Annotated in this window: 54 protein-coding genes (2 of these 54 running past the window's edge); 24 read left to right on the top strand and 30 right to left on the bottom strand. The window is 63.6% G+C overall.

Going from position 1 to position 55,458, the window contains the following annotated elements; all coding sequences use genetic code 11:
* Nucleotides 1-262: the 5' portion of a TetR/AcrR family transcriptional regulator gene (locus tag IEW00_RS01330; protein WP_188512560.1), read on the bottom strand. The gene continues 386 nt to the left of window position 1, outside the view; 262 of the gene's 648 nt are visible here — the first part of the coding sequence; the start codon lies at nt 260-262; its stop codon lies off the left edge, out of view.
* An 84-nt stretch (nt 263-346) separates the two neighbouring features.
* Nucleotides 347-1,084: a CAF17-like 4Fe-4S cluster assembly/insertion protein YgfZ gene (gene ygfZ, locus IEW00_RS01325; RefSeq protein ID WP_188512559.1), complete on the bottom strand. Its 738-nt coding sequence runs from the start codon at nt 1,082-1,084 to the stop codon at nt 347-349.
* Nucleotides 1,085-1,131: 47 nt separating this feature from the next.
* Here ygfZ and IEW00_RS01320 point away from each other — a divergent pair, with 47 nt between their 5' ends.
* Nucleotides 1,132-2,460, top strand: coding sequence for a dihydroorotase (locus tag IEW00_RS01320; RefSeq protein ID WP_188512558.1), 1,329 nt, complete (start codon nt 1,132-1,134; stop codon nt 2,458-2,460).
* Nucleotides 2,461-2,571: 111 nt separating this feature from the next.
* Here IEW00_RS01320 and IEW00_RS01315 read toward each other — a convergent pair whose 3' ends face one another.
* A complete protein-coding gene (locus IEW00_RS01315) occupies nt 2,572-4,041 on the bottom strand; it encodes a helicase HerA domain-containing protein (RefSeq protein ID WP_188512557.1) in 1,470 nt (489 codons plus the stop codon).
* Between the two features lie 142 nt (nt 4,042-4,183).
* On the bottom strand, nt 4,184-4,459 hold the full coding sequence (locus IEW00_RS01310) for an HU family DNA-binding protein (RefSeq protein WP_188512556.1): 276 nt from the start codon (nt 4,457-4,459) through the stop codon (nt 4,184-4,186).
* Between the two features lie 1,070 nt (nt 4,460-5,529).
* Between IEW00_RS01310 and IEW00_RS01305 the strand changes: the two genes are divergently transcribed.
* The 9 genes from IEW00_RS01305 to IEW00_RS01265 all read left to right on the top strand — a co-directional run bounded on the left by IEW00_RS01305 (nt 5,530) and on the right by IEW00_RS01265 (nt 18,024).
* Nucleotides 5,530-6,927 (top strand): helix-turn-helix domain-containing protein, encoded by a 1,398-nt coding sequence (locus IEW00_RS01305; RefSeq protein ID WP_188512555.1) that lies wholly within the window; start codon nt 5,530-5,532, stop codon nt 6,925-6,927.
* 78 nt (nt 6,928-7,005) lie between these two features.
* Complete coding sequence (locus tag IEW00_RS01300) at nt 7,006-7,293, top strand: hypothetical protein (protein ID WP_229736743.1); 288 nt, start codon at nt 7,006-7,008, stop codon at nt 7,291-7,293.
* A 229-nt stretch (nt 7,294-7,522) separates the two neighbouring features.
* Nucleotides 7,523-8,908 carry a TIGR03013 family XrtA/PEP-CTERM system glycosyltransferase gene (locus IEW00_RS01295; protein ID WP_188512554.1) on the top strand — a complete coding sequence of 462 codons (1,386 nt, stop codon included), beginning with the start codon at nt 7,523-7,525 and terminating at the stop codon, nt 8,906-8,908.
* Complete coding sequence (gene prsK, locus IEW00_RS01290; RefSeq protein ID WP_229736742.1) at nt 8,895-11,033, top strand: XrtA/PEP-CTERM system histidine kinase PrsK; 2,139 nt, start codon at nt 8,895-8,897, stop codon at nt 11,031-11,033. Before IEW00_RS01295 ends, prsK begins: the two co-directional genes overlap by 14 nt.
* A 29-nt stretch (nt 11,034-11,062) precedes the next feature.
* Nucleotides 11,063-12,457, top strand: a complete 1,395-nt coding sequence (prsR, locus tag IEW00_RS01285; protein WP_188513050.1) for a PEP-CTERM-box response regulator transcription factor — start codon at nt 11,063-11,065, stop codon at nt 12,455-12,457.
* Nucleotides 12,458-12,485: 28 nt separating this feature from the next.
* The gene (locus tag IEW00_RS01280; protein WP_188512553.1) at nt 12,486-14,519 is read left to right on the top strand and encodes a tetratricopeptide repeat protein; all 2,034 of its coding nucleotides are present in this window, start codon (nt 12,486-12,488) and stop codon (nt 14,517-14,519) included.
* A 51-nt stretch (nt 14,520-14,570) separates the two neighbouring features.
* Complete coding sequence (locus IEW00_RS01275) at nt 14,571-16,616, top strand: M3 family metallopeptidase (RefSeq protein ID WP_188512552.1); 2,046 nt, start codon at nt 14,571-14,573, stop codon at nt 16,614-16,616.
* Nucleotides 16,613-17,695, top strand: coding sequence for a PLP-dependent cysteine synthase family protein (locus tag IEW00_RS01270; RefSeq protein WP_188512551.1), 1,083 nt, complete (start codon nt 16,613-16,615; stop codon nt 17,693-17,695). Before IEW00_RS01275 ends, IEW00_RS01270 begins: the two co-directional genes overlap by 4 nt.
* A gap of 2 nt (nt 17,696-17,697) precedes the next feature.
* On the top strand, nt 17,698-18,024 hold the full coding sequence (locus tag IEW00_RS01265) for a DUF423 domain-containing protein (RefSeq protein WP_188513049.1): 327 nt from the start codon (nt 17,698-17,700) through the stop codon (nt 18,022-18,024).
* A gap of 57 nt (nt 18,025-18,081) precedes the next feature.
* Here the strand turns inward: IEW00_RS01265 and IEW00_RS01260 are convergent, their stop codons facing one another.
* The 4 genes from IEW00_RS01260 to IEW00_RS01245 all read right to left on the bottom strand — a co-directional run bounded on the left by IEW00_RS01260 (nt 18,082) and on the right by IEW00_RS01245 (nt 22,260).
* Nucleotides 18,082-20,607, bottom strand: a complete 2,526-nt coding sequence (locus IEW00_RS01260; RefSeq protein ID WP_188512550.1) for a TonB-dependent receptor — start codon at nt 20,605-20,607, stop codon at nt 18,082-18,084.
* A 71-nt stretch (nt 20,608-20,678) separates the two neighbouring features.
* Nucleotides 20,679-21,077, bottom strand: coding sequence for a nuclear transport factor 2 family protein (locus IEW00_RS01255; protein ID WP_188512549.1), 399 nt, complete (start codon nt 21,075-21,077; stop codon nt 20,679-20,681).
* Nucleotides 21,077-21,508 (bottom strand): nuclear transport factor 2 family protein, encoded by a 432-nt coding sequence (locus tag IEW00_RS01250; protein ID WP_188512548.1) that lies wholly within the window; start codon nt 21,506-21,508, stop codon nt 21,077-21,079. Before IEW00_RS01250 ends, IEW00_RS01255 begins: the two co-directional genes overlap by 1 nt.
* The gene (locus IEW00_RS01245) at nt 21,508-22,260 is read right to left on the bottom strand and encodes an aspartate/glutamate racemase family protein (RefSeq protein ID WP_188512547.1); all 753 of its coding nucleotides are present in this window, start codon (nt 22,258-22,260) and stop codon (nt 21,508-21,510) included. Before IEW00_RS01245 ends, IEW00_RS01250 begins: the two co-directional genes overlap by 1 nt.
* 179 nt (nt 22,261-22,439) lie before the next feature.
* Between IEW00_RS01245 and IEW00_RS01240 the strand changes: the two genes are divergently transcribed.
* The 5 genes from IEW00_RS01240 to IEW00_RS01220 all read left to right on the top strand — a co-directional run bounded on the left by IEW00_RS01240 (nt 22,440) and on the right by IEW00_RS01220 (nt 29,460).
* Nucleotides 22,440-23,123: a GntR family transcriptional regulator gene (locus IEW00_RS01240; protein ID WP_188512546.1), complete on the top strand. Its 684-nt coding sequence runs from the start codon at nt 22,440-22,442 to the stop codon at nt 23,121-23,123.
* A 54-nt stretch (nt 23,124-23,177) separates the two neighbouring features.
* Complete coding sequence (locus tag IEW00_RS01235) at nt 23,178-24,083, top strand: hydroxymethylglutaryl-CoA lyase (RefSeq protein ID WP_188512545.1); 906 nt, start codon at nt 23,178-23,180, stop codon at nt 24,081-24,083.
* 57 nt (nt 24,084-24,140) lie between these two features.
* A complete protein-coding gene (locus IEW00_RS01230; protein WP_188512544.1) occupies nt 24,141-26,189 on the top strand; it encodes a hydantoinase/oxoprolinase family protein in 2,049 nt (682 codons plus the stop codon).
* A 169-nt stretch (nt 26,190-26,358) separates the two neighbouring features.
* On the top strand, nt 26,359-28,236 hold the full coding sequence (locus IEW00_RS01225) for a hydantoinase B/oxoprolinase family protein (protein ID WP_188512543.1): 1,878 nt from the start codon (nt 26,359-26,361) through the stop codon (nt 28,234-28,236).
* 12 nt (nt 28,237-28,248) lie between these two features.
* Entirely contained in the window at nt 28,249-29,460 is a 1,212-nt protein-coding gene (locus IEW00_RS01220) for a CaiB/BaiF CoA transferase family protein (RefSeq protein WP_188513048.1), read from the top strand.
* 105 nt (nt 29,461-29,565) lie between these two features.
* On the opposite strand, the gene IEW00_RS01215 is transcribed toward IEW00_RS01220, so the two are convergent.
* Nucleotides 29,566-30,198, bottom strand: a complete 633-nt coding sequence (locus IEW00_RS01215; protein ID WP_188512542.1) for an isochorismatase family protein — start codon at nt 30,196-30,198, stop codon at nt 29,566-29,568.
* 68 nt (nt 30,199-30,266) lie between these two features.
* The gene (hemN, locus tag IEW00_RS01210) at nt 30,267-31,610 is read right to left on the bottom strand and encodes an oxygen-independent coproporphyrinogen III oxidase (protein WP_188512541.1); all 1,344 of its coding nucleotides are present in this window, start codon (nt 31,608-31,610) and stop codon (nt 30,267-30,269) included.
* Between the two features lie 220 nt (nt 31,611-31,830).
* Between hemN and IEW00_RS01205 the strand changes: the two genes are divergently transcribed.
* From IEW00_RS01205 to IEW00_RS01190, 4 genes are all read left to right on the top strand, one after another.
* Nucleotides 31,831-32,334: a YciE/YciF ferroxidase family protein gene (locus tag IEW00_RS01205; RefSeq protein WP_188512540.1), complete on the top strand. Its 504-nt coding sequence runs from the start codon at nt 31,831-31,833 to the stop codon at nt 32,332-32,334.
* Nucleotides 32,335-32,418: 84 nt separating this feature from the next.
* Nucleotides 32,419-32,925: a DUF421 domain-containing protein gene (locus tag IEW00_RS01200; protein ID WP_188512539.1), complete on the top strand. Its 507-nt coding sequence runs from the start codon at nt 32,419-32,421 to the stop codon at nt 32,923-32,925.
* Complete coding sequence (locus tag IEW00_RS01195) at nt 32,922-33,299, top strand: YidH family protein (RefSeq protein WP_188512538.1); 378 nt, start codon at nt 32,922-32,924, stop codon at nt 33,297-33,299. The genes IEW00_RS01200 and IEW00_RS01195 overlap by 4 nt, the downstream gene beginning before the upstream one ends.
* A 127-nt stretch (nt 33,300-33,426) precedes the next feature.
* A complete protein-coding gene (locus IEW00_RS01190; protein ID WP_188512537.1) occupies nt 33,427-33,954 on the top strand; it encodes a hypothetical protein in 528 nt (175 codons plus the stop codon).
* 72 nt (nt 33,955-34,026) lie between these two features.
* Here IEW00_RS01190 and IEW00_RS01185 read toward each other — a convergent pair whose 3' ends face one another.
* From IEW00_RS01185 to ccoN, 9 genes are read right to left on the bottom strand one after another with little or no spacing between them, the layout of a single operon-like run.
* Nucleotides 34,027-34,269 carry a hypothetical protein gene (locus tag IEW00_RS01185; RefSeq protein ID WP_188512536.1) on the bottom strand — a complete coding sequence of 81 codons (243 nt, stop codon included), beginning with the start codon at nt 34,267-34,269 and terminating at the stop codon, nt 34,027-34,029.
* Nucleotides 34,266-34,427 carry a cbb3-type cytochrome oxidase assembly protein CcoS gene (gene ccoS / locus IEW00_RS01180; protein WP_188512535.1) on the bottom strand — a complete coding sequence of 54 codons (162 nt, stop codon included), beginning with the start codon at nt 34,425-34,427 and terminating at the stop codon, nt 34,266-34,268. The genes IEW00_RS01185 and ccoS overlap by 4 nt, the downstream gene beginning before the upstream one ends.
* Complete coding sequence (locus tag IEW00_RS01175) at nt 34,424-36,565, bottom strand: heavy metal translocating P-type ATPase (RefSeq protein ID WP_188512534.1); 2,142 nt, start codon at nt 36,563-36,565, stop codon at nt 34,424-34,426. Before IEW00_RS01175 ends, ccoS begins: the two co-directional genes overlap by 4 nt.
* Nucleotides 36,562-37,035: a FixH family protein gene (locus IEW00_RS01170; RefSeq protein WP_229736741.1), complete on the bottom strand. Its 474-nt coding sequence runs from the start codon at nt 37,033-37,035 to the stop codon at nt 36,562-36,564. The genes IEW00_RS01175 and IEW00_RS01170 overlap by 4 nt, the downstream gene beginning before the upstream one ends.
* Nucleotides 37,032-38,486, bottom strand: coding sequence for a cytochrome c oxidase accessory protein CcoG (ccoG, locus tag IEW00_RS01165; RefSeq protein WP_188512533.1), 1,455 nt, complete (start codon nt 38,484-38,486; stop codon nt 37,032-37,034). Before ccoG ends, IEW00_RS01170 begins: the two co-directional genes overlap by 4 nt.
* Nucleotides 38,479-39,423 (bottom strand): cytochrome-c oxidase, cbb3-type subunit III, encoded by a 945-nt coding sequence (gene ccoP / locus IEW00_RS01160; protein WP_188512532.1) that lies wholly within the window; start codon nt 39,421-39,423, stop codon nt 38,479-38,481. Before ccoP ends, ccoG begins: the two co-directional genes overlap by 8 nt.
* Nucleotides 39,416-39,574 carry a cbb3-type cytochrome c oxidase subunit 3 gene (locus IEW00_RS01155; protein WP_188512531.1) on the bottom strand — a complete coding sequence of 53 codons (159 nt, stop codon included), beginning with the start codon at nt 39,572-39,574 and terminating at the stop codon, nt 39,416-39,418. The genes ccoP and IEW00_RS01155 overlap by 8 nt, the downstream gene beginning before the upstream one ends.
* Nucleotides 39,571-40,380: a cytochrome-c oxidase, cbb3-type subunit II gene (gene ccoO / locus IEW00_RS01150; RefSeq protein WP_188512530.1), complete on the bottom strand. Its 810-nt coding sequence runs from the start codon at nt 40,378-40,380 to the stop codon at nt 39,571-39,573. Before ccoO ends, IEW00_RS01155 begins: the two co-directional genes overlap by 4 nt.
* Before the next feature lie 11 nt (nt 40,381-40,391).
* Nucleotides 40,392-42,056: a cytochrome-c oxidase, cbb3-type subunit I gene (ccoN, locus tag IEW00_RS01145; RefSeq protein WP_188512529.1), complete on the bottom strand. Its 1,665-nt coding sequence runs from the start codon at nt 42,054-42,056 to the stop codon at nt 40,392-40,394.
* Between the two features lie 173 nt (nt 42,057-42,229).
* Here ccoN and IEW00_RS01140 point away from each other — a divergent pair, with 173 nt between their 5' ends.
* Nucleotides 42,230-42,901: an OmpW/AlkL family protein gene (locus IEW00_RS01140; RefSeq protein ID WP_188512528.1), complete on the top strand. Its 672-nt coding sequence runs from the start codon at nt 42,230-42,232 to the stop codon at nt 42,899-42,901.
* 13 nt (nt 42,902-42,914) lie between these two features.
* On the opposite strand, the gene IEW00_RS01135 is transcribed toward IEW00_RS01140, so the two are convergent.
* The 8 genes from IEW00_RS01135 to IEW00_RS01100 form a co-directional block, all read right to left on the bottom strand.
* Complete coding sequence (locus IEW00_RS01135) at nt 42,915-43,607, bottom strand: Crp/Fnr family transcriptional regulator (protein ID WP_188512527.1); 693 nt, start codon at nt 43,605-43,607, stop codon at nt 42,915-42,917.
* 56 nt (nt 43,608-43,663) lie between these two features.
* On the bottom strand, nt 43,664-44,965 hold the full coding sequence (locus IEW00_RS01130) for a M20/M25/M40 family metallo-hydrolase (protein WP_188512526.1): 1,302 nt from the start codon (nt 44,963-44,965) through the stop codon (nt 43,664-43,666).
* An 88-nt stretch (nt 44,966-45,053) separates the two neighbouring features.
* Entirely contained in the window at nt 45,054-45,827 is a 774-nt protein-coding gene (locus IEW00_RS01125) for a metallophosphoesterase family protein (protein ID WP_188512525.1), read from the bottom strand.
* 143 nt (nt 45,828-45,970) lie between these two features.
* Entirely contained in the window at nt 45,971-47,155 is a 1,185-nt protein-coding gene (locus tag IEW00_RS01120; RefSeq protein WP_188512524.1) for a saccharopine dehydrogenase family protein, read from the bottom strand.
* A 43-nt stretch (nt 47,156-47,198) separates the two neighbouring features.
* On the bottom strand, nt 47,199-47,753 hold the full coding sequence (dcd, locus tag IEW00_RS01115) for a dCTP deaminase (RefSeq protein WP_188512523.1): 555 nt from the start codon (nt 47,751-47,753) through the stop codon (nt 47,199-47,201).
* Between the two features lie 32 nt (nt 47,754-47,785).
* A complete protein-coding gene (locus IEW00_RS01110) occupies nt 47,786-48,244 on the bottom strand; it encodes a cytidine deaminase (protein WP_188512522.1) in 459 nt (152 codons plus the stop codon).
* Nucleotides 48,241-48,933, bottom strand: a complete 693-nt coding sequence (locus IEW00_RS01105) for a glycoside hydrolase family 25 protein (RefSeq protein ID WP_188512521.1) — start codon at nt 48,931-48,933, stop codon at nt 48,241-48,243. Before IEW00_RS01105 ends, IEW00_RS01110 begins: the two co-directional genes overlap by 4 nt.
* A gap of 11 nt (nt 48,934-48,944) precedes the next feature.
* Nucleotides 48,945-49,427: a UPF0262 family protein gene (locus tag IEW00_RS01100; RefSeq protein WP_188512520.1), complete on the bottom strand. Its 483-nt coding sequence runs from the start codon at nt 49,425-49,427 to the stop codon at nt 48,945-48,947.
* Nucleotides 49,428-49,564: 137 nt separating this feature from the next.
* On the opposite strand from IEW00_RS01100, the gene IEW00_RS01095 reads away from it, so the two are divergent.
* Complete coding sequence (locus tag IEW00_RS01095) at nt 49,565-51,142, top strand: replicative DNA helicase (RefSeq protein WP_229736740.1); 1,578 nt, start codon at nt 49,565-49,567, stop codon at nt 51,140-51,142.
* Nucleotides 51,143-51,153: 11 nt separating this feature from the next.
* On the top strand, nt 51,154-51,624 hold the full coding sequence (locus IEW00_RS17625; protein WP_308419301.1) for a type II toxin-antitoxin system HicA family toxin: 471 nt from the start codon (nt 51,154-51,156) through the stop codon (nt 51,622-51,624).
* Here the strand turns inward: IEW00_RS17625 and ubiG are convergent.
* Entirely contained in the window at nt 51,621-52,391 is a 771-nt protein-coding gene (ubiG, locus tag IEW00_RS01080; RefSeq protein WP_188513045.1) for a bifunctional 2-polyprenyl-6-hydroxyphenol methylase/3-demethylubiquinol 3-O-methyltransferase UbiG, read from the bottom strand. The genes IEW00_RS17625 and ubiG overlap by 4 nt on opposite strands.
* A gap of 70 nt (nt 52,392-52,461) precedes the next feature.
* Between ubiG and IEW00_RS01075 the strand changes: the two genes are divergently transcribed.
* Nucleotides 52,462-53,724 (top strand): aspartate kinase, encoded by a 1,263-nt coding sequence (locus tag IEW00_RS01075; RefSeq protein WP_188512518.1) that lies wholly within the window; start codon nt 52,462-52,464, stop codon nt 53,722-53,724.
* Nucleotides 53,725-53,774: 50 nt separating this feature from the next.
* The gene (locus tag IEW00_RS01070) at nt 53,775-54,779 is read left to right on the top strand and encodes an NAD(P)H-dependent flavin oxidoreductase (RefSeq protein WP_188512517.1); all 1,005 of its coding nucleotides are present in this window, start codon (nt 53,775-53,777) and stop codon (nt 54,777-54,779) included.
* Between the two features lie 46 nt (nt 54,780-54,825).
* Here IEW00_RS01070 and IEW00_RS01065 read toward each other — a convergent pair whose 3' ends face one another.
* Both IEW00_RS01065 and IEW00_RS01060 read right to left on the bottom strand, forming a co-directional pair.
* Nucleotides 54,826-55,044, bottom strand: a complete 219-nt coding sequence (locus IEW00_RS01065; RefSeq protein WP_229736739.1) for a hypothetical protein — start codon at nt 55,042-55,044, stop codon at nt 54,826-54,828.
* Nucleotides 55,045-55,108: 64 nt separating this feature from the next.
* Nucleotides 55,109-55,458 carry the 3' portion of a LysE family translocator gene (locus tag IEW00_RS01060; protein ID WP_229736738.1) on the bottom strand. The gene runs 301 nt beyond the window's last position, so the window shows 350 of its 651 coding nt (coding positions 302-651); the start codon falls outside the window, past its right edge; it ends in the stop codon at nt 55,109-55,111.

The following is a 55,458-nucleotide window of genomic DNA, read 5'->3' as shown; positions in this document are numbered from 1 at the left end:
ACAGCTTCTCGCGCGGGGGAAGATCGGAGGCGACGACCTCTTCCATGATCTGGTTGAGTTCCTCGAACCAGCGTCCGGCGATCGCTTCGAAGAACGCCTCTTTCGAGGCGAAATAGCGGTAGAAACTCGATTGTGACATGCCACAGGCCGCAGCGACTTCGCTCAGCGATAGGTTTATCGCGCCGCGCGCGCGCACCATGTCCTCGGCGGCATCCATCAACTGGGTGCGGATGGCGTCGTGATCATTGAGAGGGCGAGACATGGGATCAGCCTGACTGACTTACGGGGATAAGGCGGTTATACGATAAAATTCCCAGATTATCAAATGTTGCTTCAGGCTAACTTTTCACGTGATCGCAGAACGCAGCCATTCGGGCAGATCGAGCGCTGCCAGATCCTCGAGGCGGCGGTGTTCGACCGACAGGCCAAGATCGTCGTGCGCCAGTTTCTGGCGCTTTGCATCGCCCTGCGCAATCGGCAGCACGACAATGCGGCGGTTGACCTTCTGCCGCCAGTTCATCCGTGCGGTGTTCTCCTGACCGACATAGCAGCCCTTGTCGAAGCTCACGCCGTTCAGTTCGACCGCATTGGTTTCCAGCCACAGGATGTCACCGATCTCGGCTGCACCCTCGGTCACGCCCAGCGCCAGCCGGTGCGCACGCCAGGCTTCGTCTGCGCCGGGTTCGGACTTGGCCGGCGCAAGCCAGCGCCAGCCCAGAGCGGCCAGGCGCGGATCGGGCGCGGCGCCATCCACCGGATCGGGCGACCAATGAACGGCCAGGGTGTCATCCAGGGCGATAGAAATCTTGCGACGCAGGCGATAGAATCCCAGCCGCTTGACGAGGTCCGCTGCCGCCGCGCGCGCGCAGTCGATCAGCACGTCGGCGCCATTATCCCACAGAAGGAAATCGAACAACGTCTTGCCCTGCGCGCTCAGCAAACCGCCATATTGCGGCGCGCCGGGCAGAACGCGGCGCGTGTCCTGCGTCACCAGGCCTTGGAGAAAACTCCGCACGTCTTCACCGGAATCGGCAGGCGAGAGGCGGATAAGCGCGCGGTGCGTCAATGTGCTATGGCTGGACATAGACAACTACATGCGTATCAACCGCAACTTATCAAGCGGAGACGGACATGACGGGCAGCTTCGACCTCATCATCAAGAACGGTTCTGTGTACCTTCCCGGCGGTCCGGTGGCAGCCGACATCGGCGTCATCGGCGGCAGGATCGCTGCGATCGGTGCGTTTGCTGCCGATGCGGGCGAGGTGATCGACTGCACCGGGCTGCATGTGCTGCCCGGCGTCATCGACAGCCAGGTCCATTTCCGCGAGCCGGGGCTCGAACACAAGGAAGACCTCGAATCGGGCAGCCGTGCTGCGGTGATGGGCGGGGTCACCGCCGTGTTCGAGATGCCCAACACCAAGCCCAACACCGATACCGCCGATCGCGTCGCCGACAAGCTCGCCCGCGCCCACCACCGGATGTGGTGCGACCATGCGTTCTATGTCGGCGCGACCTGTGCCAATGCGCCTGAACTCGCCGAGCTAGAGCGAATTCCCGGCACCGCAGGGGTCAAGATCTTCATGGGCGCATCGACCGGCGATCTGCTGGTGGCAGACGACGGCGCGCTCGCGCGCGTGCTGGCCAGCGGCAAGCGCCGCGTCGCGATCCACGCCGAGGACGAGTTTCGGATGAACGAGCGCGCCAACCTGCGCGTCACCGGCGATCCCTCGTCGCACCCGGTATGGCGCGACGACGAAAGCGCGATGCTGGCGACGCGGCGCATCCTGGGGCTGGCGCGCGCCGCGAAGCGTCGGATCCATATCCTGCACATTACCACGCCTGCCGAGCTCGAGCTGATCGCGCAGCACAAGGACATCGCCACCTGCGAACTCACCCCGCAGCACCTGACGCTGGCCGGCGAGGATGCGTATCCGCGGCTGGGCACCTATGCGCAGATGAACCCGCCGATCCGCAGCGGCGCGCACCGCGATGGCCTCTGGCGCTGGCTGGCGCAGGGCGTGCCCGATGTCATCGGATCGGACCACGCGCCGCACACCATCGAGGAAAAGGCGAAGACCTATCCCGACAGTCCCAGCGGCATGCCCGGCGTCCAGACGCTGCTGCCGCTGCTGCTCGATCATATGCACCATGGACGGCTGTCGATGCAGCGCCTGATCGACCTGACCTCGGCTGGCGCGCAGCGCATCTTCGGGCTGGTCGGCAAAGGCCGGATCGCGGCGGGCTATGATGCCGATTTTACCATCGTCGATCTCAAGAAGCGCTGGACGGTGACGCCGGACTGGCTCGAATCGCGCTGCGGCTGGAGCCCGTTCACCGGCATGGAGCTGACCGGAAAGCCGATCGGCACGATCATCCGCGGCCACCGGGTGATGTGGGAAGATACGCTGGCGGGCAGCGCTGTGGGCGAACCGGTGCGGTTCGAGGCGACGGAGTTCTGATTGCCGCTCAGCCCGCTCTCCGGCGGAAGCCGGAGTCCAGGGGCGGGATGGCACTGATGACGCTCTGGATTCTGGCGTTCGCCGGAAAACGGATAGCCATGGCGACAAGCATCACTCCGCCCCGGTGCTCAGCCCCAGCTCCGGGATCCCCACCGAGCGCCGCCCGCCGAAATCGGCGCGGACGACGATGACGCCCTGCTTTTCCATGTAGTCGATCAGCCGCCTGATCCGCCCGGGCGAGCTGGTGCCATAGGCCCGCCCCAAAGCGGCATCGTCGGGGCACGCCTGACCTTCCATCGCCGCGCGGGCGATCAGCAGGAACGGCGCGTACATATCCTGCGGCAACCGCGCGGCGGCATCTATCGCGGGGGCCCATACGGGGTCGGAGGGATCGAACACCCCGCCGCGCGCCAACGCCAGCCGGTGGCGGAAGCCTTCGAGATCGAGCGGTGCGCGCACCAGCCGCTGCATCCGGCAGCGGACGGAGAAATCCTGGTAGAGCAATGCATCGGGTTGCGCTGACGCGCTGGCTTCGGCGAGCATGTCGCGCAGCACCGAAACGATCACCGCCTCGGCGTCGATCGCGTCGGCTGCGTCCTCCGCCTCCTGCCGCGCGGCAAAGATCGCAGGCTGCGTCGATGGTTCGGGCTCGGCGATCGCGCGGATCAGGTCGTCGGCAGCGATCGGGCGCTCGCGGGCCGGGCGGGCGGGGGGCAGGGCATCGGCCTCCATTTCGGCAAACAGCATCGTGCGCATGTCCTGCGGTTCGGCCTCGGGCATCGGTAGCAGCGTGTGAGTGCCCATGCGGGTCATGGTCCGCGTGGCACCGATGCGGATCGCCACCGGGCGGCGCGAGATCGCCGGGCCCAGACCCAGAAAGCAGCCGCGCGACAGGTCGCGGATACGCTCGGCCTGGCGGCGTTCCATGCCGAGCAGATCGGCGGCGCGCGCCATGTCGATATCGAGGAATGTCCGCCCCATCAGGAAGTTGCTGGCTTCGGCGGCAACGTTCTTGGCAAGCTTGGCCAGCCGCTGGGTGGCGATCGCGCCGGCAAGCCCGCGCTTGCGCCCCCGGCACATCAGGTTGGTCATTGCAGAGAGGCTGGCGCGGCGGACCGGATCGGGGACGTCGCCTGCCACCGAAGGCGCGAACATCTGCGCTTCATCGACCACCACCAAAGCGGGATACCAATGCTCGCGCGGGGCATCGAACATCGCATTCAGGAATGCCGCAGCGCAGGTCATCTGCGCCTCGAGTTCGAGCTGTTCGAGGTTGAGGATCACCGAGGCGCGGTGTTCGCGGATGCGGGCGCCGATGCGGGCGATCTCGCGCTCGTTATAGTCGCCGGCATCGATCACGATATGCGAATAGGCATCAGCGAGAGTGACGAAATCACCCTCGGGATCGATGATCACCTGCTGGACGAGGCCTGCGCTCTCTTCGAGCAGCCTGCGCAGCAGATGCGACTTGCCCGAGCCCGAATTGCCCTGGACCAGAAGCCGCGTCGCCAGCAGCTCTTCCATGTCGATGCAGACAGGTTGCCCTGTCTCATCCAGTCCAATGTCGATCGATGCGCCCACGCTTGTCGCCCTATCGCGACCCCGTGGCTGTTGCAACCGCACCGCTCAGCCAGCTGGGGATAGCCGCTGCGCCGGTCGCCATAACGACAAAGCCCCGCCGGTCAGGGCGGGGCTTTGCTTGAACCAAAAAGAACCGGCCGGATCAGCCGTTCAGCTTGTCCTTCACCGCCTTTGCAGGGGTGAAGCTGAGCTTCTTGGAGGCCTTGATGGTGATCGTCGCGCCGGTACCGGGGTTGCGGCCTTCGCGTTCCGGGGTCGACTTCACCTTGAACTTGCCAAAGCCGTTGATCGAGATTTCTTCGTCGGCAGCAGCTGCATCGGCGATGGCGGCGAATACGCCGTCCACCAGCTTGCGCGCATCGGCCTTGGTCACATTGTGGTCGGCGGCAATTTTCTCTGCAAGTTCAGCATTGTTCATCGTTTGAGTCCTTTAGCGTTGGATTCGGTGGCGGGGGTTTAGCGCCAGATTTTCCGTTCGTCACGGGGATTGCTGTCGTTTCCCCCCAAAATGAAGGTTATTGGGCCTCGCCAGAACCAATATCAATCAACGTGATACGCCCCGTCAATCTCAATACGGGTAAAAACCCGGCGATGACCCGGCGGAAACACCCGTAGGCCCCCAATTCTGGCGAGCATCATTGAATGGGCAACCGCAAGCTGGCCGACGCCGTGTGGCGGTCAGCGCAACGGACGATCAGCGCGGTATGGGGTTGGGTTGGTCCGGCCTTGCATAAAACTGGCGTCCGCCAGACGCTTCGGCTGTATCGGGGGCTGTATCGGGGGCTGCGGTTATAGCGCCAGAAACGCCCTGTCCCGATTCAACCGGGGCAGCTTCGATCATCGGAGCGCCGAAGTCCACATCGCCAGAGCCTTCAGGGAAGATCGATACCGGTGGCCCCCCGGCCATCCGGAGCGCAGGTGCCGGAGTTGCCGCCACCGGTGCGGAATCGACGGGAGCCTGAGCAGATGGACCTTCCGAAGCCGGGGCTTTGCGTGGCGAAAACGATGAGGCAAACATCGCTGCGGCGAGCATGATTCCGCCGGACCCAAGCATCACCTCTTTCAACATATGTCTGATCCAAGCTCCGATAGAATGTCGACCACCGTGCGCGGTAGCACGGGCCGGTTAACAGTCCGTAGCAATCGCGCGGAATCGGGCGGGCGGCCGGGTGGGCGGGCGGTGCGAAAATGCCGCCGATGGCACAGCCACCGGCGGCATGTCTTTCCTCCCCAGGAAAGCTCGTGGCCCGGGCAATACCGGGCAAACCATGGGACGCTATCAGGGCCGGAGCGGGTAAGGGAGGGTGGCGGGCTTGCCCCACTCACCCTCATCCTCCCCTGCTATCGGTTGGGCTTGAGCGTGTCGTGTCGCTTGCCTAGCTGCGTTGCGGTCACCCGACACCACAAAATGACAAGAAAAACGCGAATGATTCGACCAATTCTGCCGCAGGCCTTGTCATTCTGTCATGAATATTACACGTATGGATCATGGTCGATGCATCCCTTCACGCGGGTCCCGCGCTCCGCCGACTGCGCCGCAATGCGGGGTTGACCCAGGCCGCGATGGCGGAGCGGCTGGACATCTCGCCCAGCTACCTCAACCTGCTCGAACGCAACCTGCGTCCGTTGAGCGCGCGGCTGATGCTGGCGCTCGCCGAACGCTTCGATGTCGATCCGCGCGATCTGACCGGCGATGAACCCGGCGGCGGGCTGGGGCCGATGCGGCGACGGTTGTCCGATCCGGCGTTTGCCGATCTGGGGATAGAGCCGGGCGAGATCGAGGACTGGCTGGTGTCGTCGCCCGGCACTGCAGCGGCGTTCGCGCGCCTGTTCGACCGGGTCCAGGGCGGAGCTGGCGCTGGCACCGTGGCGGGCGCGGTCGATGACCCGGTGGCGCGGGTGCGCAGCGAGATCGAGCGCTGGCGCAATCATTTTGCCGATCTGGACCACGCCGCCGAAGAGCTTGCCGATGCGCTGCGATTGCAGAGTGGTGATCTGTATTCCGCGATCGCCGAGCGGCTGCGCACCAAGCATCAGCTGGCGATCCGCATTCTTCCCGAAAGCGTGATACCCGGGCGACTGCGACGGCTCGACCTGCATGCGCGGCAGTTGCAGCTGTCCGAAATGCTCGACATGGCATCGCGCACCTTTCAGGCGGCGTACTTGCTGGGGCAGCTTGAATATCGCAGCGACATCAATGCGCTCGTTACCGGCGCACAATTCGGCAATCGTACTGCCGAGCGGTTGTATCAGCGGCATATCTTCAGCTATTTCGCTGCCGCGCTCATGATGCCCTATGGCCGCTTTTTGCGCGCCTGCGAACAATCGGGCTATGACATGCTGCTGCTGCAACGCCGCTTTGGCGCGGGGTTTGAGCATGTCGCGCACCGGTTGACGACGCTGCAGCGGGTCGGCCAGCGCGGGCTTGGATTCTTCATGATCCGGGTCGACCGGGCGGGCCAGGTGTCCAAGCGCTTCGGCGGTGCCAATCGCGCGCCGCTCGCCGATACCGAGGTGACCTGCCCGTTGTGGCATCTCCATCAGGCGTTCTCGCGCCCCAGCCAGGTGCAGGTTCAACTGGTCGAACTCGAAGACTCCAGTCGCTGGCTCACCCTCGCGCGCAGTGTTCAGGGTGCGGGCTATGGTGCTGGCGGCACGACCGCAGAGTTCGCCATCGGATTGGGGGTTGCGGTCGATCAGGCGGCAAACCTGTGCTACGCGCGCGGGCTCGATCTCAGCGCTGCAGGCGCGACGCGGATCGGGCCGGGCTGTGCGATGTGCAAGCGCGCGGATTGCCCGCAACGCTCCAAGCCGCCGCTGGGAATTCGCCTGAGGTTCGATGACCGCGAGCGAGGGGTCACCCCCTTCGATTTCGTCACTGATTGACGTGCGGCACTGGCCAACGGGAACCGTCCCGGCCGCGATACGTATCGCACCCACACACAAGCAGTATGGGGATCCATTATGACACCGACCGACCGTACTGAAACCATCGTGACCGAAGAGCCCGTGGCGACGGCGCCGACGCAGACCCATACCACCGTCATCGAGCGCAAATCAGGTGGCGGATCGGGTATGCTGATGGCGATCATGCTGCTTGTGCTGGTGGTTGGCGGCTTCTTTGCCTGGCAGTTCATGCAGCAGGGTGAAGTGCGCACCGATGCGGTTGCCGGCGCCGCCGGCAAGGTCGGCGATGCAGCGCAACAGGTTGGCGATGCCGCGCAGGATGCAGCGCAGAAGATCGGCGAGTAAGCCAATCCAGCCTTGAATATTTCGGGGTCCCCTGCAGCGGCAGGGGACCCTTTTTTTGGCATGCATCCACCGGTCGGCACCGGGGCGTGTGCTACGAGCAGCTGAGCGGCTGGGAGTCGCCCACCTGCGTAAAGTTCTCTGACACCGGCACCGGATTTCGCCGCGTTCCGCCCCGTTATGGCTGTAAAATTAACCGACACTTCACGTCTGAACGGCTATAGCAGTGGCCATGTTCAGGCTGTTCAAACATTACGTTCCGCACGCGGTGCTGCTGCTGGGATTTTTTGACCTCGCATTGCTGGGTTTGGCCGCCGAAATCGGCTGGGTGTGGCGCGCGCACGAGATCGACATGGAAATCGAGCCGTTGGCGCAGCGGCCGATGCCGATCATCACCTTCGCGCTGCTGGTGCATATGGCGATGATCGCGGTGGGGGTCTATGGCCCCGATGCCCTCCAGTCGTTACGCTTTGCTGCCGCAAGGCTGCTGGTCGCGATTTCGCTGGGCGTGATCTTCCTTTCGGTCACCTACTTCATCCTGCCTGGCACCACGTTGTGGCGATCAAACAGCCTGTATGCGATGGGGCTGTCGATCGTGTTTCTCATCGGCAACCGCGTGTTTCTGGGCGGATTACTCGGCACCACCGCGTTCAAGCGGCGACTGATGGTTTTGGGCGCGGGCAAGCGCGCGCAACGGGTGCAGGTGCTGTCCGAGCGGCCCGATGCGGGCTTCGTGCTGGTAGGTTTTGTCGCGATGAACGATGGCGCGCTGGTCGTGGAAGAAGCGATCAACCGCGATGCGATCAAGAATCTCGCCAAGCATGTCGAAAACCTCAACGTGACCGAGGTGGTGCTGGCGCTCGAAGAACGGCGCAACGCTTTGCCGGTCAATGATCTGCTGCGGATCAAGACCACTGGCGTCCACGTCAATGACCTGTCGACCTTTCTGGAGCGCGAGACGGGGCGGGTCGATCTCGATACGGTCAATCCGAGCTGGCTGATCTTTTCGGACGGGTTTTCCGCAGGTCGCCGCATTTCGACCATCGCCAAGCGATTGTTCGACCTTGTCGTCAGCTCTGTTCTGCTCGCGTTTACCGCGCCGATTATCCTGATCTTTGCGTTGCTGGTGAAGCTCGACAGCAAGGGGCCTGCGTTCTTCAAGCAGGAGCGTGTCGGGCTGTATGGCCAGCCCTTCGAGATCGTGAAATTGCGCTCGATGCGGATCGATGCCGAAGTCGATGGTGCGCAATGGGCGCAGAAGAACGATCCGCGGGTCACGCGGCTTGGCCGCTTCATCCGCAAGGTCCGGATCGACGAGCTGCCGCAGGCGTGGAGCGTACTCAAAGGCGATATGAGCTTTGTCGGGCCGCGCCCCGAGCGCCCCGAGTTCGTCGCCAGCCTTGAAACCCAGATGCGCTATTACAACGAGCGGCACATGGTGAAGCCGGGCATCACCGGATGGGCGCAGATCAATTATCCTTATGGCGCATCGGTCGAGGATTCGCGGCACAAGCTCGAATACGACCTGTATTACGCCAAGAACTACACCCCGTTTCTCGACCTGCTGATCATCCTGCAGACACTGCGCGTGGTCCTGTGGCCGGATGGCGCGCGTTGAGCCGATGGCCAACTGGCACGACATAGGCCTGTGGAGCTACTCGGGCGCGGCGGCGCTGACCATGCTGGTCGCCGCCTGGCTGGTGCGCCGCTGGGCGCGCCTGCGCGATACACGCCCGTCGCTGGGCGATGCCGCGCTGCTGTTGGCGCTGCTGGCAACCAGCCTGTGGGCATTTGCCGCGGCCAGCATGGGCGGTACGCACGCTATTGCCGGGCTTGCCGAATCGCTTCGCAACCTCTCCTGGCTCGCCTTCCTGTTCCAGATGGTCCGGTCGGCGCGCGCGCAGCCGCGCACCGTGACCGCGGTTTATCTGGTACTCGTCGTGGTCCTGGCCGGACAACCCCTGGTCGCGATCTGGCATGCCGCCAACCAGGGCGTGCCCCGGCTCGACGAGCTTGGCTATTCTGCCGCCATGCTGCTGCGGATGATTTTCGTCGTCGGTGCGCTGGTGCTCGCCAACAATCTGTACTCGGTCGCTGACGCTGAAACCCGCGCCAGTCTGCGTCTGCCACTGACCGCGCTGGCCGCGATGTGGCTGTACGATCTCAACCTGTACACCGTGGGGTATCTGGGCCGCGCATTGCCGGGCGATCTGGTCGCGCTGCGCGGGGTGTTGATGATATTGGCGGTGCCATTCTTTGCGCTCGCGGCCAACCGATCGGGCGGATGGAAGCTGACCTTGTCCCGCAAGGTTGCGTATCGCTCACTCTCGTTGTTCGCGATCCTGGGCTATCTGGTGACGATGATCGCGGTGGCGCAGCTGCTGCGCGCGTTTGGCGGTACGATCGCGTCGGGGGCGCAGGTGCTTCTCGTGCTGGGAATGTCGCTGGCCGCCTTGATCCTGCTGCCCTCGGACCGGTTCCGGGCCTGGTTCAAGGTCAAGGCAACCAAGCACTTCTTCCAGCACCGTTATGATTATCGCGCCGAATGGATCCGCTTTACCGAGACCATCGGCAGGCCGGGAGACGGCACCGCGCCGTTCCATGAACGCGTGATCAAGGCCGCCGCCGACATCAGCGACAGTCCGGCCGGGCTGTTGCTTGCCCCGACCGAGAACGGACGGCTGCAGTTGCAGGCCCGGTTCAATTGGCCGACCGCCGATGTTCCGGCGCAGGCGTGTACCGCAGGCACCATCGGGTACTTTCAATCGACAGGCCGCATCGTCGAGCTCGACGCGCTGCGGTCTGGCCAGGATACATTGACCGACCGGCGCGCGATCCCCGACTGGGTCGTGATGGAGAGCAACGCCTGGGCCATCGTGCCCCTGGTGCATTTCGATCGGCTCGCCGGGCTCGTCGTGCTGTCGCGCCCGCTGATCGAGCGGCAGCTCGACTGGGAGGATCTCGATCTGCTGCGCCTGGTCGGGCGGCAGCTGGCGAGCTATCTGGCCGAGGCGCGCAGCCAGGAAGCTTTGCGCGAGGCAGACCAGTTTGACGAGTTCAACCGCCGGATGGCGTTTGTGATGCACGACATCAAGAACCTCGTCAGCCAGCTCAGCCTTGTCGCCAGCAACGCCGAGCGGCATGCCGACAACCCCGAATTTCGCGCCGACATGATCGCGACGCTGCAGAACTCGGTTGGCAAGATGAACACGCTGATCCGCAGGCTCACAGGCTATGCCCGTTCGACCGGAGACGGCATTCGCGCGATCGATGCCGAGCGCATCGTGCGTTCGGTGATTGCCGACAAGGCGCAGCGGCACAAGGTCGTCGCCAGCAGCGCGCCGCGCATGGCGCTGATGGCCGACCCGGCGCAGTTGGAGCAGGTGCTCGGCCATCTGATCCAGAACGCCATCGATGCCAGCGGCCCTGACAGCCCGGTGTTCGTCAGTCTTTCGCGCGAGGGCCTTACTGGTGTGATCGAGATCGTCGACCACGGGTCGGGCATGTCCGCCGAGTTTGTCCGCGGAAAGCTGTTCAAGCCGTTCATTTCTAGCAAGGCTGACGGCTTTGGTATCGGTGCCTATGAGGCCCGGCTGCTGGTGGAAGCCATGCAAGGCCGGATCGAGGTTGAAAGCCGGGAAGGCGAAGGCAGCCGCTTTGCGGTCTATCTGCCGCTCGCCACCCGAATTGAGAATGACGAGGTGGGCAACAATGCGCCGCACCTCGCTGCAAAGGTATCCTGATAATGAATGATCTGACCCCCAATGCGGTCATGACCGGCGGGTCGATAGCCACTGCGAAGGGCCAGCGCAAACTGCCGCGCCTGCTGATCGTCGAGGACGATGCAGGGCTGCAGCGCCAGCTCAAATGGGCCTTCGACGATTTCGAGGTATTGTGCGCCAGCGACCGAGCCAGCGCAATCGACCTGCTGCGGTACGAGGAACCCGATGTCGTTACGCTCGACCTCGGCCTGCCGCCCGATCCCGATGGTGTGAGCGAGGGCTTTGCCACGCTGGCCGAGATCCTGCGATTGAAGCCCGATACCAAGGTGATCATTGCATCGGGACACGGCGAGCGGCAGAGCGCGCGCGATGCAATCGCGCAGGGCGCGTACGATTTCTACCCCAAGCCGGTCGAGATCGAGGACCTGGCGCTGATCGTCCGGCGCGCGCTCAACGTCCAGTTGATCGAGCGCGAGAATGCCCGGCTCAACCTCAAATCGGGCGACGATCACACCGTGCTCGGCGGCATGATCACCGCCGATGCGCAGATGGTAAAGGCCGCGCGCACGATCGAGCGCGTCGCCAACACCAACGTCTCGGTGATGCTGCTCGGCGCCAGCGGCACCGGAAAGGAGCTGTTCGCGCGCGGACTGCACGAAAAGAGCAACCGCCGCGCGCGCGAGTTTATTGCGATCAACTGCGCTGCGATCCCTGAAAACCTGCTCGAATCCGAACTGTTCGGGCACGAAAAGGGGGCATTCACCGGAGCGATCAAGACCACGATCGGCAAGATCGAGCAGGCCGAAGGCGGCACATTGTTTCTCGACGAGGTGGGGGACATTCCACTGCCGTTGCAGGTCAAGCTGCTGCGTTTTCTGCAGGAGCGGGTGATCGAGCGGGTCGGTGGGCGCAGCCCGATCGCGGTCGATACCCGGGTGGTGTGCGCGACGCACCAGAACCTGGAAAAGATGATCATCGAAGAGCGGTTCCGCGAGGACCTGTTCTATCGGCTTGCCGAGATCGTCGTGACGATCCCCTCGCTTGCCGAGCGGCCCGGCGATGCGGCGCTGCTCGCGAAGCATTTTCTGGCCAAGTTCGCCGCCGAGATGAACCCAGGTGTCAAGGGCTTTGGCCCCGATGCTCTCAAGATGCTGGACGCCTGGCACTGGCCGGGCAATGTGCGCGAGCTCGAAAACCGGGTGAAGCGCGCGGTGATCATGGCCGAGGGCAGGCTGGTTCGCGCCGAAGACCTCGACCTTGAACGCGCCGAACCCGAGACGGCAGAGTTCCTCAACCTCAAGGCGGTTCGTGAACTCGCCGACCGCAAGGCGATCCGCCACGCATTGGCGCGGACCGAAGGCAATATCTCGGGCGCGGCCAAGCTGCTCGGCATCAGCCGGCCGACCTTGTACGATCTGCTCCGGCAGTATGACATTCAGAGCTGACTCTCGATCCGGGTTCGGGCGACGCCTGATGCTGGCGTTCGTTTCCTGCGCGCTGGTGCTGGGCGGCCCTGCGATGCCGCTGCAGGCCGAGGATTTGGGCGCCGCGCGACAGGCGATGGCGCGGGCGGACGCGTTCCGCGCGATAGGTGATGACCGCGCGGCGCGGATCGAGTTGATGAATGCGATCAAGGCTGCGCCGCGCCTGCCTGCCGCGCGGATCGCACAGGCCCGCGTATTCCTGGCGCTGTTGGATGCAGCAGGAGCCGAAGGCGAGCTCGCGCGCGCGCTGGAGTTGGGCGCTAGCCGGGTGGTGGTGCGCGCGCCGATGGCCGAGGCGTTGTTGCTGCAGGGCAAGGCCGTTGCTGCGCTCAAGTGGCTGGGCGAAGGGCCTGTATCTGCCAGCGATGCGGGCTATGCCGCGCGGACCCTGGGCCGGACGCACCTTGCGCTTGGCAACCTGGATGGCGCGCGCACCGCCTTCGACCGGGCAGCGCAGTACACGCCCGATGATAGTATGCTGTGGACCGATATCGCGCGCTTTCGCATCGCTGCGGGTGATCAGGCAGGCGGCGTCGATGCGGCCGCCCACGCGGTCAAACTGGACAGCGCCAACGTCCGCGCGCTCCAGTTGCGGGGCGAGCTGGTGCGCAGCCAGTTCGGGCTGGCGGCATCCTTGCCATGGTTCGAACGCGCGCTGAGCATTGATCCCAACGATGTCAGCGTGCTGGGCGAATACGCAGCGACCCTGGGCGATATGGGCCGGATGCGCGACATGTTGGCCGCCGCACGCCAGATCGTGGCGCTCCAGCCCGATAGTCCGCGCGGTTACTTCCTGCAGGCGGTGCTCGCAGCGCGGTCGGGCAATTACGGGCTTGCCCGCAATCTGATTCAGAAGACCGGCGGTGTGCTGGAGCGGGTCCCTGCGGCGATGCAGGTCGAAGGCGTGGTCGAGTTCCAGCTGGGCAATTATCGCCAGGCGATCGACCGGTTCGAAAAGCTCGCTGCTGCCCAGCCGCACAACCGCCGCGCCGCCGAGCTGCTGGCCCGCGCACTTTATGCAGAAGGCGAACACGAAATTCTGCTCGCCAGGTTTCGCCCGATCGCCGATCAGGGCGGTACCAGCGCCTATCTGCTGACCCTGGTCGCCCGCTCGCTCGAGGCGATTGGCGAGGGCGCACAGGCATCCGACTATCTCACCCGCGCCGCCGACCCCGATACCGCACCGATGGTGCGGCTGGCAGAGGCGGACGAGCCATGGATGCTGGCGGACGCTGCGCGCGCTGCTCCGCGTGATGCCCGTGCGGTCATTCCTTACGTCCGCATTTTGGTGGCACGCGGTGACTTCGCGCTTGCGGCGCAGTTTGCCGAGCCGCTCGCCGAAGCCAACCCGGGGGTGCCCGATGCGCAAATGCTGCTGGGCGATGTCCGCTTTGCTTCGGGTGATGCCGCTGGCGCGCTCCCTTCCTACCGCCGCGCGGCGGACGTCCGGTTGTCAGAGCCCGTGGTCCGCCGGCTGTCGCTGGCGCTGCGCGAGACCGGGCGCGCCGACGAAGCAGACACTTTGCTGCTGCGGTTTGTCGGCTACAGTCCCGCCAACACCGGGGGTCTGCGGCTGCTCGCCAATGCCTATATCGATCGCGGCAACTGGCCGGGCGCGATCCTCACGCTGGGCGCGCTGCATGCGCGGCTGGGCAACAACCAGCCGCTGTTGCTCGCTGATCTTGCGCTGGCGCGGCTGCGGAGCGGTGACGAGGCCGCAGCGGTTCATGACGCCCGGCTCGCCTATCGCGTCCAACCCGGCAACACGCTGGCGACGCACATGCGCGGACTGACGCTGACCGGGCAGAGCGACCAGGCGATGGTCGCGGTGGAAATGCTCGAAAAGGCGCAAACCAAAAGCCCGCGCAACCCGTGGCTGCGCTACCATCTGGCGCAGGCTTATGCCGAGGCGGGCAAGACCGCGCAGGCGGTGGGTGCGTTGAGGGCCTCGCTCGCGCTGGGGGCCTTTCCCGAGCGCGGTGCGGCTGCGGCGATGCTGCGCGCGTTGCAGAAACAGGGCTGAGCACGCCGATTTATTGCCTGACCACCCGCCGATTTGGGCTATGGGGTGGGCATGACCGAAACGCACAATCCCCTAGCCGATACGCGCGCCCTGCCGCGCTTTGCCGAAATCACCGCCGATCAGATCGCGCCCGCCCTGGACGAGGCGCTTGCGCGGCATGCCGCGACGGTCGAAGCTCTGACGACAACACGGCCTGAGACCTTCGCCGAAGCGTGGCTGCCGTTCGAGCGTGCCGATGCCGATCTGGGCGCGATCTGGGCTGCGGTGTCGCACCTGCACGCGGTCGCCGACTCGCCCGCGCTGCGCGCGGCCTATCAGGAGGGTGAGCAGCGGCTGGTCACCAACTCGATCAAGGTGGGACAGAACCGCGATCTGTTCGAGGTGTTTACCGCGCTCTCGCAAACGCCTGCGTTCGAAGCGCTTCCCCAAGCCGACCGGGTTGCGGTCGAGCATGCCTTGCGCGATTTTCGCCTTTCGGGGGTCGCGCTGGAGGCCGATGCGCGCCAGCGGTTCGAGGATATTTCGGTCGAGCTGTCTTCGTTATCGAACAGCTTCGGCAGCGCGGTGCTCGATGCAACCGATGCCTGGGGCGAACTGATCACCGACGAGGCCGATCTGGCGGGCGTATCGGACACCGACAAGGCGATGTTCGCCGCCGCTGCTGCCGCCAAGGACGAGACCGGCTGGCGGGTGACGCTGCAGATGCCATCCGTCAACGCGATCCTGACCTTTGCTGAGAACCGCGAGCTGCGCGCGCGCGTCTACCGCGCTTTCGGGACGCGGGCCTCCGACCAGGGGCCCAATGCGGGCGAGTTCGACAATTCCGACCGGATTGCGCGTATCCTCGAACTGCGGCGCAAGGCGGCCAGCCTGCTGGGCTTTGCCGATCCGGTCGACTATTCGCTCGCCACCAAGATGGCGTCGGATGGCGGCGCGGTGCTGACCTTCCTGCGCGACCTTGCGGCGCGTGCGCGACCCGCTGCGCAGCGCGATCTCGATGAGCTGCGCGCCTTTGCCGCCGACAAGCTGGGCATCGCCGATCTCCAGCCGTGGGATGTCGGCTTTGCCTCGAACAAGCTGCGCCAGGCGGTGTATGCCGTCGATGAGGCCGAAGTGCGCGGCTATTTCCCGGTCGATCGCGTCATGGCGGGCTGGCAGGAACTGCTCGCCAAGCTGTTCGGCATCAAGCTGGTCGAGCGGTCGGACGCGTCGCTGTACCACCCTGATGCGCGGTTCTTCGATGTCGTCGATGAGGGCGGCGGCGTGGTTGCCGGCCTGTATCTCGATCTCTTCGCGCGCTCCGGCAAGCGCGGCGGCGCCTGGATGGGCGAAGCGCGTCCCCGACGCAACGATGGCGATCACGTGCAGGTTCCTGTCGCCTATATGGTGTGCAACTTCTCGCCCGCTGGCGCGAACACCCCCTCGCTGCTCAGCCACAGCGACGTCGGCACGCTGCTGCACGAGACCGGACACTGCCTGCATCTGCTGCTGACTCAGGTCGATCGCCCCAGCATAGCAGGGACCAGCGGGTTCGAATGGGATGCGGTCGAATTGCCCAGCCAATTGATGGAAGACTTCGCCTGGGATCAGAGCGTGTTAACCGCGATGTCGGGGCACCACCGCACCGGCGAGCCGTTGCCCGGCGATCTGTTCGACCGGCTGCTCAAGGCGCGGCACTTCCAGGCGGGACTGTTCCTGATCCGCCAGATCGAGTTCGCGCTGTTCGATATGCTGCTGCATCTGGGCACCATGGGTAGCGACCCGGTCGAGGTCATCGAGGCGGTGCGCGACGAAGTGTCGGTGATGCGGCCGCCCGAATGGCACCGCTTCCCGCACGCCTTCAGCCACATTTTCGCAGGCGGCTATGCGGCGGGTTACTACAGCTATCTGTGGGCCGAACTGCTTGCCGCCGATGGCTTCATGGCGTTTGCCGAGGCAGGCCTGCTCGACCGCGCGACCGGTGATCGCTTCCGCGCCGAAGTGCTCGCGCGCGGCGCGACCCGGCCAGCGGCAGAGAGCTTCCGGGCCTTCCGGGGTCGCGACCCCGATCCGCAGGCGATGCTGATCCGACACGGGCTGCAGGACGCGGCTGCATGAGCGATCTGTGCCCGCGCGGCTGGCTCGATGAAGCGGTACGGCGGATCGAGGCGGACTATAACCGCTCCGCCGACACTCACCTGATCCGGGTCGATCTGCCGCGCTATCCCGGCATCACGCTGTATCTCAAGGACGAAAGTTCGCACCCCACCGGCAGCCTCAAGCACCGGCTGGCGCGCTCGCTGTTCCTTTACGCGCTGTGCAACGAATGGATCGGGCCAAACAGCTGCGTGATCGAGGCGTCGTCGGGCTCGACTGCGGTGAGCGAAGCCTATTTCGCGCGGATGCTGGGGCTGCGCTTCATCGCGGTGGTGCCAGCGACCACCGCCGCGCCCAAGCTCGATGCGATCCGCTTTCAGGGCGGCGAGATCCATATGGTCGATGATCCGCGCACCGTTTACGATGTTGCGCACCGGCTGGCTGCGGAAACCGGCGGGCATTATCTCGACCAGTTCACTTATGCCGAACGTGCGACCGACTGGCGCGGCAACAACAACATCGCCGAGAGCATCTTCGCGCAAATGGCGCAGGAAGAACACAGCGTACCCGACTGGATCGTCTGCGGCGCGGGCACCGGCGGGACCTCTGCCACCATCGGCCGCTATCTGCGCTATCAGCGCTACGCCACCCGGCTGTGCGTCGCCGACCCCGAACATTCGGTGTTCCACCGCCATTTCCACGACCGCTCTGCCACGATTCTCCCCGAAGGCTGCGCGAGCCGGATCGAGGGCATCGGTCGTCCGCGTGTCGAGCCGAGCTTCATCCCCGGGGTGATCGACCGGATGATCGCGGTCGAAGACGCCGCCAGCATCGGCGCGATGCGCGCGCTGTCTGACCGGCTGGGACGCCGTGTTGGCGGATCGACCGGTACCAATCTGGTCGCGTGTGCAACGCTGATCGAGGAGATGGCAGCGGCGGGCGAGACCGGTAGCATCGTCACCCTGTTGTGCGATGGCGGCGAGCGCTATGGCTGCACTTATTATGACGATGCCTGGCTTGCAGGCTGCGGGATCGATTGGCAGCGCTCCGCCGACCATATCGCCAGGTTGCTAGGCCAACAGAACAAGGGAATTTTGTGATGATGATCGCGGTTTTGGCGGCGGTATCAGCAGCGCTGGCGGTGGCGGCAGGCGCGTTCGGCGCGCATGCGGCGGCGGGCGAGCAGCAGGCCGAATGGCTGCGCACCGGGGGCATGTATCAATTGGTTCATGCGGTCGCGGCGCTGGCGATCATGGGGGTGGCGCGGGGGCCTGCCCTGACGCTGCTGGCGGGCTCGGCGATCTTCGCTCTGACCCTCTATGCCATGGCGCTGGGCGCGCCGCGCTGGCTGGGCGCGGTCACCCCGATCGGCGGCACATTGCTGATCGCCGGCTGGCTCTGGGCCGCCTGGATATACGCCAAGGGTTGAACGCGAAGGCCACCGCCACCCGCGCGCGAATGCGGATGACGGTGGCAGGCGTGACCGTCAGAAGTTGTACCCGACCTCGACCCCCAGGCGGCGCAGACCGCCGGGCGAGATGAACGATCCGCCGAACTCTGCCGCGGTGATCACCTCGTTAAGGTACCGCCGGTTGAGCACGTTGTCGGCAAACACCGTAATCCGCCAGTTCTCGCCTTCAAGGCCTGAGCGAACATCAAGCACGCCGAAGGCATCGCGACGGGTCACCGAATAATCGGCATCGCCGACAAACGCAGGCAGTGCCAGCGCGGAGCCCGGCAGAAGGCCGCTGAAGATTGTCGGCACGGTGTTTTCCTGCAGCGTGTGGAACCAGGTCGGGCCGGTGATGCGATAATCGGCGCGCGCCACCAGATCGAAGCTGCTGGCGATCGGGGCCACGATCTGCGTGCCCAGGTTGATCGTGTAATCCGCAGTAGAAGGCGATTTGTTGCCCACCGTCTGCGGCCGCGAGGCGTTGGCCTTGATCTCGCTTTCCGTGACGTTGACCGCGCCGAAGATCGTCCAGCCCGGGGTCACCTCGGCATTGAGGTTGAGCTCAGCGCCGTAAATCTGCACCTCGTCGATGTTCGAGACCACACGCAACAGGCCGAAGCCGCCGACGAAGAACTCGAAGAACTGCATGTCATCAACATCGGTGTAGTAGCCGGCCAGATCGAAGGTAACCTTGCCATCAAGGATCGAGCCCTTGATGCCGCCCTCGAATGCGCTCGATGTTTCCTTGCGGTAGTTGTCGGTGATGCGGACATCCGAGCCGATGAACTGGTTGAAGTTCTGATCGACCACCGCAGCAGACCCCGAATTGTTGAAGCCGCCCGCCTTGAAGCCGATCCCCCAGTTGGCATAGAGGTTGACGTTGTCCGCCATTGCCCAGCGGAAGGTCAGCTTGGGCTGGAGCTGCTTGTAGCTTTCCGACTTGTCGGGGATCGCGCCGCCGACCTGACCGGGATTGATCGGGCCGCCGGTGAACGGATCTGTCGCCACAGGCACGCGATTGGAAACACTGCGGTCCTCGATGTCATAGCGCAGCGCCAGGCCGATGTTGATGACATCGTTCCAATTGTAGTCCGCTGATCCGAACGCGGCATAGACGTCGGTGCTGAACTGGTCGAAATACAGCTGCGTGGTGGGGTTGGTGGTCCCCGGTGCATTGTAGAGCTGGCGGATGATACCCTGGCCCAGATCCGCGCCCAGGCTGACCCCGACATCGCGGCTGATGTTGAGATAATAGGCGCCCAGCTGCCAATTGAACGGACCATCGCCGTTCGACGACAGGCGGATCTCACCGCTGAAGTCTTCCTGTTCGCGGATCTGGTATTGCGTTCCGTCGCAGGTCGTTGGGCTGTACGGGCCGAAGGTCGATCCGGTGGTTGGCGCGAAGATGAACGGCACCGGGGTCGCGCCGATGAATCCCGGCTGGTTGACCGGGAAGCCGGTGAGCGCCGCAGTGCTGGCAAAGCACGTGTTCGACGCGGCGACCGAGGCGGGCGTCGCACCGGGGAAGGTGAACCGGGCAAAATCGGCCGAAGTGCCGTCTGCGGTCAGCGACTGATCGACATTGCTGTAAAGGCCCCACAGGGTCAGCTTGGCGAAGTCGAATTCGTGCTCGAGCTTGATCGAAGCATCGAATGTCGTCTGGTCGTTGGTCGGGCGGATGTTGTTGTAGAAGCTGAACGGATGGTCGTTGACGTCCTCGAAGAATGCCGGGTTGGCGCCTGCGAAATTGGGCAGGTGAAACGCGGCGTTGAACGCGATCGATGCACCGCTGAGATCCGAATAGCGCGCCTTGGCGTCGATCTCGGTGCGATCGCCGAGCTGTGCGACGAAGCGCCCGTCGACCGACCAGACTTCCTGATCGTCGATGGTCTTCGAGTTATTGAGGAAGATGTTGCGGTAGAAGCCGTCGGTCTGGAGGTAGGACCCTGACAGCACGAAGCCTGCACCTTCGCCGATTGGCACCGAGATATACGCATTGCCGCGATAGGTCTGCTGCTCGGCCGCGCTTAATTCGATTCCGGCCTCGAGCGTGTCGCCGGGCTTCAGCGTCTGGATGACAATCGCGCCAGCTGCGGCATTGCGACCGTAAAGCGCGCCCTGCGGACCTTTGAGGATTTCGATCTGGCGCAGCGTGCCCTGGTTCTGGTTGAGCTGCGCGGTGTTGGTCTTGAGGATACCGTCGACCACCAGCGCGACCGAGCTTTCCGCATCGCGCGCGCCGTTGATGCCGCGGATGTTGATCTGGGTGTCGCCCGCTTCAGCGGTGCCGGTGACGATGGTGACGCCGGGGGTCAGCTGGACGAACTGATCGGCGGTCTCGACCCCGGTCTTCTGGATCGAGTCGGCGGTGAAAACGGTGATCGATGCCGGAACATCGGCGAGCGATTCATTCTGGCGGCGAGCGGTGACGATGATGACGTTGTCGCCGGCCTCGGCCTGTTCGCTGGATTGGGCCAAAGCCGGCGTTGCCAGCGCACCGGAGATCATGGCGGCAAGAACGGTGGCCGATGCTGCGGCAGACAAACTGGATAGGCGCATGATTTAAACTCCCTGAAGTGCTGCGGTTCCCCCGAACCGGATCTTGCTTTGGCGGGTGTTTTCAGTGCCGGTCAGACCAGCACATTGGCTCCGCTCATATAGACGTGGACTTCCTGGAACTTGCCGTCGCGCAGGCGCCAGAAATTGGTGTTGTTGAGTGTCGTCACGCTGCCATCGGCGGCGGTGAGATCAGCGATGAAGCTGGCCGCGATCCGCCCGTTGGTGTCATCGACGGTGCAGATGAAATCGCGGTGGACGATTTTCTCCCACGCGCCGAAGAAATCGACGAACATTCGCTCGATTGCGGGCTTGCCGGCATGGGTGGTGAAGCTCGTCTGGACGGTGAACAGCGCCTCGTCGTGGAAGCAGGCGAGGGTGGCCGCCATGTCCTTGGCATCGACGCTGCCGAAATAGGTCTGCGTGGCGAAGGCAATCAGTTCATCGCGCCTGAGCGTGGGTGCGTATTGCATCAGGCGTCCCCTTCCTTGAGCAGGTTATCGCCGCTCATGTAGACGTAGACTTCGCGGAACAGCCGGTCGTCGAGGTAGAAACGGTTGCAGTTTTCATAGCGAAGCTGCTCGCCGCCATTGGGCGTGATCAGCACGGTGAACTGCGAACAGACCGCGTTCGAGGCGGGGTCTGCGACATGCACGAAATTGCCGTGCCAGATCTGCTCGAAATCGGCGAAAAGCTTGACGAACATCGCCCGGATCGCCTCGCGGCCCTGGTGCACGGTGTTCGACGTCACCTCGGTCAGCGTCGCATCGGGCGCGAAGCAATTGAGCACCTGGTCCATGTTCTTGTTGTCGACCCCGTCGAAGTACCGCTTGGTGACTATGTCGATGTAGAACGGATAGGGTAGCGCGGCCTGGCCTGCGCCTCCGGGTGACCAACTTGCCATCAGAACCAACCCTTTCTTATGTCTGCATCCTTGGGCACTTCCGGCATCGGAAACGCCATCTTGCTGTGCGTCAGCCCGCATTCGATCAGGCTTTCCATGAATTTCCAGGCGATCTGACCGGGGTTGATCACCGGGATCGGCAGATTGGCCGCAAGGTACGCCGCCGACTGGTGCATCGTCGTCGATCCGAGCACGATCACGTCGGCACCGTCGTCCTCTATGGCGCGCGTTGCCTCGGTCTTGAGCTTGTCGAAGATCACCTCTTCCTTGCCCGCGAGCAATTCGGTGACATCGGGGCGGGTGTTGATCGATCGCAGCGAGGCAACGCGATCCCAAAAGCCATATTCGGTCAGCGTCTTCTGGTAGAGCGGGAACCACTGCGGCCACATGGTGAGAACGGTGAACTTTTTGCCCAGCATCATCGCGGCGGCAAACGCCGCCTCGCCCGGGCCTATCACCGGGATGGTCAGCCGGGAACGCAGCGCGCGCAGCCCAGAATCGCTGACCGTATCGATCAGGACGCCCGAATAGCCTTCATCCTCAGCGGTGATGCCGCTCTGGAACACGGTCCAGTCCATCAGCAGCATGTCGTGATAGCTGTCCCCCAACGCCGCGCCCCACGGCACGGCGACGAACTCGGGCACGAAGCCGGGCCGGACGAAGTCGGAAGGAAGCTGTGCGGCCCGCGAAGCAACGCCTGCGGCATCCATCGGAATCGGTACGATGACTTTGATGCGGCGATCGTCCGGCATGCTACACCCCGCTTGGCGCGATGGTTGTCGATCCATCAGGCCTGTTCCGTGTTGACGGTATTGTATACAAATGTCTATCGTCAATAGCGAAATTCAAAACCATGGTGCAGGTTGGCGCCGCAGAATGCTCGGGGCCGGTGGCGTGCCATGCCCGGTCATTGCGCAGGGAGTTGAAAAACATGGAAAAAGCAGCATCGCAGCGGGCCTCCGATGTCGCCTACGACAAGATCCGCCAGTTCGTGCTGTCAGGCACCGCCGAGCCGGGCGAGCAGCTGACCGAAGAGCAGCTGGCGCGAATCTCGGGCGTGTCGCGGACCCCGGTACGCGAGGCGGTGCGGCGGCTCGAGAATGAACTGCTGATCGTACGCAGCGGTTCCAAGCGGCTGTTCGTGGCCGACTGGTCCGCTGATGATATCGACGAGATGTTCATCCTGCGCGGAATGCTAGAGGGCCATGCAGCCAGCCGCGCGGCGCGCAACATCACCGAACAGATGCTCGAGGAGCTCGCCACGGTTTCTGACGTCCTCGACGCCGCAGTCCAGGCCAGCCCGCCCGATATCGCCGCGTTCCTGGCGCAGAACCGCCGCTTCCACGACATCATCCTCGAGGCAGCGCGCTCGCCGCGGTTGAGCGCGATCCTGCCGACGCTGATCGAACAGCCTGTGGTCAGCCGCACCGCGCAGCAGTACCGCGTCGATGAGCTGCTGCAGTCGGCGCGCGATCATCGCGAGCTGATCGCAGCCTTCGCCGCGCGCGACGCGCATTGGGCGCGTGCGGTGATGACCAGCCACATCCGCCGCGCCTTCCATGCGTTCAGCATCACCGCGGTCCGCCGGAAGGAACAACGGCGCGCAAATGACTAATCGTTTTTTTGACAGCGCTGGACGCGGCAAAATGAAATGTATACAAACTGGTCCATGAGCAGCATTCAGATCATAGAGGTTGGCCCGCGCGACGGCCTGCAGAACGAGCCCGATATCGTATCGACGGCCGACAAGCTGGCGATGATCGTAGCGATGATCGATGCCGGGGTGCGCCGCATGGAGGTCGCCAGCTTCGTACATCCGCAGCGCGTTCCGCAGATGGGCGACGCCGAAGCGGTGATCGCAGGGTTGCCCGACCGGCCCGACGTTTCCTACATCGGCCTCACGCTCAACAAGCGTGGCGTATTGCGCGCGCTTGCCACCCGCGAGGGCGGCAGGCGCGGGGTCGACGAAATCGGCTGCGTCATCGTCGCCACCGACACCTTCGGGCAGAAGAACCAAGGCCAGACGGTGGCCGAGGGGATCGTCGAGGCGCGCGAGATGATCCGCTTCGCAAAGGCCGAAGGATTGATCGCGCAGGTGACGATATCTGCCGCTTTCGGTTGCCCGTTCGAGGGCGATGTCCCGCCGCAGCGAGTCATGGACATTGCGCATGCCGTGCTCGAAGCTGGACCTGCAGAGATCGCGCTCGCCGACACGATCGGCGTCGGGGTCCCTGCGCAGGTGACCGATCTTTACGGCCGCTTGCGCGAGTTCGTGCCGGGCAACGTCAACCTGCGCGCGCATTTCCACAACACGCGGGGCACCGGCATCGCCAATGCCTGGGCGGCGATCCAGGCAGGCGTCACCACACTCGACGCGAGCCTCGGCGGGCTGGGCGGCTGCCCGTTTGCGCCGAAGGCGACCGGCAATATTGCGACCGAAGACCTGATCTATCTCGCGCAGCAATCTGGCATCGCGCACGGGCTCGATCTCGCCGGCTTTATCGCGGCCAATCGCTGGATGGCAGGCGTACTCGGGCGCGAGCTGCCGTCTTTGGTGGCGCGCGCGGTGGCGTGAGCGCCGGACAATCAACCTGTCGGCGCACGGCGTCCGGCAAGCTCAAGGGGTGAGTGCATGAGTTACAGGCTGGGTGTCGATGTCGGCGGAACTTTCACCGATCTGCTGCTGTTCGACGAACAGTCGGGCGCCTTCTGGCGGCACAAGACCCCATCCACCCCACACGACAGTTCCGAAGGCATCCTTGTCGGCGTGCAGGCGGTGTGCGCCAGCGCCGGGATTACCCCCGCTGATGTCGAGATCTTCCTGCACGGCACGACCGTCGCCACCAACGCAGTGCTTGAAGGCAAGGGTGCGCGGGTCGGGCTGATCGTTACGCAAGGTTACCGTCAGGTGATGCAGATTGCGCGCAGCTTCGTGCCCGGCGGGCTTGCCGGCTGGATCGTCTGGCCCAAGCCGACCCCGCTCGCAGCGCTGGAAGACACGGTCGAGGTCAAGGGCCGCATGTCAGCGCAGGGTGAGGAGATGCACGCCACCGACGATGCCGATATTCGTGCTGCACTTGAGGTCTTGAAGGCGCAGGGCGTCGAGGCGCTGACCGTCAGCCTGATGAACGCCTATCTGAACGGCACGCACGAGAAGCGCGTCGCCGAGCTCGCTGCCGAGGTCATGCCCGATGTGCCGATCTCGCTGAGCCACCTCGTTCTGCCCGAAATGCAGGAATACGAACGCACGCTGACCACGGTTGCCAACGCCGCGGTGCGTCCGGTCGTCGGCCGCTACGTCCGCAACCTGCGCAGCCGCCTGCGTGATGCCGGGATGGCGGGCAAGCTCGCCCTTCTCCGCTCGGATGGCGGGCTGATGAGCTCGGAAAAGTCGGAGGAGCACCCGGTTTCGCTGCTGATGTCGGGCCCGGCAGGTGGGGTCACCGGCGCGATCTGGGTCGGCAAGAACGCCGGTTTGCGCAACATTCTGACGCTCGATGTCGGCGGTACCTCGACCGACGTGGCGCTGATCGAAAACCTCGAGGCACGCCGGGTGCGCACCACCGAAGTCGGGCATCTGTCGGTCCGCGCCTCGGCGCTCGACGTCAAGACCGTGGGCGCAGGCGGCGGCTCGATCGCTTATGTGCCCGAATTGACCGGGGCGCTGCGGGTCGGTCCGCAATCGGCGGGCGCGGTGCCGGGGCCGGTGGCGTACGGCAAGGGCGGCGAGCTGCCCACCGTGACCGATGCCAATGTCGTGCTGGGGTACCTTCCCGAAGCCTTGCTCGGCGGCACCTTCAAGCTCGACCGCGAGGGCGCCAAAAAGGCGGTGCAGACCATTGCCGATGCGCTCAAAATCGATCTTTACGCCGCCGCGCGCGGTATCATCGATATCGTCAACGAGAACATGTTCGGCGCGCTGCGCATGATCTCGGTGCAGCAGGGCTATGACCCGCGCGACTTTGCGCTGATGGGCTTTGGCGGTGCCGGGCCGCTGCATGTCAACGCGGTCGCCCGGCTGATGGGCAGCTGGCCCGCCGTCTCGCCGGTGTCCCCGGGCGTGCTATGCGCGCTGGGCGATGCGACGACGCGGATGCGGACTGAAACCGCGCGCAGCTTCTCGCGGCTCGCAAGCGCCACAACGCTGGAGGAACTGGGCGGCATTCTCGACGAGATGGCAACGCAGATCGGCGACGAGCTGGTCGAGGAGGGCGTTGCCAGAGAAGATGTCACCATAACCTTCGAGGTCGATGTCCGCTATGCGGGCCAGGCGTTCGAGGTGCCGATGGCGGTCACCCGCGACGAAATCTACAGCCAGGGCATCGAATGGCTGACCGGCCGGTTCGACGAGGAACACCACCGGCTGTTCACCTTCAACATGGACAGCGAGCACGAGATCGTAAACCTGCGTGCGGTGGCAATGGGACAGGCTCTCGACCTTCCCGCTGCGAAGCTGGCGCAGGGCAATGGCGATCCGTCTGCAGCCAAATTGCGCGATCACGAGCTGTGGATGGACGGGTCGATGATGCCAGCCATCATCTACGACCGCTCCAAGCTGCTCGCGGGCGACGTTATCCCCGGTCCTGCCATCGTCATCGAGATGGATTCGACCACGCTGATCGAGGCGGACTGCACCGGTACGGTCGATGCCGTCGGCAACATCTTGATCACGCTGAAATGAGCAACGCACTCGCCCATTTGCGAAGGCCGTTCTCCGGCGAAAGCCGGAGCCCAGGAGCCAGGTTACACAATCTCGCCCTGGATTCCGGCTTCCGCCGGAAAACGATCGCTCTCGCCAAGACTTCGCAACCCTCTCCCGCAAGGGGAGAGGGGCATTTGGAGATACTCTAATGCCCGCCACGATCATCCAGACCAACGACACCCCGTTCGAGACCAAGACCATCGATCCGGTCAGCCTCGACATCATCGAAAATGCGCTGCGCAACGCGCGCATCGAGATGGACGCGACACTCGTACGCACCGCGATGAGCCCAGGCATCCGCGAGCAGGGCGATGCCTTTCCGTTGATCGCCGATCATTTGGGCCGGATGATCGTCGGGCAGTTCGGCAGCTTTATCGGCGGCTTTCTTGAGGGCTATGACGGCACGCTCGAGGACGGCGACATGATCTTCCTGTCAGATCCCTATTCGGTCGGCGGCGCGATCAGCCATTGCAACGATTGGCTGGTGCTGTTGCCGGTCTTCAAGGATGGCCGCGTGCTCGCCTATACCGCGATGTTCGGCCACCAGAGCGACATCGGCGGCAAGGTGCCCGGATCGATGCCGATCGATGCGACCAACATCTTTCAGGAAGGCGTCCGCATTCCGCCGGTGAAGATCTACAAGCAGGGCGTCTATAACGAGGATCTGGTCAAATTGGTGCTGCACCAGAGCCGCACCCCGGCGTGGTGCGCGGCGGACTTGAACGCGCTGATCGCCTCGTGCCGCGTCGCGGCGCGCCGCGTGATCGAGATGAGCGAGCGCTTCGGCGTCGACAATTATGTCTCGGCGACGCAGGAACTGCTGGCGCGCAACCACCGTGCGATGAAGATCCTGCTGTCTCAGGCGATCAGCGAAGAGCCGGTGAGCTTCGAGGATTACATCTGCGATGACGGCATGGGCTATGGCCCCTACAAGCTCAAATGCACGATGTGGCGCGATGGCGACAAGGTCATCCTCGATTTCGACGGCACCGATCCGCAAAGCCAGGCCTCGATCAACTTCCTGCTCAACGAGAACATGTTCAAGATGTTCTTCGGGATCTACATGATCATGGTCTTCGACCCGCAGATCCTGTTCAACGACGGGTTCTATGATCTGATCGAGGTACGGATTCCCGAAGGATCGCTGCTCAAGCCGCGCTATCCCGCAGCCTTGTCGGGCCGCACCCATGCGCTGGGGCGCATCTTCGACATTCTGGGCGGCCTGCTCGGCCAGAAGACGCCCGAGTTCCTGAACGCTGCTGGCTTCTCGTCCAGCCCGCATTTGTTCTATGCGGGCACCGACAAAAGGGGCGAGTGGTTCCAGCTGTTCCAGATCGGCTTTGGCGGCATTCCGGGGCGGCCGATGGGCGACGGGCCCGATGGCCACTCGCTGTGGCCGGGCTTTACCAACGTGCCCAACGAGTTTCTCGAGCGGTACTTCCCTCTGGTCATCGAACGCTATGAGACCGTGCCCGACAGCGGCGGCGCGGGGCTGCATCGCGGCGGCAACGGCATCATCATGACCTATCGCTTTCTCGAGCCGGGCGTCATCGCGATCCACGACGATCGCTGGTTCGTGCCGCCATGGGGAGTCAATGGCGGCAAGCCCGGCGCGCGTGCACGCAAGATCCTGGAGAAGGCCGATGGCACGCAGACCATCGTCGGCAACAAGGTCGAGGATCTTCCGGTCGAGGCTGGCGACATCCTGCACTTCATCACCTGGGGCGGCGGCGGCTGGGGTGACCCGCTTGAACGGGCCCCCGAACTGGTCGCCAAGGAAATCCGCCAGGGTCTGGTGACGGCAGACGGCGCGCGCAACTATGGCGTGGTGGCCAGTGCCGATGGCGTTCTCGATACAGCGGCCACCGAGGCGCTGCGCACCCAGATGCGCAGCGAGCGCAGTGATCTGCCGCTGTTCGATTATGGCCCCAGCATCGAAGAGTTGCGCGCCAATTGCCTTGCTGAAACCGGGCTTCCCGCACCGATTCAGCCGCGCTGGCACACCCAAGCGATCGCTGCAGAATAAGGAAGGCGCATGATGAACTTGGAAAACCAGGGTGCCCTGGCCGGGGTCCGTGTCATCGAACTGGGTCAGCTGATCGCGGGCCCGTTCTGCGGCCAGTTGCTGGGCGACATGGGGGCCGAAGTGATCAAGGTCGAGCCGCCCGCGGTCGATGGCAAGGGCGGCGGCGATCCGATGCGCGCTTGGGGCCATGGCGAACACAAATTGTGGTGGGAGGTCGTTGCCCGCAACAAGAAGTCGGTGAGCGCCAACCTGCGCATTCCTGCAGGGCAGGAGCTGGTGTGCAAGCTGGTCGAACATGCCGATATCCTGATCGAGAATTTTAAGCCCGGCACGATCGAGAAATGGGGGCTGGGCCCCGATGCGCTGCACGCGATCAACCCGCGGCTGATCATCGTGCGCGTCTCGGGCTATGGCCAGACCGGGCCCTATTCTAGCCGTGCGGGCTTTGGCGGCATCGGCGAGGCGATGGGCGGCTGGCGCGCGATCGTCGGCGATCCGGACCGCCCACCCAGCCGCATGGGCGTATCGATCGGCGATTCACTCGCGGCAACCTATGGCTGCATGGGCGCGCTCGCCGCGCTGCATGCGCGCGAGCGTACCGGCAAGGGCCAGGTCGTCGACAGCGCCTTGTACGAGGCTGTACTGCAGGTGATGGAAAGCCTGGTGCCCGAATATATGGTTGGCGGCCACGTCCGCCAGCGCACCGGCTCGATCCTCGAAGGCGTCGCGCCGAGCAACGTCTACCAGTGCAGCGATGGCGAGTATCTGATCGGCGCCAATCAGGATGCGGTGTTCGCGCGGCTGTGCAAGGCGATGGGGCGGCCCGAGCTGGCGACCGATCCGCGCTACGCCACCCATCTGGCGCGCGGGCAGCGGCAGACCGAGCTCGATCAGCTGATCGAGGCATGGACGCGCACATTGACCGTGGCCGAGGTCGAGGCGTTGATGATCGAACACAGCGTTCCGGCGGGCAAGATCTATGGCGCAGCGGACATGCTGAACGATGAGCACTTCAAGGCGCGCGATGCCCTGGTCGAAGTCGACAGCCCGCGCTGGGGCAAGTTTGCGATGCAAAACAGCTTCCCCAAGCTCTCGGATACGCCCGGCAGCATCCGCAGCCTTGCGCCGCAGTCCATCGGCGAGCACAATGCCGAGGTGTATGGTGAGCTGCTGGGGATGGACGAAGCGGCGATCGCCGAGCTCAAAGCGGCAGGCGCGGTTTAAATCCCGGTCACCAGCCCCAGCCGTTCTCCGGCGAAAGCCGGAGGCTAGGGCGAGGTGGCGCAACCCGACTTCTGGGCTCCGGCTTTCGCCGGAGAACAGATTTGCTCAATCTCCCAACCCTGCCAGATGCGCCAGCACCTCGGCCTCGTTCACCACGTCGGCATACTTCGCGTTCATGTCGAACAGATTGGCCTCGTGCGGCGCTGCATGCCGGTCGCCGCAGGCATCGGCAACGACGATCGGGATGAAGCCGTGGCTGCTTGTATCGACACAGGTCGCACGCACACAGCCGCTGGTCGAAAGCCCGGTGAGGATCACGCTGTCCACCCCGGCCGCGGTTAGCGTTGCGGCGAGCGAGGTGCCGAAGAACGCGCTGGGATACTGTTTCGAGATCACCAGTTCGTCCAAGCTCGGCACGAGCCCGTCGGGCCACGCGCCCATCGGCGAACCCGCTACGAAGTGTTTGAGCAACGGCGTCTTCTGCATGAACCGCCCGCCATCGACCAGGCTGGGGTGATAGACGACGTTGGTGTAGATCACTGGAATGCCAGCCGCGCGCGCCGCATTGCGGACCCGGATCGCGCTGGCCAGCGCTTCGCCGACATCGGCGAACAGATCGCATGCGGGATCGAAATAGGCCTGGACGAAATCGATCAGCAGCAACGCGGGCCGTTGGCCAAAGCCGATGCGGTTGCCGAAGACACCCGCATAATTGGACTGCGCGTCTGAAGTCGTCATGCTGCGGCTACCCCCGTTTGTGTCCACGCCTGCGCCGCGCGATTCGCGCTGCGTCCTCAAGCATAAACTCAACAGGCTGGCGCGGCCGAATGCAAGCTGGCAGGCCCGCTGTGCGGTTGAATGCTTCCGCGATACCCATCAAACTGCGCCGCGATGACGCGGGCATAAGGTTGCGCCCCTTCGGCTAGTACCAGTGTCGCATCCTCCCAGAAAAGAAGCCCGCGCCGCTCGAACTTGGTCAGTGCGGCGCGGGCAGTAGGGAGGATTTTATTGTCCAGGGTCACGCGGCCCCGGCACAATATGGCGTTGATGATGTCACCACGCTTCGCCTCCTCGGGCCCCGGGGCCACACCGCGCGTTGCGGCGAGCTGCCCTGCGGATACCAAAGTGCGATAGGGGCCGGCGTTCTTCTCGTTCTGCACGATCAGGCCGGGCAGGATGCTGATCGCGCTCGCGCCAAAGCCCAGCAAGGTCGATGCGCCATCATGGGTAAAGCCCTGGAAGTTGCGGTTGACCCGGTTCTCGCGTGCTGCCGCAGCGAGCGGATCACTGGGCAACGCGAAGTGATCGAAGCCGATTGGCACATACCCCGCCTGTGTCAGCTTCTCATACCCGAACTGGGCCTGGGCAAAACGCGCGAGGTCATCGGGGAGGTTGCTGGCGTCGATCCTTCGCTGGCGGGGGATCATTGCGGGGAGATGCGCATAGCCAAACAAGGCGATGCGGCTGGGAGCGAGGCGAATGGTCTCATCCAGTGTCGCGTTCAAATCGTGCAAGGTTTGGCCCGGAAGGCCATACATCAGGTCGAAATTGATCGCCTCTATGCCACGCATCCGCAGACCCATCATCGCCTGTTCGATCTGCTCGAGCGGCTGTACCCGGCCGATCGCCGCCTGGATGTGCGGCGCAAAGGTCTGCACCCCCAGGCTCACCCGGGTCACCTCCGACGAGGCGAGCACCAGCGCCCATTCCGAGGTGAACGTGCGCGGATCGATCTCGATCGAGATTTCGGGGCGCGAACAATCGAACACGGTCATGATCCGGTCAAGCAGGCGGACGAAGTCGACCGGGGTGATCGCGTTTGGGCTGCCGCCGCCAAATGCGATATGCTGCACACGCCCACGCCCGCCCAACCGCTTTGCCACCATGGCGATCTCGGCACGCAAGGCTGTCAGGTAATCGGTCAATCGGTGCTTGCGATTGGCAGCACCGGTGTTGCAGCCGCAATACCAGCAGATCTGGTCGCAATAGGGAATGTGGACATACAAAGAGAGCGGGGTCGCCGATGCCATGCGATCCAGAGCTTCTGCATATTCAGTCTCGCCCACTTGATCGACGAAGTCCGCTGCCGTGGGGTAGCTGGTGTACCGCGGAACGGGCCGGGCGAGCAGGTCGGGGTGATAGGTCCACATGAGGGGGTTTTATGCCGCGCATCAGACCGTCACATTGACGGAGGTCAAAAATATCAAGAACGTGCAAAATATCGAAACGATGATGCTCAACCAAAGGTGATCGTGTCCAGGTGCACAATCGTCCTAACGTAGGATAGTTTTCGCAGGTGAGCAGGAACTGCGCCATGGCGCTCTCGTAGATCCGGGATGGCGCACCTTTTGACGCCCAGGAGAACACCCGATGTCCGCACCCGAAAATCTGACCGACCTTTACACCGGCGAACTGCAGGATCTGTGGTCGGCCAACGACCAAATGGCGAAGGCGGTCAAGAAGATGACCTCAAAGGTCAGCGATTCCGATCTTAAGGACATGCTGACCAAATCGCAGGAGGGGATCGCCGCGCATACCCAGATCCTCAAAGACCTGCTCGAGGAATCCGACGAGAAGGTGAAGAAGGAACATTGCAAGGGCATGGAAGGCCTGGTCGCAGAGGCGATCAAGCACACGACCGAAGATGCGCCGGACAAGGGCCCCGTGCTCGATGCGGTGGTGATCGCGCAGTTCCAGCGGATGAGCCATTACGGCATTGCCGGGTTCGGTACAGCGGCGGCCTTCGCCGAGGCCCTTAATCTTAAAAAGGCCGTCAAGGCGCTGAACAAGGCCACCAAGGAAATCTACGGCAGCGACGAATATATGACCAAGCTGGCTGAAACCAATGTCAACATCGACGCCAAGGAAGATTGATCTTACCTGATAGATTTCCGCGACGGGTACCACTGATGCAGGTGGTGCCCGTCGTTCGGTTAAAACAGGGGCAGGACGACGCCGATGTTCTTTGACAGTTGGGACGGGATCATTCAGGTCTTGATCCTCGGCACTCTGGCCTATTGCGCCATCATCGCGATCCTGCGGATCAGCGGGAAACGCACGCTCGCCAAGATGAGCGCGTTCGATCTGGTCGTGACAGTCGCCCTGGGCTCGATATTGGCCACTATCCTGTTAAGCAAAGATGTCGCGCTGGTTGAGGGGGTCGCGGCGTTTGTGGTGTTGGTTGTCCTGCAATATGGCATCGCCACCTTGTCGGTCAGGTCCAAGACGATCGAAAAGCTTGCTAAAGCCGAGGCGCGGTATTTGCTGCGCGATGGCGTGATTGATCGCGATGCGCTGAGGAAAGAGCGGGTCACGCGCGAAGAGGTCTTGTGTGCCGTGCGCAGCAACGGCTTCGGAGATCTGAACGATATTGCTGCTGTTTTTCTGGAAACCGACGGGACGTTCAGTGTCGTCTCTCAGGAAAAAGCGGGCACCCGCACGGCCTTTCCGGATCCCCAGGCATGAGCACGGAAGATCGTACCGGGCTGGCCGAGGATCGCACTGACCTCGCCGAAGATCGCACCGTGCTGGCGCATGAGCGCAGCTTTGCGGGGTGGCTCAGGACCGGAATGGCAGCAGTGGGCATCGCGCTCGGCTTCAATGCGCTGTTTGGGGCGATGGAGCCCACCTGGGCGCCCAAGCTGATCGCGACGATGTTTCTGGTCATCGCGATCGGCATATTCATTTCGGCAGAGCGGCGTGCGTGCCGGATCATTGACAGGCTCGAAGCCCACAAAGTGGATTCGGTCGCCCCCATGCGGCTCCGGCTGCTGTCGTGGTTCCTGGCAGCGTCGACGGTAGCGCTGATTATTGCATTCTGGGCTTTTTCCGAAAGCTGATGCGCGACGAATTTCAGATGAAAACAGAAACATATGAGGTGTTTGGGCGCTTTTGCGACAGACCGAAGGAACGGTCGTCATGATGCGCCGTACGTTTCCTATCAAGACGGGAAACGAGGAGAGACCCATGAATAACGATTTTGTATCCGCAATATTTGACGACCACGGCCAGGCTGAACACGCAGTTGCGCAGTTGCGCTCGGCAGGTGTCACTGACAGCGCGATCTCGGTGATTGCGCGTGAAAACGGCAAGAACAGCACGACAGATGGCGCGGGTGAAGACAAGGCGACCGATGTGGTCGGCAAGGCTGCGCTCGGCGCGGGCGCAGGCGCGCTGCTGGGCATCGCAGCCCTGGCGATCCCCGGTGTCGGCCCGTTCGTTGCAGCAGGCGTTATTGCCGAAGCTGCGGTCGGTGGCGCAGCGATCACCGGCACCGCAATTGGCGCGGCTGCTGGCGGGATCGCCGGTCTGCTGACCAACCATGGTGTCGATAAGAATGATGCGAGCCATTACGAAGACCGGCTGAACAATGGCGGTATCTTTGTTTCGGTTGATGCGGCCGCAACCGGTCTGTCGAGCGATCAGGTGCGCGACGTTCTGTTTGGTGCAGGTGGGTACAACCCTGCACGCTCGCGCAGCGGCACGCTCGCGTAACCTTCGCGTAGCTCTAATGAGGCTTTGACGGGCTGGTCGCAAATTGCGGCCGGCCCGTCTGCTTGTCGGCATTCAGCGCGCGCAGTCGGCTCGTTTCGCTCCACTTTTCCCGCGCCGTTCGCTCATCCCGTGACAGGCCTTGGCGCAATCGTTGCCGCTGGACTTGCCTGCCGTCTGGTCGCCCTCGGGTATCACCAGCAGGCTGGTCCCGCCGTTACAATTGCTGACAGCAATCATGCGTGCATCGGCACTTGCAAGCGGTGCGTGGATCAATCCGGCAGCGACCAGCAGTGAACAGATGTGGCGCGACTTCATGGTTGATCCGCCTTGTTCTCTTCATCCTCGACAAAAATGCGCAACGCCGCGCCATCCATATCGTCGAACTGGCCACGTTTCAGCGACCAGAAGAACGCGGCAAGACCCAGCAGGCCGAGGAACAGCGCAATCGGGATGAGCACGAGCAATCCGTTCATTTCAAAGCCCTTTTCAGCCGCAGCGCGTTGCTAACCACGATCAGAGAGGATCCCGACATCGCGAGCGCGGCCACCAGCGGCGTTACCAGCCCGGCGAACGCGAGCGGTACTGCGATGACATTGTAACCGATCGCCAGCATGAAGTTCTGCCGGACGATCGCCTGCGTTCGCCGCGCCATGCGGATGGTCTGCGCAACGGGCATCAGCCGATCGCCGAGGAAGATGCAGTCCGACGCGTTCTTGCCGACATCGCTCGCGCTGCCCGGAGCCATCGAAGCGTGCCCGGCGGCAAGCGCGGGGCCATCGTTGAGCCCGTCGCCGATCATCAGAACCTTGTGTCCCGCTGCAGCATGGCGCGAGATTGCGGCGAGCTTGTCCTGCGGGCTCATACCCGTCATCGCGGTCAGCCCCAGCGTCCGCGCGACGGGCGCAACGGCAGCTGTGCGATCTCCCGAGAGGATCATCGCATCAATACCCTGCGCATCGAGCGCGGCGATGGTTGCCACGGCATCGGGACGCAGCGCATCGGCAAAGCGGACGGTGGCGACAGGATGCATGTCGATTGCCAACTCCGTCACCAGTTCCGTCCCCGCATCGCCGCTTTGCGGACGACCCAGCGTGACAGCCAACCCCTGCCACAACGCCTCGACGCCAAAGCCGGGCGTTTCGCGGATGTCGGTGACATGCGCTGCTTCTATACCCACCAGATCGCGGGTCAGTGCAGCGCTGAGCGGGTGGCGGCTGGCGCGTGCAAGCGCGAGCAGCAATGAGCGGTCCTCGGGCGCGATCTCGTGCAGGTTGCTGGCAACCGGACGGCCCAGTGTCAGGGTGCCGGTCTTGTCGATCAGCGCGCGATCGACCTCGGCCAGCCGCTCGAGCGCCGAGCCGTCCTTGATCAGCACGCCGACCTTCATCAGCGCGCCAGCTGCGACGATCTGAGCCGCGGGAACCGCGAGGCCCAAGGCGCAGGGGCAGGTGATGATCAGCACCGCGACAGCGATCAGAAGGCTCTGGTGCACGCCTGCGCCGGCGAGCATCCAGCCCACGAAGGCCAGCAGCGCGAGCGCGTGGACAGCGGGGGCATAGAGCCTGGCGGCGCGATCGGCGATACGGACATAGCGCGATTTGCCCTGCGATGCCTCGCCCATCAGCCGTGCAATATCGGCGATTGCGGTGTCGGTACCCGCAGCGGTCACCCGCACCCGGATCGGCGTTTCCAGGTTTAATGTGCCGGCATGGACGACATCGTCGAGCGCGGCCGCTTGCGGTGCGCTTTCGCCGGTCAGCAGCGACAGGTCGATCCGGCTTGCGCCTGCGATGATCACGCCATCTGCCGCCAGCCGCTCGCCTGCTGCGACCAGCATGACCATGCCTGGGTGAAGCTGCGTCGCATCGACCCAGCGGGTGGAATCATCGCTATCGATCACCATCGCGCCGGTGCCCATGTTGCGCAGCAGCGCGGTGACCCCGCCGCGTGCGCGGTCGCGCATCACGCTGTCGAGCCAGCGGCCGCACAGCAGGAAGAACAATAGCATCACTGCGCTGTCGAAATAGGCATGGGGCCCATGCGTCGCGGTTTCATAAAGGCTGAGTGCGGTTGCCAGCGTCACGCCGATGCTGATCGGCACGTCCATGTTGGTCTGGCCGTGGCGAAGCGCGCGCCAGGCCGAGCGGAAGAACGGACGGCCGGCATAAGCGATCGTCGGCAGCGCGATCATCGCCGAAAGCCAGTGGAACAGATCGCGGGTCACGCCAGTCGCGCCCGACCAGACCGACACCGACAGCAGCATGATGTTCATCATCGCAAAGCCCGAGACCGCTACCGCGCGCAGCAGCTCGCGGCTGTTTGCGGCATCGGCGTCGATCTCGCTTGCGCCCTCGCCAATCGGATGCGCCTCGAACCCCAGCGACGTGAACGCACCCAGCAGATCGGGCATCTGCGCATCGGCGGCGCACGACACGTGTACCCGCTTTTCGGTAAAGTTGACGCGCGCAGTGTGGATCCGGGAATCGCGAACCAAGCCCTGTTCAAGCTTCGAGATACATCCAGCGCAGCGGATATCGGGGACGGCAAAATCGCGTTCGATCAAGGTCGACACAGCTGCCACCTTGGGTGCGCTGCGGGTAAGCACGGTCATTGCACGTCGCTCCGGTAACGCGCCTGCTCAGCGCCGTGATGCACGACAAGGTCCAGCCTCCAGCGACCCTGCGCCAGCGGCTGCGCCGAGATCATGCCACCTTGGCCATCGCGGACCAGCCGCAGAGGAACGGCGGGAATCCGGCCTAGCGGATGGCTGAGCGTGGCGGTGGCACGGTCGATGGCAACGGCCTGGCCATTGGCGTTGATGGCCAGGCGCACATGGCGCGCGGCATCGAGGGTCAGGCTCTGCGTCCAGCCCAGCGCATCCTGCGCCTCGGCCCGCGCCAGCAGATCGTTGTACTGCTGGCTGGCAACATAGCTGTTTTCCACCACCTTGCCGCCAAAGGTCGAAAACGCGAGGCGCGCCATGGTGAAGTTGACCGCCATCACGATGGCGAAGAACCCGACCAGGATCGCGGTCATGTGCCAGCCGGTAAACGGCTTTTTTGCAGGTTGCGTGCTCATCATTGTGCCTCCGGGCGATCGAACTGGATAATGTCGCTATCGCCGCGTGGATCACCGTCGCGGCCATAGGTTGCGATGGTGAAATCCTGCCGCACCGGGCCGGTTGCGGGTGCTGCGACGAACAGGCGGACGCGTGTCACGCTGTCGGGCGAGATCGTCATCTCGACCCGCTGGCTGGCGCGGTCGCGCGACCCGGTCTCGGTCCAAAGCTGCGCGCCGGGCAGGCCGCTGACCGTGATGGCCACCGTGCGCGGACGGGCTTCCATATTGCGCAGTTTGAGCGTGTAGTTGTTGCGGATCGCACCATCGGAGAGCTGGACATAAAGTGGGCTGCGCTCATGCTGGACGGCAAGGTCGAGCCGGGTGCGCTCGCCCAGCGAGAACAGCATCGCCGCGCCGATCGCGCACCAGATCGCCAGATAGATCATCAGCCGCGGGCGCAGCAGCGTCTTGAGCACGGGGGGCGCTGTGCCCCCGGCCTTTTCCACAGCGACATCATCGAGCGCGCAATAGTCGATCAGCCCGCGCGGGCGGCCGACCTGCGCCATCACGGTATCGCACGCATCGATGCACAAGGCGCAGGTGATGCAGCCGATCTGCGGCCCTTCGCGAATGTCGATGCCGGTCGGGCAGACCGCGACGCACTGGTTGCAATCGACGCAATCGCCCAATGATCCGGGGTGGGCCAGCGCCTTCTTCAGGCTGCCACGCGGTTCGCCGCGCCAGTCCTTGTAGGTCACCAGCAGCGATTTTTCGTCCATCATTGCGGTCTGGATGCGTGGCCAGGGGCACATATAGATGCAGACCTGCTCGCGCATGAACCCGCCGAGCACGAAGGTGGTCGCGGTGAGCGCGGCGACGGTGCCATAAGCGATGAATGCGGCCTCGCCGGTCCAGAAATCGCGGGTCAGCGTTGGTGCATCGGCGAAGTACATGATCCACGCGCCGCCGGTCCAGAAGGCGATGGCGAGGTAGATCGCGTATTTTGCGGCACGCTTGGCGATTTTCCCGCCCGTCCAGGGGCCGTTGGCGAGGCGGATTTGTGCGTTGCGATCGCCGTCGATTACCCGGTCGACATGCTGGAACAGATCGGTCCAGACGGTCTGCGGGCAGGCATAGCCGCACCATGCGCGGCCGACCGCGCTGGTCACGAGGAACAGGCCGATGCCCGCCATGATCAGCAACCCTGCGACATAATAGAATTCATGCGGCCAGATTTCGATCTGGAACATGTAGAAGCGGCGGTTGGCCAGATCGATCAGCACCGCCTGGTCGGGCGCATAGGGGCCGCGGTCCCAGCGGATCCATGGCGTGCCGTAATAGATCGCCAGAGTGACCGCCATGATCAGCCATTTGAGGCGGCGGAAATTGCCATCCACCTTCTTGGGGTAGACACCCTTGCGCGCCGCGTAGAGCGGGCCATCGTGGCCCGCAAGGGTGTCTGGATTAGCCATTGCCGGGGTCCTCGTCGGGAGCTGATGCTGCCGTAGCCGGTGCTGAGAAGGGTGCAGGAGCATCCTCTCCGCCGCCCAGCGAATGGACGTAGGCGGCGAGCATGCGTATCGTCACCGCGTCGAGCTTGTCGTTCCAGCGCGGCATCACGCCATTGCGCGGATTGTAGATGGTCTTGGCGATCGCCTCGCGGCTGCCGCCATAAAGCCACACCGCATCGGTAAGCCTGGGTGCGCCCAATTCGCGGTTGCCTTCGCCGCTGGTACCGTGACAGGCGACGCAGTTGGCCTCGAACAGGACCGCACCGCGCGTGGAAGCGGCGCTGGGCTTTTCCTGGCGGCTGATCACGCGGACATGGCTGACCAGGTCGTTGATCGCGGCGGTATCCAAAATGCCGTCGCGGCCAAAGGCGGGCATCGAGCTGAGGCGTGTCTCGTCGTGATCGGGATTACGAATTCCGTGGATCAGCGTGGTCTCGATATTGCCAAGGTCGCCGCCCCACAGCCAGTCGTCATCGGTCAGGCTGGGATACAGCCCGACAACGCCCGCGCCGCCAGCGCCATGGCACTGCACGCAATGCACTTTGAAGGCTGCGCTGCCGCCCTGGATTGCCGCTTCCAGCAGCTCCGGCTTGGAGGGAAGGGCGGCGATCGGCATCGCGGCTATCGCATTGACGATCGGCGCGCGCTTGGCGGTGTGGCCGGCCATTTCCTTCTCCAGATCGGCCCGGCTGCTCCAGCCGAGGACGCCCTGGGTCGCGCTGTTGACCATCGGTATTGCGGGATAAAGCACCACATACACCGCAGCCCAGGCGATGGTGGCGTAGAGGGTCCACAGCCACCAGCGCGGCATCGGCGTGTCGAGTTCCTCGATGCCGTCCCATTCATGCCCGACCGTTCTGGTGCCGGTGGGTTCATCGATGCGTGGTTTGTCAGACATTGTCGTCTTCCTTGAAGATCATGTTGGCGGCGTCCTCATGGTGCTGCCGCGCGCCCTTGCGGAAGGGCCATGCGATGAGGCCGAGAAACACTATCGTCATGCCCAGCAGGCCCCAGCTGTCGGCAAAGTGGCGCAGTTCATCGTAGCTCATAAGTTGCCACCTTTGTTTGTGATGGACGCTGCTGCCGCTGCTGCGGCCGGCGCAGGAGCAGAGCCCTGATCCTGCGGCGCGGCCTTCTCGACATCGACCAACGTACCCAACATCTGCAGATACGCGATCAGAGCATCCATCTCGGTGACGCGGGTGGGGTCGCCGTCAAAGTCGCGCACCTGCGCCTTGGGATACCGCGCCTGCAGATCGGCAGCGCCATCTGCGTTCGGATCGGCCTGCGCCTTGATGTCCGCATTGGCAGCGGCGATGTCGGCCTTGGTATACGGCACTCCGACGCGCGACAGTGCGGTCAGGTCATTGGCCATGTCGCCAGCCTTCAGCTCCTTTTCGGCGAGGAAGGCATAAGGCGGCATGATCGATTCGCCGACGACGCTGCGTGGATCGGCAAGGTGCGCGCGGTGCCATTCATCCGAATACCGACCTCCGACACGCGCCAGATCGGGTCCGGTGCGCTTGGATCCCCATTGGAAGGGGTGGTCGTACATGCTCTCTGCAGCCAGGCTGTAATGGCCATAGCGTTCGACCTCGTCGCGGAACGGACGGATCATCTGGCTGTGGCAGGCATAGCAGCCTTCGCGCATGTAGATGTTGCGGCCCGACAGCTCGAGCGGGGTGTAGGGGCGCATGCCGTCCACCTTCTCGATGGTGTTGTCGATCCAGAACAGGGGCGCGATCTCGACGATGCCGCCGATGGCGACCACGATCAGAGCGCCCAGGCTGAGCAGGGTGACGTTGCGCTCAATCTTCTTGTGGCTGAAGCGCGATTCGGCTTTGGGTTCGGCCATGTGTCGGCTCCTTATTCGGCGGGCACGGCGGTGCCGACCAGCGGGCGGTCAGCAGCGGGATTGTACGGCGTTTCGGTCATCGGCTTTTCCTCACGGACGCGGCCTGCGATCGTGGCCCATACATTGACGATCATGATCACGAAGCCGGCGAGATACATCAGGCCTCCAGCAGCGCGGATCAGGTACATCGGGTGCATGGCTGCGACCGTTTCGACGAAGCTGTAGACGAGGTAGCCATCGGCTCCGTATTCGCGCCACATCAGACCCTGCATGATGCCGGCGACCCACATCGAGGAGGCGTAGAAAACGATGCCGATCGTTGCGAGCCAGAAGTGCCAGTTGACCATGCGCAGGCTGTAGAGGCGCGGGCGGCTCCACAGGCGGGGCACCAGATAGTAGACGCAGGCAAAGGTGATCATGCCGTTCCAGCCCAGCGCGCCGGAGTGGACGTGGCCCACGGTCCAGTCGGTGTAATGCGACAGGCTGTTGACCCATTTGATCGACATCATCGGGCCTTCGAAGGTGCTCATGCCGTAGAAGGCAAGCGCCATCACCATCATGCGGATGATCGGATCGGTGCGGATCTTGTCCCATGCGCCGTTCAGCGTCATCAGGCCGTTGATCATTCCGCCCCAGCTCGGCATCCACAGCATGATCGAGAAGACCATGCCCAAGGTCTGCGCCCAGTCGGGCAGCGCGGTGTAGTGAAGGTGGTGCGGGCCTGCCCAGATATACAGGAAGATCAGCGACCAGAAGTGGATGATCGACAGGCGATATGAATAGACCGGGCGTTCGGCCTGCTTGGGGACGAAGTAGTACATCATCGCCAGGAAGCCTGCGGTCAGGAAGAAGCCGACCGCGTTATGGCCGTACCACCACTGGGTCAGTGCATCCTGCACGCCGGCAAACGCCGAGTAGCTCTTCGATCCGAAGATCGATGCGGGCATCGAGAGGTTGTTGACCACGTGGAGCATGGCCACGGTGATGATGAAGGCGAGATAGAACCAGTTGGCGACATAGATATGCGGTTCCTTGCGGCGAACGATCGTGCCCACGAACACCGCGAGGTAGCACAGCCAAACGACCGTCAGCCACAGGTCGACATACCATTCGGGTTCGGCATATTCCTTGGCTTCGGTAACGCCCATCAGATAGCCGGTGGCGGCGAGCACGATGAACAGCTGATAGCCCCAGAACACGAAGCGGGCCATTTTGGGGAAGGCGAGCCGCGCACGGCAGGTGCGCTGGACGACATAGAAGCTGGTGGCAATCAGCGCGTTGCCGCCAAAGGCGAAGATCACCGCCGAAGTGTGCAGCGGCCGCAACCGCCCGAAGGTGGTATATTCGAAATTGAGGTTGAGCGCGGGGAAGGCGAGCTGCGAGGCGATGTATACCCCCGCGACCATGCCAGCCAGACCCCAGAACAAGGTGGCGATGACACCCCAGCGGATGATGTCGTCATCATACTCGCCCATGTCCGCCGGAGCCTTGAGAATGCCGCGGGCATAGCCTGCGTAATCCGCACGGGTCATGGTGAACCACATCACCAGCAGACATGCGATCATCACGATCGTCATGTGTACCGCAAACGGCCAATCGACGGCAAATACCGCCATTGTCAAAGCCAGCAGCGCCAGCCCCAGCCAGCCGCCGGTTTTCAAAACCAAACCATCCATAACGCATATCCTCGTATCGCGAACGGCCCCCGCCTCGCGCTTCTACCGGGCTGCTGATGCGCCAGCGTCACTCACAAAACATTGATCCTGATCAACGAATGATTTGCGCGCGATCAATGCACCGGCCCGCCCCCGGGGGCAGGGATGCTCGCACTCAAGGAGGAGTGATCAACATGAAAACCAAGATTATCCCGCTGGCGGCAATGGCCGTTGCCCTCGCTATTCCCGGCCAGGCCATGGCGCAGGCGGGCGAGGTACATTTCAAGGTTCTGGGGACGCTGGTAGCACCCGATGGCAAGATAAAGGACGTCAAGCTGGACCTCATTGGATTGCCTGCCGGGACGCAGACCAAAGCCAATGACAACTTCGTCCCGACGGTTGCGATCGAATATTTCTTCGCTGATTCCGTATCGGTGGAAACGATTGCCGGGGTCACCCAGCATGATGTCGATGGCCGCGGTGCGCTGGCGGGGGCTGGACTTGTTTCCAATGCCAAGATCGTGCCTGCCACGGTCACGCTGAAGTACCACTTCGGCAAGGCTGGCGGTATCCGCCCCTATATCGGCGCGGGCCCCAGCTATTTCATCTTCATCGATGAAAAGCCCGGTGCCACGGCACGGGCGCTCGGTGCGACGTCACAAAAGATCAATGATACCGTCGGTGCCGCGCTGCAGGCCGGGGTCGATATTCCGGTCAACGACAAGGGGATGTTCGTCTCGGTCGATGCGAAGCGCTATTTCATGCGGCCGCTCGCCAGCTGGCGCGCCAATGGCGTCGAAGTGCTCCGCACCCGGCACCAGCTCGACCCGTGGGTCGTCAGCGCCGGTATCGGCTTCCGCTTCTAAAACGCGAAGGCGCCTAGCCTGCCAGTTCTACCATTGCGGCGCGATTTCGGATCACGATCTCGCGCCGTGATGGCAGGGCGAGCACGCCGTCGCTCTTCATCCGGGTGAGCTGACGGCTGGTCGTCTCGATCGTCAGGCCCAGAATATCGGCAATTTGCTGACGTCCGAACGGAAGCTCATAGCCGTTCAAAGAGCCATCAGCATTGCAGCCCTGACCCGACAGCCGGTCGGCCATCTCCAGCAAAAACGAGGCGACCTTTTCCGTCGCCGACTTGCGGCCGAGCAGCATCATCCAGTGCCGCGCACGATCAAGCTCGTCGAGCGTGCGGCGCAGCAATTTCTGTTGCAGATCGGGATGCTCGCCGGCGAAATCGTCAAAGCTGTTGCGGTTAAAGATGCACACTTCGGCATCGGTCATCGCGGTGACGCTGTAGGGGCTTTCCTTGCCGAACGGGCGACCGATAAAGTCCGAAGGGAAGACCACCCCGACGATCTGCTCGCGCCCGTCGGATGCGGACACCACCAGCTTGAGCACGCCTTCGAGCACATTGGCAACGACCGGGGCGTCGTCCCCCTCCCACAGCAGCGTATGCCCGGCCTTCACCCGTTGGCGGCGACCCATCTTGCCCAGCACCGTCAGTTCGTCGTTCGTCAGGCTGGCGCAGATTGCGCGGTTGCGGACTATGCAGGATGAGCAATCATTCATACGGTCTCCCTACAGCGTCCCGGTCTCCATGAACAGGGTGGTGCGTCCGGGCGAAATCACCGGGGTGGCAGCCCGGCGAAGGTGATCACGCTTTCCGCGCCGTTCTCCGAAATCGCCGCCACTCCCGCGAAGTGGTCGTCAACGATCACGCCCGGCAAGGTCAGCTTGGTATCGGTGGTTTCCTGCGACTTTTCCCAGTCGCGCGCATCTGCCCTGCGCCAATAGACCTTGTAGCGCGCGGCACCTGGAACTTCGGCCCAGGTGACCTGCGTGTCCGATGTCAGCGCCCCGCCCAGCATCGCACTGGCCGGCGCCGCAGGCGCAGTGGCCAGTTCGCGAATCACCGCGACATTGAGCGCGGTGACCCGCGCCAGATAGGAGAAATCCATCTCGTCGATCGTATCACCGAACTTGCGGTCCCCTTCGGTGCGGATATCCTGGTGCTGGTGGTCGTAGTTTTCGACCCCCACGGTGAAGCGGATCGCGGGATAGCCCAGTTCCAACGCTGGCAGATGGTCGCCACCGCGTGAGAACCGGTCAGGCCTGCGGACGCCGAAGACCTCGAGACCAATGTCGCTCTGCGCCTTGCCGACGCGCTGTGCCGCCCGCATCAGCGCGCGTGACGGGCCGTCGTCTTCGCCGCCGCTGCCACGCCGCGCCATCGCTTCGGTCATCGATTCGGATGCGCGGATGCCTTCGGAAAACACCCGCACCCGGTCGGTCACCTTTCTGCCATCCTGGCCTTCGGTGTTGCCGACGATGTCATTGTTGAGCAGCGCGCGCACCTGCCAACCGCGCGCGCGGGCGGTTTCGGCGATCATCCGTCCGCCCCACAGGCCCTGCTCCTCGCCCGAAAGCACCGCATAGATGATGGTTGGAGCGTACTTCTGCTTGCTCAGGACGCGCGCGGCTTCGAGCACTAGCGCCACCCCCGATGCGTCGTCATTCGCACCCGGCGCGTCAGTGGTGAAATCGGCGACATTCGATACGCGGCTGTCGATGTGTGCGGAGATGATGATGATGTCGTCGGGGTTGCCGGTGCCCTGCTGGACCCCCAGCACATTGACGACGTTGACGCCATTGGGCGCACGCGGTCCGGTGAAGCGCCGGTCGATCTGTTCGACAGTGACGCACCCGCCGCACGCCTTGCCGATCCGTGCGAACTCGGATGCCGCCCAGCGCCGGGCTGCGCCAATGCCGCGCGTGGGATGGTCGGGCGAAGACAGCGTGTGCCGGGTGCCGAAGCTGACCAGCTTTTCCACATCGGCGCGTAACCGGCCTGCGTCGGTCTCGACCTCGGCATGGGCAGGGATGGAGAACAGGGCGAAGGCTGCGACCAGCGTGGCGAATTTTTGCATCGGCGCAAGCTGGCGCAACTTATCGGCCAGTGCAAGCGGTGATGTATACGATTATCGCATCATGTTCAGCCGGCCTCGCCCGGCCTCATCACCGGCCGGTCTTGAGATACCAGCGGTTGCCGCCTTCGAGCCCCAGCGCGGTGAGCATTCCGCTCATATACGCGCCGGTGTCGATGCCGATGCGGTTGGAGCATTCCTCGACATCATCGGTGATGGTGTGGCCATGGACGATCAATTTGTCGTGCGGAGCCTCATCCATGATGAAATCCTCGCGGATCCAGCGCAGATCCTTGGGCCGCTGCTCGTCGATCGGCACGCCGGGGCGGACACCGGCATGGACGAAGGCATAGTCGCCCATCACGATCCGGTCCTTGAAACCGGAAACGAATTCGACATGCCTGGAGGTCAGAAGCGCCGGCATCCGTGCGGCCAGCTCCTCGATGCTCAGTTCGTTATAGTCCTGGGGCGTGATGTCATAGCTCAGGATCGTCTCGCGCCCGCCGATCTTGCAGAAGAAGCGCACCAATTTCTCGTCACCCGATGCCGCGCCCAGGTACACTTCCTCATGGTTGCCCATTAGGAAATGGACGTTGTCGCCCAGCGTCTGCGACAGTTCGATGGCGCGGTCGATCACACCTGCGCTGTCGGGGCCGCGGTCCATCAGATCGCCCAGAAAGACGATATGGGTATCGGCAGAACCGCGCGCGTGGTCGTCTTGGGCAATCTGGTCGAGCAGCTGGTCGAGCAGGTCGCGTCGACCGTGGATATCACCAATGGCATAGACACGCCGACCCTCGGGCAGCGTGGCGGTGTCGATGGGGGCAGCCGGTCTTGGCTTCCTGCGCAGCAAGGCCTTCAGCATGTCGCGTTCGATTCTTCTATCTGTGTCGTGCGGTGCCCCAAGCCGCAGCTATATGCGCCTATTGACGCAAAGTGCAACCTGCAGTTGTTCGCAGGTGCAGCAATCGCCTGAAATCCTCCCGTCGAGCGGGAGGATGTCCATCTTCATTCCGCAGCAAAGCTGAGGCCCGCCCTGGCGACCAGGCGCTTGACCAGATGCTCGCCCAGCACCGCGCCGGGGGTGGTGATTCCACCCGCGCCCTCGGGCACGTCCTGCACCAGGCACAAGGCGCTTTCGGCGATCATCTTGGAGGTTGACCCATAGCCCGGGTCCTTGTCGCCCTTGACGCCATATTTTTGCATTTCGCCATCGGGCATCTCGGCAATGAACAGCACGTCGTAGAAGCCGTTCTCGCGTTCTTCCTTGCTCGGGCCTTCGCCGGGCTTGGGTCCGCCTTCACCGCCCATCATGTCGGTGGTCGCCAGATGCTTGGCGATTGCCTCGCCCTTTTCGCCGGGGCCGGTCAGCATCATCTCGTCATAGACGAAATCCTGGCCATAGGCATGGCCGAGCAGCGCGTTGGTGCGGTGGACGTTCTTGGTGTTGATCGGTGCCATGATGAACGGCGCGGCCCAGCTGCCGAGCGCATCGTCATGCTCAGGCTTGTTGCCCTTGGGCTGGGCAGGGCCCTCGAAGCCGTTCGCCAGGCTGAACGGGTTGACCAGATAGCCCAGAACCGCCGGGTCCTTGGCAGCCGCGGCCATCGTCGCCTTAAGCGAGGCGGCGGTGCCGCCCGAGAAGGTGCCCTGCATCGCCCGGACCCGGCCTTTGATGCGCGGCGCGGGCTTGCCGAAGCGGGCGACGCATTCCTTCTGCAGCATCAGCACGCCCAGATCGAACGGGATCGAATCGAAGCCGGTCGAGAATACGATCCGTGCGCCGCTCGCCTTGGCTGCCGCGTCGTACTTGTCGATCATCTGGCGCATCCAGGCGGGCTCGCCGCACAGGTCGACATAATTGGTGCCGTGTTCGGCGCAGGCAGCGACCAGAGGCTCGCCATAAAGCTGGTAGGGGCCGACCGTGGTGAGCACGACCCTGGTGCGCTTGGCCATATCCGCGATGGTCTCGGGCTCGTCGGCATCCGCGACGATCACCGGCGTATCGGCGGGCAGGCCCATCTCGGCAAGCACAGCGGTCATCTTCTCCGCCGAGCGCGCCGCGACCGCCCATTTGGGTGCATCGTCACCCTGTCCATAAGCGGTTTGCAGATATTCGGCGACCAGCCGTCCGGTAAAGCCGCTGGCACCATAGACGATTACATCGAATTCACGGTTTTCTCTGGCTGACATCGGCTCTCTCCTGATTTTTTTGTGATTGTCGGCGGATTGTGGGTCAAAGCTTGGGAAGTGTCACGCCGCGCTGGCCCATATATTTGCCCGCACGGTCGGCATAGCTCGTTTCGCACGGCTCGTTGCCCTTGAGGAACAGGAACTGGCATGCGCCTTCATTGGCATAGATCTTGGCGGGCAACGGGGTGGTGTTGCTGAACTCCAGCGTCACATGCCCCTCCCAGCCGGGCTCGAGCGGGGTGACGTTGACGATGATCCCACAGCGCGCATAGGTCGATTTGCCCAGGCAGATCACCAGCACGTCGCGTGGCACGCGGAAATACTCGACCGTACGCGCCAGCGCGAAGCTGTTGGGCGGAATGATGCAGACATCGGTCTTGCGGTCGACAAAACTGTTGGGATCGAACTGCTTGGGGTCGACCACCGAGGAATTGACGTTGGTGAAGATTTTGAACTCGTCCGCCACCCGGGCGTCATAGCCATAGGACGATAGGCCATAGGAAATGCAGCCGTCGCGCCGCTGGGCCTCGACGAACGGCTCGATCATGCCGTTTTCCTGCGCCTGGGTGCGGATCCATTTGTCGGAAAGGATGGACATGGCTGGTTCTGCTCCTGCCGAAAAAGGGAAATTCAGGCCAGATTGGCCGGACCGAAGGCGGCTGGCAAGAGCACCGAAAGCCGGTGTTCGATCCAGCCGGTGGCATGGCCCGAATAGACGATGGGATCGGTGCCGCCCAGTTGCGCCAGTTCATTCATCACCTGGCGGCAGCGACCGCAGGGGGTAACGGGGGCGGCGGTCGGTGATAGCGCGCCGTCTTCACCCAGCGGCCCACCCATGATCGCGACCTCGATCAGCCCGGTGCGGCGGCCCTGCAAGTTGGCGGCAATCGCCGCGCTGGTTTCCGCGCAGATCGCCAGGCCATAGCTCGCATTCTCGAAATTGCTGCCGGTCACCACCGTGCCATCATCGAAACGGAACGCCGCCCCGACATGAAATCCCGAATAAGGCGCATAGGCCGTCAGGGCTGCTGCACGCGCGGCCTCCAGCAGCTCGCGGGTCTGATCGCCGGTCGTCTGGTCATCGCTCATGGTCGCACCACATTCCATCGCACGCCTTGAGGCGCGCCGTTTATCCGGTAAAAGTCGCTCGATTGCCACATCACCCAGCGTTTGGCGGCATAATCGGGCGGTACAAAATCGCCGATCAGCCAGACGGTGCGGGCCAGACCGTCGCTGACCTGATAGGCGCTTTCGAACTCGGGCGTAATCCGCAGCAGCGCAGGTTTGCCGCTGTGGTTTTCGATCTGGTTGAGGAAGGTGTTGAGCTCACCCAGCAGCATCGACCGGTCGGGGCGTGCCTTGCAGGCCTCGTCGATGTCGAGGCTTACCACCGGAGGCAGCATCGCGGGGTCGCGTGGCACGGTGGTGATGAACAATTCGGCCTGCTGGGCCTCGCCTGCGCACAGGCTGAACTCGTGCACCGCGCCCACCCGCATCGCGGTGGCGCGTGCGGCCTTGATGTTGACGGCAAACCGCGCGTCGCGGGCCGAGCCCCCGGCGCTAGCGCGGATATAGGCAAAGTCAGCCCCCATCGCCGCCAGTGTCGGCCAGGCCAGGTCGCCATCGACGGCGCTGACATAAAGCCCTTGGACCGGATATTCCTCGCGCGAAGGAGCCCAGCTCGTAATTCCGGCCCAGATCAATCCACCCAGCACCGCCATCAGTAGCGCGAGCAGGCCAAAGCCGATGGTCCAGCGTTTCAGGGTGGAGGTGCGCATGGCTGGAGTAATCAGCCCTTGATGTGGAGCACGCAGATCAGCGTGAACAGCCGCCGTGCGGTGGGAAAATCGATCTCGATCTTTTCCTGCAGCCGTTCGACCAGCAGCTCGGCTGCCTCGTTATGGACGCCGCGCCGGGCCATGTCGATCGTTTCGATCTCCTGTGCTGTGGCCTTGCGGATCGCCTGGTAATAGCTGTCACAGATCGCGAAATATTCGCGGATCGGGCGGCGGAAGCGACCCAGCCCCAGCACCAGCGTTTCCAGATGGGTGCTGTCTTCGCGTGCGATCGTGATCGCCAACCGTCCCTCATAAACCGCAAGGCTCAACCGGAAGGGCCCCGCATAGCCATCAGGATAGTCTTTCAGCGGCTTGAAGAAATTGTCCTCGATCAAGTCGAAAATGGCGATGCGCCGTTCCTGCTCTATATCCGCGTTGCGCCACAAGATGGTCTGCTCGTCGAGCTCGACATGGATGATGCGCGGATTGGACATAGAAGCTCAGTCTTTCGCCTATGCACCGGGGCTGGGCAAGCGGAAAAACCGGGGCGGCGGGCTGTCCCCGGCCTTGTCCACACGATTATTGGTGCCAGTGCCTTGCGCGCCACAGCGGCAGCGGCGAATATGGCCGGATGCCTGAAGACACCCTGATCCATCCCGCCGCATCGCTCTCGGCGATACCGTCTGCCCTGCCGCCGCAGATCGCAGCTCCATCTGCGCGCGATACCTCCGATGCCAGGCTGCCACGCAACATCGAGGCCGAGGCTGCGTTCCTGGGTGCGCTGCTGATCGATAACCGCATTGCCGAAGAGGTTGGCGCACGGCTGAAGGCAGAGCATTTCTTCGAGAGCGTTCACCAGCGTCTTTACGCGCAGATCATGCGACTGATCGACAAGAACGTGACCGTGACCCCGGTGACGTTGAAGCCGTTCTTTGAAAGCGATGCGGGCCTGTCCGAGCTGGGCGGCATGCGGTATCTGGCGCGGCTGACCGGCGATGCCGGCGGCCTGATCGGCGCGCGTGATTTCGCCGAGCAGATCTACAACCTGGCGCTGCTGCGCGAGTTGATCCAGGTCGGACGCACCTTGGTCGACAAGGCGATGGACACCAGCGAAGCGGTAGACCCGATGGCGCAGATCGAGCTTGCTGAAGCCGCATTGTACAACGTCTCCCAGGGTGAGGGCGAGAGCGGCGGGGCGGTGCATTTCAACGTCGCGATCGGCGCCGCACTCGGCATGGTTGAAAAGGCGCTGAACAGCGGCGGGCATGTTTCGGGGGTGACCACCGGCCTGACCGACCTCAACGCCAAGATCGGCGGTCTGCACCCGTCGGATCTGCTGATCCTCGCGGCGCGGCCCGGCATGGGCAAGACCTCGCTCGCCACCAACATCGCCTTCAACGCTGCAGCGCGCTGGCGGCTCGACAAGGCAGCGGGGATCGAGGACGACAAGAATGTCGGCGCCAAGACCGCGTTCTTCAGCCTCGAAATGTCGTCCGACCAGCTGGCGACGCGTATTCTGGCCGAACAGTCGCGGATAAGCTCGGAAAAGCTGCGCATGGGCCAGATCGCGCGCAACGAGTTCCAGCGGCTGGTCACCGCATCGCAGGAGCTTGAAGACCTGCCTTTGTACATCGATGATACGCCCGGTCTGACGATCGCGGCGCTGCGCGCCCGCGCGCGGCGGTTGAAGCGCAAGCACGACATCGGCTTTATCGTCGTCGACTATCTCCAGCTGCTGCAGGGCACGGGCCGCAACGAGGGGCGCGTCAACGAGATTTCCGAGATCAGCCGCGGTCTCAAGACGCTCGCCAAGGAACTGCAGGTGCCGGTGATGGCGCTGTCGCAGCTCAGCCGTGCGGTGGAAAGCCGCGAGGACAAGCGCCCGCAGCTGTCGGATCTGCGCGAATCCGGATCGATCGAGCAGGACGCCGATATCGTGTTGTTCATCTATCGAGAGGAATATTACCGCCTGATGGTCAAGCCCGACGGCCCGATCATGGACCCCAAGACCGCGGCGGACGAAGAGATCAACCAGAAGTATCAGGAGTGGGAGGACAAGTTCAGCCCCACCGCGAACAAGGCGACCGTGATCGTCGCCAAACAGCGCCACGGCTCCACCGGCAACGTCCAGCTGCGCTTCGAGGCGGAAATCACCAAGTTCAGTGACTTGGCCCGGGAAGACTATATGCCGGGGATGTCGGACGAGTAGGGGAGGGCCCATTGACCCGGATCGGCAAGCTGCAAGAAAAAATGCTGCGGGGCGGTCCGTTAACCTTTGCCGAGTTCGAACGATTGCTCGCGGCCTATGGCTTCGTGCTTGACCGGGTCAGAGGAAGTCATCACATCTTCAAGCATTATGGATCGCATCAATGCCCAGCCGGACGGCAAGTCCGCCAAGCCCTATCAAGTCCGCCAGTTTATCGATATAATCGAAGCGAACGGACTTTCGCTGGAAGACAAGGCATGATCCCGCATTATCACATAAATTTGTTCTGGTCTGTCGAAGACGGATGCTGGATCGCCGACGTGCCCGACCTCAAGCACTGCAGCGCCCATGGTCCCACGCCTGAAGTTGCGGCTGCCGATGTCGCGATTGCGATCGGGGCGTTTGTAGAAAGCCTTGAGGCTGACGGTTTTCCTGTCCCTGAGCCCCGCTACCGCCCAGTATATCACGGCGTGCGTGCTGCCTAACCCCGCACCACCGTCATCAGGTAATTGAGCGCCAGACTGTCGCTCAGGTGCAGACCTTGGAGCGGGTCCCAGGCGATGCCACGGGTGTCGATCACATGCAGACCGGCTGCTTGCAAATGCGCGGTCAGTTCTTCGGGCGTCAGGAACTTGTCCCAGTCGTGGGTGCCGCGGGGCACCTGTCCCAGTCGTTCGGCGGCCTCGACCAGCATGATCCACGACATCGTCGTGCGGTTGGGAGTAGACAGCACCATCAGCCCGCCGGGCGCCAGCGCGCGTTCCAGCGCGGCGATGAACGTTGCCGGATCGGTAACATGCTCGATCACCTCCATCGAGGTGACGAGGTCGAAACTCTCGCCCTCCAGCGTCTCGATGTCCCTGTGGCGATAATCGATGTACAGCCCCATGGCGGCGGCATGATCGGCAGCGGCGGTGATGTTTTCAGCGGCGGCGTCCAGCCCGGTGACCTCTGCCCCCAGCCGTGCGAGCGGTTCGGTCAGCAGACCCGCGCCGCAGCCGACATCGATCGCGCGTTTGCCCGCCAGCGGCTTGCGCGCAGCGCCTGCGTCTGGCCAATGATGATCGATCGCATCGCGGATATAGGCCAGTCGCACCGGGTTCAGCCGGTGCAGCATCGCCGATTCGCCCTTGGGATCCCACCACTCCGCCGCCAGCTTGCCGAAATGCGCGGCCTCTTTGGGGTCGATCGTTCCGTTACGCGTTTCGTTCGTGACGCTACTGTCTGCAGTAGTTCCGGTGCTTGCGTTCATCATGGGGCCTCTCTATGGCAGCGCCCGACTATAGGGGCGAACTTCGCATAAGGGAAAGTACGAACGGCCAATGGCACGGATCGTCATGAAATTCGGCGGCACTTCGATGGCCGGGACAGAACGCATCCGCCGGGTGGCGCGGATCGTCAAGCGTCAGCAGGACGCCGGGCACGAGGTTGCTGTCGTCGTCTCGGCGATGGCGGGCGAGACTGACCGGTTGGTCAATTTCTGTCGTGAGGCAAACCCGCTGTACGATCCGGCGGAATACGATGTCGTCGTCGCCAGCGGTGAGCAGGTGACAAGCGGGCTGCTGGCGATCGCGCTGCAGGCGCTGGGCGCGCAGGCGCGCAGCTGGCTGGGCTGGCAGCTGCCGATCAACACGGTCGAAGCGCATGCCAAGGCGCGGGTCGACAGCATCGATGCCGACGCGCTGATCGCCGAAATGCAAAAGGGTGTGATCGCGGTGATCCCAGGCTTCCAGGGTGTCAGCGAAAAGGGGCGTATAACCACCCTCGGGCGCGGCGGTTCGGATACATCCGCCGTCGCGGTGGCAGCGGCTGTGAAAGCCGACCGGTGCGATATCTATACCGATGTCGACGGGGTCTATACCACCGACCCGCGCATCGTCACCAAGGCGCGCAAGCTGCGCCATGTGACCTATGAAGAAATGCTGGAGTTGGCCAGCGTCGGCGCCAAGGTGCTGCAGACGCGCTCGGTCGGCCTCGCGATGAAGGAAGGCGTGCGCGTTCAGGTGCTCTCCTCGTTCATCGACGACGATGCCCCTGCAGCAGACACGATCCCCGGCACGATGATCGTCGGCGATGAAGAACTGGAAGGAATGGATATGGAACGCCAGCTGATCACCGGCATTGCGCACGACAAGAACGAGGCCAAGATCACGCTGACCCGCGTGCCCGACAAGCCCGGCGCGGTCGCCAACATCTTCGGGCCGCTCGCGGACGCGGCAATCAACGTCGACATGATCATCCAGAACGTCGGCCGCGACAAGGGCGAGACCGACGTGACCTTCACCGTGCCCGCCGCCGATCTGGCCCGGTCGATGGATCTGCTCGAAAGCGCCAAGGAAGCGATCGGCTTCAACCGGATCATCCCCGACACCAATGTCGCCAAGATCTCGGTTGTCGGCGTCGGCATGAAGAGCCATGCGGGCGTTGCCTCGACGATGTTCAAGGCATTGGCCGATCGCGGGGTCAATATCGTCGCGATCTCGACCAGCGAAATCAAGGTCAGCGTGCTGATCGAAGAGGACTACACCGAACTGGCCGTCCGCGTGCTGCACACGGCCTACGGGCTGGATGCGGTCGAGGCGTGATGGCCTAAAGCCCCTCCCCTGAAGGGGAGCGGCTGTAACAAGGATTGACCATGAACTACCCTCTCACCGATTCCGCGATGGCGCGCGGCACTGCGTTTCTGGGCAGCGAGACCGCGATCATGTGCGGGGCAATGAGCTGGGTATCCGAGCGCAATCTGGTTTCGGCGATCTCCAACGCTGGCGGCTTTGGTGTTATTGCATGCGGGGCGATGACGCCCGCCTTGCTCGATGCGGAAATTGCGGCGACCAAGCAGCTGGCGACCAAGCCGTTCGGGGTCAACCTCATCACCATGCACCCGCAACTGATGGACCTGATCGCGGTGTGCGCCGCGCACCACGTCACTCACATCGTGCTGGCAGGCGGCTTGCCGCCCAAGGGCAGCATCGAGGCGATCAAGGAAGCAGGGGCCAAGGTCGTGTGCTTTGCGCCCGCGCTGGCGCTGGCGAAGAAGTTCATCAAGTCTGGCGTCGATGCGCTGGTCATCGAGGGCATGGAAGCAGGCGGACACATTGGGCCGGTTTCCACCAGCGTGCTGGCGCAGGAAATCCTGCCCGAAGTTGCCGCCGCCATTCCGGTGTTCGTCGCAGGCGGCATCGGACGGGGCAGCGCGATTGCAGGCTATCTCGAAATGGGCGCGGCTGGCGTCCAGCTGGGCACGCGGTTTGTCTGCGCGCATGAATCGATCGCGCATCCGGCGTTCAAGAAGGCGTTTCTGCGCGGCAATGCCCGCGATGCGATCGCCAGCGTTCAGGTCGATCCGCGCCTGCCGGTGATCCCTGTGCGCGCACTCAAGAACAAGGGCACCGAAGAGTTCACCGCCAAGCAGCGTGAAGTCGCAGCCCTGCTTGATGAAGGCGGCATCGACATGTCCGAGGCGCAACTGCAGATCGAGCATTATTGGGCGGGCGCACTGCGCCGCGCGGTGATCGATGGCGACGTCGAAAATGGCTCTGTGATGGCGGGCCAGTCCGTGGGGATGGTCACCGCAGAGGAAAGCGTCGCCGACATTATCGCGACCTTGATGCACGAAACCGAAACGGCGCTGTCTCGCTAATTCGAGAAGCGCCGCTAACATTAGAATTCAATGCGCTTCGGGTCGGTCAGTTGCCTTCAGGCTCTACCGTCGGCTCCGAAATTGACTCAGATGGGTTGGGTGTGGGGTTGTCCGGCCCTGTGGCGGCGCCGGTTATCCAGATGATGCTGAGTGCCAAGATCGCAAGGCCCGTCGAAATCAACAACACATAACGAACGATCCCCCGCTTCTGGCCACCGCTGGCATCTTCGGTCGTCATTTCAGTTTCTTCGCCGTGTTTGATCATGGCTGACCTCCTCTTGGTAACAGACCATAGGTACGGAAACGCGCCGAATTGGTTCCGGTTGTCGTTATGTCGAAGGCCCGGTGGTGGTCAGCAGAAACCAGACAGCGATGGCGGCAAGCCCGATCGCCAGCAAATGCCGGGTGCGTTCCAGCCGCCCTGGCTGGCTCAGCACGGGGTGCAGCCGCGCCGCCAGCAGCACGATCGCCAGATGGATCGCCGTGGCTACCGCGACGCTGATCGCGGTCAGCCCCAGTCCATAGCCAAGGGTTGGCCCGGTTTGGGGCAGGAAACGCGGCACGATCGCGACATAGAACAGCGCAGCCTTGGGGTTGAGGATGTTCGTGATCACCCCTCGGCTGAAATACCGTGCATTGGTTCGGGTGAGCGAGTGGGTGCCGGCAGGCGACGTCTCGG

It is taken from the genome of Blastomonas aquatica, assembly GCF_014639875.1.
In the GTDB taxonomy this organism is placed as follows: domain Bacteria; phylum Pseudomonadota; class Alphaproteobacteria; order Sphingomonadales; family Sphingomonadaceae; genus Blastomonas; species Blastomonas aquatica.
This window is presented reverse-complemented; position numbering and strand designations above follow the sequence as displayed.

What these genes read in the sequence shown, in the direction of transcription:
- ygfZ (WP_188512559.1), bottom strand. Translation starts at nt 1,084, where the DNA reads ATGTCCAGCCATAGCACATTGACGCACCGCGCGCTTATCCGCCTCTCG.
- IEW00_RS01320 (WP_188512558.1), top strand. Translation starts at nt 1,132, where the DNA reads ATGACGGGCAGCTTCGACCTCATCATCAAGAACGGTTCTGTGTACCTT.
- IEW00_RS01310 (WP_188512556.1), bottom strand. Translation starts at nt 4,459, where the DNA reads ATGAACAATGCTGAACTTGCAGAGAAAATTGCCGCCGACCACAATGTG.
- IEW00_RS01305 (WP_188512555.1), top strand. Translation starts at nt 5,530, where the DNA reads ATGGTCGATGCATCCCTTCACGCGGGTCCCGCGCTCCGCCGACTGCGC.
- IEW00_RS01300 (WP_229736743.1), top strand. Translation starts at nt 7,006, where the DNA reads ATGACACCGACCGACCGTACTGAAACCATCGTGACCGAAGAGCCCGTG.
- IEW00_RS01295 (WP_188512554.1), top strand. Translation starts at nt 7,523, where the DNA reads ATGTTCAGGCTGTTCAAACATTACGTTCCGCACGCGGTGCTGCTGCTG.
- prsK (WP_229736742.1), top strand. Translation starts at nt 8,895, where the DNA reads ATGGCGCGCGTTGAGCCGATGGCCAACTGGCACGACATAGGCCTGTGG.
- prsR (WP_188513050.1), top strand. Translation starts at nt 11,063, where the DNA reads ATGACCGGCGGGTCGATAGCCACTGCGAAGGGCCAGCGCAAACTGCCG.
- IEW00_RS01280 (WP_188512553.1), top strand. Translation starts at nt 12,486, where the DNA reads ATGCTGGCGTTCGTTTCCTGCGCGCTGGTGCTGGGCGGCCCTGCGATG.
- IEW00_RS01275 (WP_188512552.1), top strand. Translation starts at nt 14,571, where the DNA reads ATGACCGAAACGCACAATCCCCTAGCCGATACGCGCGCCCTGCCGCGC.
- IEW00_RS01270 (WP_188512551.1), top strand. Translation starts at nt 16,613, where the DNA reads ATGAGCGATCTGTGCCCGCGCGGCTGGCTCGATGAAGCGGTACGGCGG.
- IEW00_RS01265 (WP_188513049.1), top strand. Translation starts at nt 17,698, where the DNA reads ATGATCGCGGTTTTGGCGGCGGTATCAGCAGCGCTGGCGGTGGCGGCA.
- IEW00_RS01260 (WP_188512550.1), bottom strand. Translation starts at nt 20,607, where the DNA reads ATGCGCCTATCCAGTTTGTCTGCCGCAGCATCGGCCACCGTTCTTGCC.
- IEW00_RS01255 (WP_188512549.1), bottom strand. Translation starts at nt 21,077, where the DNA reads ATGCAATACGCACCCACGCTCAGGCGCGATGAACTGATTGCCTTCGCC.
- IEW00_RS01250 (WP_188512548.1), bottom strand. Translation starts at nt 21,508, where the DNA reads ATGGCAAGTTGGTCACCCGGAGGCGCAGGCCAGGCCGCGCTACCCTAT.
- IEW00_RS01245 (WP_188512547.1), bottom strand. Translation starts at nt 22,260, where the DNA reads ATGCCGGACGATCGCCGCATCAAAGTCATCGTACCGATTCCGATGGAT.
- IEW00_RS01240 (WP_188512546.1), top strand. Translation starts at nt 22,440, where the DNA reads ATGGAAAAAGCAGCATCGCAGCGGGCCTCCGATGTCGCCTACGACAAG.
- IEW00_RS01235 (WP_188512545.1), top strand. Translation starts at nt 23,178, where the DNA reads ATGAGCAGCATTCAGATCATAGAGGTTGGCCCGCGCGACGGCCTGCAG.
- IEW00_RS01230 (WP_188512544.1), top strand. Translation starts at nt 24,141, where the DNA reads ATGAGTTACAGGCTGGGTGTCGATGTCGGCGGAACTTTCACCGATCTG.
- IEW00_RS01225 (WP_188512543.1), top strand. Translation starts at nt 26,359, where the DNA reads ATGCCCGCCACGATCATCCAGACCAACGACACCCCGTTCGAGACCAAG.
- IEW00_RS01220 (WP_188513048.1), top strand. Translation starts at nt 28,249, where the DNA reads ATGAACTTGGAAAACCAGGGTGCCCTGGCCGGGGTCCGTGTCATCGAA.
- IEW00_RS01215 (WP_188512542.1), bottom strand. Translation starts at nt 30,198, where the DNA reads ATGACGACTTCAGACGCGCAGTCCAATTATGCGGGTGTCTTCGGCAAC.
- hemN (WP_188512541.1), bottom strand. Translation starts at nt 31,610, where the DNA reads ATGTGGACCTATCACCCCGACCTGCTCGCCCGGCCCGTTCCGCGGTAC.
- IEW00_RS01205 (WP_188512540.1), top strand. Translation starts at nt 31,831, where the DNA reads ATGTCCGCACCCGAAAATCTGACCGACCTTTACACCGGCGAACTGCAG.
- IEW00_RS01200 (WP_188512539.1), top strand. Translation starts at nt 32,419, where the DNA reads ATGTTCTTTGACAGTTGGGACGGGATCATTCAGGTCTTGATCCTCGGC.
- IEW00_RS01195 (WP_188512538.1), top strand. Translation starts at nt 32,922, where the DNA reads ATGAGCACGGAAGATCGTACCGGGCTGGCCGAGGATCGCACTGACCTC.
- IEW00_RS01190 (WP_188512537.1), top strand. Translation starts at nt 33,427, where the DNA reads ATGAATAACGATTTTGTATCCGCAATATTTGACGACCACGGCCAGGCT.
- IEW00_RS01185 (WP_188512536.1), bottom strand. Translation starts at nt 34,269, where the DNA reads ATGAAGTCGCGCCACATCTGTTCACTGCTGGTCGCTGCCGGATTGATC.
- ccoS (WP_188512535.1), bottom strand. Translation starts at nt 34,427, where the DNA reads ATGAACGGATTGCTCGTGCTCATCCCGATTGCGCTGTTCCTCGGCCTG.
- IEW00_RS01175 (WP_188512534.1), bottom strand. Translation starts at nt 36,565, where the DNA reads ATGACCGTGCTTACCCGCAGCGCACCCAAGGTGGCAGCTGTGTCGACC.
- IEW00_RS01170 (WP_229736741.1), bottom strand. Translation starts at nt 37,035, where the DNA reads ATGATGAGCACGCAACCTGCAAAAAAGCCGTTTACCGGCTGGCACATG.
- ccoG (WP_188512533.1), bottom strand. Translation starts at nt 38,486, where the DNA reads ATGGCTAATCCAGACACCCTTGCGGGCCACGATGGCCCGCTCTACGCG.
- ccoP (WP_188512532.1), bottom strand. Translation starts at nt 39,423, where the DNA reads ATGTCTGACAAACCACGCATCGATGAACCCACCGGCACCAGAACGGTC.
- IEW00_RS01155 (WP_188512531.1), bottom strand. Translation starts at nt 39,574, where the DNA reads ATGAGCTACGATGAACTGCGCCACTTTGCCGACAGCTGGGGCCTGCTG.
- ccoO (WP_188512530.1), bottom strand. Translation starts at nt 40,380, where the DNA reads ATGGCCGAACCCAAAGCCGAATCGCGCTTCAGCCACAAGAAGATTGAG.
- ccoN (WP_188512529.1), bottom strand. Translation starts at nt 42,056, where the DNA reads ATGGATGGTTTGGTTTTGAAAACCGGCGGCTGGCTGGGGCTGGCGCTG.
- IEW00_RS01140 (WP_188512528.1), top strand. Translation starts at nt 42,230, where the DNA reads ATGAAAACCAAGATTATCCCGCTGGCGGCAATGGCCGTTGCCCTCGCT.
- IEW00_RS01135 (WP_188512527.1), bottom strand. Translation starts at nt 43,607, where the DNA reads ATGAATGATTGCTCATCCTGCATAGTCCGCAACCGCGCAATCTGCGCC.
- IEW00_RS01130 (WP_188512526.1), bottom strand. Translation starts at nt 44,965, where the DNA reads ATGCAAAAATTCGCCACGCTGGTCGCAGCCTTCGCCCTGTTCTCCATC.
- IEW00_RS01125 (WP_188512525.1), bottom strand. Translation starts at nt 45,827, where the DNA reads ATGCTGAAGGCCTTGCTGCGCAGGAAGCCAAGACCGGCTGCCCCCATC.
- IEW00_RS01120 (WP_188512524.1), bottom strand. Translation starts at nt 47,155, where the DNA reads ATGTCAGCCAGAGAAAACCGTGAATTCGATGTAATCGTCTATGGTGCC.
- dcd (WP_188512523.1), bottom strand. Translation starts at nt 47,753, where the DNA reads ATGTCCATCCTTTCCGACAAATGGATCCGCACCCAGGCGCAGGAAAAC.
- IEW00_RS01110 (WP_188512522.1), bottom strand. Translation starts at nt 48,244, where the DNA reads ATGAGCGATGACCAGACGACCGGCGATCAGACCCGCGAGCTGCTGGAG.
- IEW00_RS01105 (WP_188512521.1), bottom strand. Translation starts at nt 48,933, where the DNA reads ATGCGCACCTCCACCCTGAAACGCTGGACCATCGGCTTTGGCCTGCTC.
- IEW00_RS01100 (WP_188512520.1), bottom strand. Translation starts at nt 49,427, where the DNA reads ATGTCCAATCCGCGCATCATCCATGTCGAGCTCGACGAGCAGACCATC.
- IEW00_RS01095 (WP_229736740.1), top strand. Translation starts at nt 49,565, where the DNA reads ATGCCTGAAGACACCCTGATCCATCCCGCCGCATCGCTCTCGGCGATA.
- ubiG (WP_188513045.1), bottom strand. Translation starts at nt 52,391, where the DNA reads ATGAACGCAAGCACCGGAACTACTGCAGACAGTAGCGTCACGAACGAA.
- IEW00_RS01075 (WP_188512518.1), top strand. Translation starts at nt 52,462, where the DNA reads ATGGCACGGATCGTCATGAAATTCGGCGGCACTTCGATGGCCGGGACA.
- IEW00_RS01070 (WP_188512517.1), top strand. Translation starts at nt 53,775, where the DNA reads ATGAACTACCCTCTCACCGATTCCGCGATGGCGCGCGGCACTGCGTTT.
- IEW00_RS01065 (WP_229736739.1), bottom strand. Translation starts at nt 55,044, where the DNA reads ATGATCAAACACGGCGAAGAAACTGAAATGACGACCGAAGATGCCAGC.